The organism is Pseudomonas sp. GW821-FHT11D10 (genome assembly GCF_058808435.1).
Window position 1 is genome coordinate 321,530 of the sequence record NZ_JBXARR010000001.1, and the last position, 54,694, is coordinate 376,223.

Annotated in this window: 58 protein-coding genes and 1 pseudogene (2 of these 59 cut by a window edge); 24 read left to right on the forward strand and 35 right to left on the reverse strand. The window is 60.2% G+C overall.

Annotated elements, in window-relative coordinates:
• From nuoF to AC1RT4_RS01585, 14 genes are all read right to left on the reverse strand, one after another.
• Positions 1-295: the start of an NADH-quinone oxidoreductase subunit NuoF gene (gene nuoF / locus AC1RT4_RS01520; RefSeq protein WP_007951458.1), read on the reverse strand. 1,061 nt of this gene lie to the left of the window's left edge; the window shows 295 of its 1,356 coding nt (coding positions 1-295); its start codon is at positions 293-295; its stop codon lies off the left edge, out of view.
• Complete coding sequence (nuoE, locus tag AC1RT4_RS01525) at positions 292-789, reverse strand: NADH-quinone oxidoreductase subunit NuoE (protein ID WP_003223804.1); 498 nt, start codon at positions 787-789, stop codon at positions 292-294. The genes nuoF and nuoE overlap by 4 nt, the downstream gene beginning before the upstream one ends.
• A gap of 2 nt (positions 790-791) precedes the next feature.
• Positions 792-2,576 (reverse strand): NADH-quinone oxidoreductase subunit C/D, encoded by a 1,785-nt coding sequence (nuoC, locus tag AC1RT4_RS01530; protein ID WP_179694430.1) that lies wholly within the window; start codon positions 2,574-2,576, stop codon positions 792-794.
• Positions 2,577-2,645: 69 nt separating this feature from the next.
• On the reverse strand, positions 2,646-3,320 hold the full coding sequence (locus AC1RT4_RS01535) for a NuoB/complex I 20 kDa subunit family protein (protein ID WP_007951456.1): 675 nt from the start codon (positions 3,318-3,320) through the stop codon (positions 2,646-2,648).
• Between the two features lie 10 nt (positions 3,321-3,330).
• Positions 3,331-3,744, reverse strand: a complete 414-nt coding sequence (locus tag AC1RT4_RS01540) for an NADH-quinone oxidoreductase subunit A (RefSeq protein ID WP_003223812.1) — start codon at positions 3,742-3,744, stop codon at positions 3,331-3,333.
• A 547-nt stretch (positions 3,745-4,291) separates the two neighbouring features.
• On the reverse strand, positions 4,292-5,617 hold the full coding sequence (gene aceA / locus AC1RT4_RS01545; RefSeq protein ID WP_127798722.1) for an isocitrate lyase: 1,326 nt from the start codon (positions 5,615-5,617) through the stop codon (positions 4,292-4,294).
• Between the two features lie 476 nt (positions 5,618-6,093).
• The gene (locus AC1RT4_RS01550; RefSeq protein ID WP_085609247.1) at positions 6,094-6,846 is read right to left on the reverse strand and encodes a secretin N-terminal domain-containing protein; all 753 of its coding nucleotides are present in this window, start codon (positions 6,844-6,846) and stop codon (positions 6,094-6,096) included.
• 132 nt (positions 6,847-6,978) lie between these two features.
• A complete protein-coding gene (locus AC1RT4_RS01555; RefSeq protein ID WP_007951452.1) occupies positions 6,979-7,404 on the reverse strand; it encodes a GNAT family N-acetyltransferase in 426 nt (141 codons plus the stop codon).
• On the reverse strand, positions 7,397-8,572 hold the full coding sequence (locus tag AC1RT4_RS01560) for a ribosomal protein uL16 3-hydroxylase (protein WP_007951451.1): 1,176 nt from the start codon (positions 8,570-8,572) through the stop codon (positions 7,397-7,399). Before AC1RT4_RS01560 ends, AC1RT4_RS01555 begins: the two co-directional genes overlap by 8 nt.
• Before the next feature lie 86 nt (positions 8,573-8,658).
• Complete coding sequence (gene purB, locus AC1RT4_RS01565; RefSeq protein WP_039767413.1) at positions 8,659-10,029, reverse strand: adenylosuccinate lyase; 1,371 nt, start codon at positions 10,027-10,029, stop codon at positions 8,659-8,661.
• 127 nt (positions 10,030-10,156) lie between these two features.
• Positions 10,157-10,780: a high frequency lysogenization protein HflD gene (gene hflD, locus AC1RT4_RS01570; protein ID WP_039767411.1), complete on the reverse strand. Its 624-nt coding sequence runs from the start codon at positions 10,778-10,780 to the stop codon at positions 10,157-10,159.
• Positions 10,777-11,901 carry a tRNA 2-thiouridine(34) synthase MnmA gene (gene mnmA, locus AC1RT4_RS01575; RefSeq protein WP_074688946.1) on the reverse strand — a complete coding sequence of 375 codons (1,125 nt, stop codon included), beginning with the start codon at positions 11,899-11,901 and terminating at the stop codon, positions 10,777-10,779. Before mnmA ends, hflD begins: the two co-directional genes overlap by 4 nt.
• A gap of 59 nt (positions 11,902-11,960) precedes the next feature.
• The gene (locus AC1RT4_RS01580) at positions 11,961-12,407 is read right to left on the reverse strand and encodes an NUDIX hydrolase (protein WP_007951445.1); all 447 of its coding nucleotides are present in this window, start codon (positions 12,405-12,407) and stop codon (positions 11,961-11,963) included.
• 76 nt (positions 12,408-12,483) lie between these two features.
• Positions 12,484-14,709: an NADP-dependent isocitrate dehydrogenase gene (locus AC1RT4_RS01585; RefSeq protein ID WP_493083089.1), complete on the reverse strand. Its 2,226-nt coding sequence runs from the start codon at positions 14,707-14,709 to the stop codon at positions 12,484-12,486.
• Between the two features lie 481 nt (positions 14,710-15,190).
• Between AC1RT4_RS01585 and icd the strand changes: the two genes are divergently transcribed.
• Positions 15,191-16,447 (forward strand): NADP-dependent isocitrate dehydrogenase, encoded by a 1,257-nt coding sequence (gene icd / locus AC1RT4_RS01590; RefSeq protein WP_007951441.1) that lies wholly within the window; start codon positions 15,191-15,193, stop codon positions 16,445-16,447.
• A 78-nt stretch (positions 16,448-16,525) separates the two neighbouring features.
• Here icd and AC1RT4_RS01595 read toward each other — a convergent pair whose 3' ends face one another.
• Positions 16,526-16,825: a cold shock domain-containing protein gene (locus AC1RT4_RS01595; protein ID WP_493083092.1), complete on the reverse strand. Its 300-nt coding sequence runs from the start codon at positions 16,823-16,825 to the stop codon at positions 16,526-16,528.
• A gap of 224 nt (positions 16,826-17,049) precedes the next feature.
• Between AC1RT4_RS01595 and clpS the strand changes: the two genes are divergently transcribed.
• Together clpS and clpA are read left to right on the forward strand one after the other, a co-directional pair.
• Entirely contained in the window at positions 17,050-17,433 is a 384-nt protein-coding gene (gene clpS / locus AC1RT4_RS01600) for an ATP-dependent Clp protease adapter ClpS (protein WP_011334948.1), read from the forward strand.
• Positions 17,434-17,463: 30 nt separating this feature from the next.
• Positions 17,464-19,734 carry an ATP-dependent Clp protease ATP-binding subunit ClpA gene (gene clpA, locus AC1RT4_RS01605; protein ID WP_007951436.1) on the forward strand — a complete coding sequence of 757 codons (2,271 nt, stop codon included), beginning with the start codon at positions 17,464-17,466 and terminating at the stop codon, positions 19,732-19,734.
• 988 nt (positions 19,735-20,722) lie between these two features.
• Here clpA and infA read toward each other — a convergent pair.
• The 3 genes from infA to aat form a co-directional block, all read right to left on the reverse strand.
• On the reverse strand, positions 20,723-20,941 hold the full coding sequence (gene infA, locus AC1RT4_RS01610) for a translation initiation factor IF-1 (protein ID WP_002553999.1): 219 nt from the start codon (positions 20,939-20,941) through the stop codon (positions 20,723-20,725).
• Between the two features lie 111 nt (positions 20,942-21,052).
• Positions 21,053-21,760, reverse strand: a complete 708-nt coding sequence (locus tag AC1RT4_RS01615; protein ID WP_007958178.1) for an arginyltransferase — start codon at positions 21,758-21,760, stop codon at positions 21,053-21,055.
• Between the two features lie 58 nt (positions 21,761-21,818).
• Complete coding sequence (gene aat / locus AC1RT4_RS01620) at positions 21,819-22,499, reverse strand: leucyl/phenylalanyl-tRNA--protein transferase (RefSeq protein WP_085602530.1); 681 nt, start codon at positions 22,497-22,499, stop codon at positions 21,819-21,821.
• Between the two features lie 522 nt (positions 22,500-23,021).
• On the opposite strand from aat, the gene AC1RT4_RS01625 reads away from it, so the two are divergent.
• From AC1RT4_RS01625 to cysG, 6 genes are all read left to right on the forward strand, one after another.
• Positions 23,022-25,430, forward strand: a complete 2,409-nt coding sequence (locus tag AC1RT4_RS01625; protein WP_045121862.1) for a DNA translocase FtsK — start codon at positions 23,022-23,024, stop codon at positions 25,428-25,430.
• Between the two features lie 77 nt (positions 25,431-25,507).
• A complete protein-coding gene (lolA, locus tag AC1RT4_RS01630) occupies positions 25,508-26,128 on the forward strand; it encodes an outer membrane lipoprotein periplasmic chaperone LolA (protein WP_007958184.1) in 621 nt (206 codons plus the stop codon).
• A gap of 24 nt (positions 26,129-26,152) precedes the next feature.
• Positions 26,153-27,475 carry a replication-associated recombination protein A gene (locus AC1RT4_RS01635; protein ID WP_064597723.1) on the forward strand — a complete coding sequence of 441 codons (1,323 nt, stop codon included), beginning with the start codon at positions 26,153-26,155 and terminating at the stop codon, positions 27,473-27,475.
• Complete coding sequence (gene crcB / locus AC1RT4_RS01640) at positions 27,475-27,849, forward strand: fluoride efflux transporter CrcB (RefSeq protein WP_007958188.1); 375 nt, start codon at positions 27,475-27,477, stop codon at positions 27,847-27,849. Before AC1RT4_RS01635 ends, crcB begins: the two co-directional genes overlap by 1 nt.
• 15 nt (positions 27,850-27,864) lie before the next feature.
• Entirely contained in the window at positions 27,865-29,145 is a 1,281-nt protein-coding gene (gene serS / locus AC1RT4_RS01645; protein ID WP_007958190.1) for a serine--tRNA ligase, read from the forward strand.
• Complete coding sequence (gene cysG, locus AC1RT4_RS01650) at positions 29,146-30,540, forward strand: siroheme synthase CysG (RefSeq protein ID WP_493083097.1); 1,395 nt, start codon at positions 29,146-29,148, stop codon at positions 30,538-30,540.
• Between the two features lie 45 nt (positions 30,541-30,585).
• Here cysG and AC1RT4_RS01655 read toward each other — a convergent pair whose 3' ends face one another.
• From AC1RT4_RS01655 to AC1RT4_RS01690, 8 genes are all read right to left on the reverse strand, one after another.
• On the reverse strand, positions 30,586-31,587 hold the full coding sequence (locus tag AC1RT4_RS01655) for a glutathione S-transferase family protein (protein WP_493083100.1): 1,002 nt from the start codon (positions 31,585-31,587) through the stop codon (positions 30,586-30,588).
• Between the two features lie 91 nt (positions 31,588-31,678).
• Entirely contained in the window at positions 31,679-32,680 is a 1,002-nt protein-coding gene (locus tag AC1RT4_RS01660) for a glycosyl transferase family protein (RefSeq protein ID WP_493083101.1), read from the reverse strand.
• Positions 32,677-33,012: a TusE/DsrC/DsvC family sulfur relay protein gene (locus tag AC1RT4_RS01665; RefSeq protein ID WP_085732133.1), complete on the reverse strand. Its 336-nt coding sequence runs from the start codon at positions 33,010-33,012 to the stop codon at positions 32,677-32,679. The genes AC1RT4_RS01660 and AC1RT4_RS01665 overlap by 4 nt, the downstream gene beginning before the upstream one ends.
• On the reverse strand, positions 33,009-33,302 hold the full coding sequence (gene tusB, locus AC1RT4_RS01670; protein WP_493083102.1) for a sulfurtransferase complex subunit TusB: 294 nt from the start codon (positions 33,300-33,302) through the stop codon (positions 33,009-33,011). Before tusB ends, AC1RT4_RS01665 begins: the two co-directional genes overlap by 4 nt.
• Positions 33,302-33,658: a sulfurtransferase complex subunit TusC gene (tusC, locus tag AC1RT4_RS01675; protein WP_493083104.1), complete on the reverse strand. Its 357-nt coding sequence runs from the start codon at positions 33,656-33,658 to the stop codon at positions 33,302-33,304. The genes tusB and tusC overlap by 1 nt, the downstream gene beginning before the upstream one ends.
• 1 nt (position 33,659) lies before the next feature.
• Complete coding sequence (tusD, locus tag AC1RT4_RS01680; RefSeq protein WP_493084417.1) at positions 33,660-34,052, reverse strand: sulfurtransferase complex subunit TusD; 393 nt, start codon at positions 34,050-34,052, stop codon at positions 33,660-33,662.
• Between the two features lie 100 nt (positions 34,053-34,152).
• A complete protein-coding gene (locus AC1RT4_RS01685; RefSeq protein WP_273900369.1) occupies positions 34,153-34,854 on the reverse strand; it encodes a YoaK family protein in 702 nt (233 codons plus the stop codon).
• 24 nt (positions 34,855-34,878) lie between these two features.
• A complete protein-coding gene (locus AC1RT4_RS01690; RefSeq protein ID WP_007958215.1) occupies positions 34,879-35,208 on the reverse strand; it encodes a DUF6388 family protein in 330 nt (109 codons plus the stop codon).
• Positions 35,209-35,343: 135 nt separating this feature from the next.
• Between AC1RT4_RS01690 and AC1RT4_RS01695 the strand changes: the two genes are divergently transcribed.
• Entirely contained in the window at positions 35,344-35,694 is a 351-nt protein-coding gene (locus AC1RT4_RS01695; protein ID WP_007958217.1) for a hypothetical protein, read from the forward strand.
• 62 nt (positions 35,695-35,756) lie between these two features.
• On the opposite strand, the gene AC1RT4_RS01700 is transcribed toward AC1RT4_RS01695, so the two are convergent.
• The gene (locus tag AC1RT4_RS01700) at positions 35,757-36,182 is read right to left on the reverse strand and encodes a GNAT family N-acetyltransferase (RefSeq protein ID WP_197867489.1); all 426 of its coding nucleotides are present in this window, start codon (positions 36,180-36,182) and stop codon (positions 35,757-35,759) included.
• A gap of 137 nt (positions 36,183-36,319) precedes the next feature.
• On the opposite strand from AC1RT4_RS01700, the gene AC1RT4_RS01705 reads away from it, so the two are divergent.
• The 4 genes and pseudogenes from AC1RT4_RS01705 (at position 36,320) to AC1RT4_RS01720 (ending at position 39,416) form a co-directional block, all read left to right on the forward strand.
• Positions 36,320-36,757 carry a hemerythrin domain-containing protein gene (locus tag AC1RT4_RS01705; protein ID WP_115078454.1) on the forward strand — a complete coding sequence of 146 codons (438 nt, stop codon included), beginning with the start codon at positions 36,320-36,322 and terminating at the stop codon, positions 36,755-36,757.
• Between the two features lie 223 nt (positions 36,758-36,980).
• Entirely contained in the window at positions 36,981-37,616 is a 636-nt protein-coding gene (locus AC1RT4_RS01710; RefSeq protein WP_007958235.1) for a lytic polysaccharide monooxygenase auxiliary activity family 9 protein, read from the forward strand.
• Between the two features lie 40 nt (positions 37,617-37,656).
• Positions 37,657-38,682: pseudogene (locus AC1RT4_RS01715) on the forward strand (chitinase); the annotation flags it as partial.
• A gap of 143 nt (positions 38,683-38,825) precedes the next feature.
• Positions 38,826-39,416, forward strand: a complete 591-nt coding sequence (locus AC1RT4_RS01720) for an NUDIX domain-containing protein (RefSeq protein ID WP_493083108.1) — start codon at positions 38,826-38,828, stop codon at positions 39,414-39,416.
• Here AC1RT4_RS01720 and AC1RT4_RS01725 read toward each other — a convergent pair.
• Complete coding sequence (locus tag AC1RT4_RS01725; RefSeq protein WP_011334927.1) at positions 39,413-39,928, reverse strand: methylated-DNA--[protein]-cysteine S-methyltransferase; 516 nt, start codon at positions 39,926-39,928, stop codon at positions 39,413-39,415. The two genes, AC1RT4_RS01720 and AC1RT4_RS01725, sit on opposite strands and share 4 nt — an antisense overlap.
• 136 nt (positions 39,929-40,064) lie before the next feature.
• Between AC1RT4_RS01725 and ggt the strand changes: the two genes are divergently transcribed.
• On the forward strand, positions 40,065-41,792 hold the full coding sequence (gene ggt / locus AC1RT4_RS01730; RefSeq protein WP_085746000.1) for a gamma-glutamyltransferase: 1,728 nt from the start codon (positions 40,065-40,067) through the stop codon (positions 41,790-41,792).
• 66 nt (positions 41,793-41,858) lie between these two features.
• Positions 41,859-42,392: a cysteine hydrolase family protein gene (locus AC1RT4_RS01735; RefSeq protein WP_493083111.1), complete on the forward strand. Its 534-nt coding sequence runs from the start codon at positions 41,859-41,861 to the stop codon at positions 42,390-42,392.
• 54 nt (positions 42,393-42,446) lie between these two features.
• Here AC1RT4_RS01735 and AC1RT4_RS01740 read toward each other — a convergent pair whose 3' ends face one another.
• Positions 42,447-42,719, reverse strand: a complete 273-nt coding sequence (locus tag AC1RT4_RS01740; protein WP_207983211.1) for a DUF3630 family protein — start codon at positions 42,717-42,719, stop codon at positions 42,447-42,449.
• Between the two features lie 55 nt (positions 42,720-42,774).
• On the reverse strand, positions 42,775-43,416 hold the full coding sequence (locus AC1RT4_RS01745; protein WP_493084419.1) for a TetR/AcrR family transcriptional regulator: 642 nt from the start codon (positions 43,414-43,416) through the stop codon (positions 42,775-42,777).
• Between the two features lie 124 nt (positions 43,417-43,540).
• On the opposite strand from AC1RT4_RS01745, the gene AC1RT4_RS01750 reads away from it, so the two are divergent.
• Both AC1RT4_RS01750 and AC1RT4_RS01755 read left to right on the forward strand, forming a co-directional pair.
• A complete protein-coding gene (locus AC1RT4_RS01750) occupies positions 43,541-43,999 on the forward strand; it encodes a GNAT family N-acetyltransferase (protein WP_493083113.1) in 459 nt (152 codons plus the stop codon).
• A gap of 122 nt (positions 44,000-44,121) precedes the next feature.
• Positions 44,122-44,736 (forward strand): hypothetical protein, encoded by a 615-nt coding sequence (locus AC1RT4_RS01755; protein ID WP_493083115.1) that lies wholly within the window; start codon positions 44,122-44,124, stop codon positions 44,734-44,736.
• A gap of 53 nt (positions 44,737-44,789) precedes the next feature.
• On the opposite strand, the gene AC1RT4_RS01760 is transcribed toward AC1RT4_RS01755, so the two are convergent.
• Together AC1RT4_RS01760 and AC1RT4_RS01765 are read right to left on the reverse strand one after the other, a co-directional pair.
• Positions 44,790-45,335 (reverse strand): hypothetical protein, encoded by a 546-nt coding sequence (locus AC1RT4_RS01760; protein WP_085703217.1) that lies wholly within the window; start codon positions 45,333-45,335, stop codon positions 44,790-44,792.
• 79 nt (positions 45,336-45,414) lie between these two features.
• Positions 45,415-45,711: a DUF7693 family protein gene (locus AC1RT4_RS01765; protein ID WP_493083117.1), complete on the reverse strand. Its 297-nt coding sequence runs from the start codon at positions 45,709-45,711 to the stop codon at positions 45,415-45,417.
• A 175-nt stretch (positions 45,712-45,886) separates the two neighbouring features.
• On the opposite strand from AC1RT4_RS01765, the gene AC1RT4_RS01770 reads away from it, so the two are divergent.
• Entirely contained in the window at positions 45,887-47,332 is a 1,446-nt protein-coding gene (locus AC1RT4_RS01770) for a SulP family inorganic anion transporter (RefSeq protein ID WP_493083119.1), read from the forward strand.
• A 19-nt stretch (positions 47,333-47,351) separates the two neighbouring features.
• Here AC1RT4_RS01770 and AC1RT4_RS01775 read toward each other — a convergent pair whose 3' ends face one another.
• Entirely contained in the window at positions 47,352-47,870 is a 519-nt protein-coding gene (locus tag AC1RT4_RS01775) for a carboxymuconolactone decarboxylase family protein (protein ID WP_262160972.1), read from the reverse strand.
• Positions 47,871-48,004: 134 nt separating this feature from the next.
• Here AC1RT4_RS01775 and AC1RT4_RS01780 point away from each other — a divergent pair, with 134 nt between their 5' ends.
• Positions 48,005-48,826, forward strand: a complete 822-nt coding sequence (locus AC1RT4_RS01780) for a cupin domain-containing protein (protein WP_493083121.1) — start codon at positions 48,005-48,007, stop codon at positions 48,824-48,826.
• A 3-nt stretch (positions 48,827-48,829) separates the two neighbouring features.
• Here AC1RT4_RS01780 and AC1RT4_RS01785 read toward each other — a convergent pair whose 3' ends face one another.
• Entirely contained in the window at positions 48,830-49,723 is an 894-nt protein-coding gene (locus AC1RT4_RS01785; protein WP_493083123.1) for a DMT family transporter, read from the reverse strand.
• Positions 49,724-49,812: 89 nt separating this feature from the next.
• On the opposite strand from AC1RT4_RS01785, the gene AC1RT4_RS01790 reads away from it, so the two are divergent.
• Complete coding sequence (locus AC1RT4_RS01790) at positions 49,813-51,144, forward strand: aminotransferase-like domain-containing protein (protein WP_493083125.1); 1,332 nt, start codon at positions 49,813-49,815, stop codon at positions 51,142-51,144.
• A 55-nt stretch (positions 51,145-51,199) separates the two neighbouring features.
• Positions 51,200-51,586, forward strand: a complete 387-nt coding sequence (locus AC1RT4_RS01795) for a c-type cytochrome (protein ID WP_493083127.1) — start codon at positions 51,200-51,202, stop codon at positions 51,584-51,586.
• A 49-nt stretch (positions 51,587-51,635) separates the two neighbouring features.
• Here the strand turns inward: AC1RT4_RS01795 and AC1RT4_RS01800 are convergent, their stop codons facing one another.
• Complete coding sequence (locus tag AC1RT4_RS01800; RefSeq protein WP_493083129.1) at positions 51,636-52,520, reverse strand: LysR substrate-binding domain-containing protein; 885 nt, start codon at positions 52,518-52,520, stop codon at positions 51,636-51,638.
• Between the two features lie 160 nt (positions 52,521-52,680).
• Between AC1RT4_RS01800 and AC1RT4_RS01805 the strand changes: the two genes are divergently transcribed.
• Both AC1RT4_RS01805 and AC1RT4_RS01810 read left to right on the forward strand, forming a co-directional pair.
• The gene (locus AC1RT4_RS01805; protein ID WP_493083131.1) at positions 52,681-53,982 is read left to right on the forward strand and encodes an NAD(P)/FAD-dependent oxidoreductase; all 1,302 of its coding nucleotides are present in this window, start codon (positions 52,681-52,683) and stop codon (positions 53,980-53,982) included.
• A 51-nt stretch (positions 53,983-54,033) separates the two neighbouring features.
• A protein-coding gene (locus AC1RT4_RS01810) for a polyamine ABC transporter substrate-binding protein (protein ID WP_493083133.1) crosses the window boundary here: on the forward strand, positions 54,034-54,694 show its 5' portion. 428 nt of this gene lie beyond the right edge of the window; only the first 661 of its 1,089 coding nucleotides appear in the window; it begins with the start codon at positions 54,034-54,036; its stop codon lies beyond the right edge, outside the window.

Here is a 54,694-nt window from a genome sequence, read left to right on the forward strand (position 1 = left end):
CGTTGCACAGCAGGTAGCGGATGTTGATGGATTCGTCCTTTGGCATCAGGCCCCACTTCACACCAGTGGGGAAGCCTGCACCGCCGCGACCTTTGAGGCCGGCGTCTTTCACAGTCTGGACGATGGCGTCCTGATCCATGTCGGCGAAGGCCTTGCGCGCAGCGGCGTAACCGTTCTTGGCCTGGTACTCGTCGAGCCACACGGCTTCGCCGTCGTCACGCAGGCGCCAGGTCAGCGGGTGAGTCTCGGCCGAACGCTGGATGCGGTTGGCAGGACCGAAAGAGGTCAGGGTCATACGTAGCCCTCGAGCAGTTTGGCGACGCCGGCAGGCTGGACATCGCCAAAGGTGTCGTCATCGATCATCAGCGCCGGTGCCTTGTCGCAGTTGCCGAGGCAGCAGACCGGCAGCAGGGTGAAACGACCGTCGGCGGTGGTCTGACCCAGGCCGATACCCAGGTTGTTCTGGATTTCGCTGACCACCGACTCGTGGCCGCCGATGTAGCAGACCATGCTGTCGCAGACGCGAATGATGTGACGGCCGACCGGCTGACGGAAGATCTGGCTGTAGAACGTGGCCACGCCTTCAACGTCGCTGGCCGGGATGCCGAGGATCTCGCCGATGGCGTACAGGGCGCCGTCCGGCACCCAGCCGCGTTCCTTCTGGACGATCTTCAGGGCTTCGATCGACGCCGCGCGCGGGTCTTCGTAGTGATGCAGCTCGTGCTCGATGGCCGAGCGCTCGGTTTCACTCAGGGTGAAACGGTCTGTCTGGATAAGCGTGCTGTTCATGCTTAGCGGTCCACGTCGGCCATAACGAAATCGATACTACCCAGGTACGCAATCAGGTCCGCGACCATGCTGCCTTTGATCACCGAAGGGATCTGTTGCAGATGCGGGAAGCTCGGAGTACGGATCCGGGTACGGTAGCTCATGGTGCCGCCGTCGCTCGTCAGGTAATAACTGTTGATGCCCTTGGTCGCTTCGATCATCTGGAAGGATTCGTTGGCCGGCATGACCGGTCCCCACGAAACCTGCAGGAAGTGCGTGATCAAGGTTTCGATGTGCTGCAGCGTGCGCTCTTTCGGCGGCGGCGTGGTCAGCGGGTGATCCGCCTTGTACGGGCCTTCCGGCATGTTGCGCAGGCACTGGTCGATGATCTTGACGCTCTGGCGCATCTCTTCGACGCGAACCATGCAGCGGTCGTAGGCATCGCCGTTGGCAGCCAGCGGCACTTCGAACTCGAAGTTCTCGTAGCCGGAGTACGGACGCGCTTTACGCAGATCGAAGTCGCAACCGGTGGAGCGCAGGCCGGCACCGGTGACGCCCCATTCCAGGGCCTCTTTGGTGTTGTACTGGGCAACGCCGATGGTACGACCCTTGAGGATGCTGTTCTGCAGGGCGGCCTTGGTGTATTCGTCGAGGCGCTTCGGCAGCCATTCAACGAAGTCTTTCACCAGTTTTTCCCAGCCGCGCGGCAGGTCGTGAGCGACGCCGCCGATGCGGTACCAGGCCGGGTGCAGACGGAAACCGGTGATGGCTTCGATCACCGTGTACGCCTTCTGGCGGTCGGTGAAGGTGAAGAACACCGGAGTCATGGCGCCGACGTCCTGGATGTAGGTGCCCAGGAACAGCAGGTGACTGGTGATCCGGAAGAACTCGGCCATCATGATGCGGATGACGTCGACCTTCTCTGGCACCTTGATGCCGGCCAGCTTCTCGACCGAGAGCACGTACGGCAGGTTGTTCATCACGCCGCCGAGGTAATCGATACGGTCGGTGTACGGAATGAAGCTGTGCCAGGACTGACGCTCGGCCATCTTCTCGGCGCCACGGTGGTGGTAACCGATGTCCGGAACGCAGTCGACGATCTCTTCACCGTCCAGTTGCAGGATGATGCGGAACGCACCGTGAGCCGAAGGGTGGTTCGGACCCAGGTTGAGGAACATGTAGTCCTCGTTCGCCCCGGAACGCTTCATGCCCCAGTCTTCAGGACGGAAGCGCGCGGCTTCTTCCTCAAGCTGTTGCTTGGCCAGGTTCAGGCTGAACGGATCGAATTCGGTGGCGCGCGCCGGGAAGTCCTTGCGCAGCGGGTGACCTTCCCAGGTCGGCGGCATCATGATGCGCGACAGGTGCGGGTGACCTTTGAAGTCGATGCCGTACATGTCCCAGACTTCACGCTCGTACCAGTTGGCGTTCGGCCAGATGCTGGTGACGGTCGGCAAGCTGAGGTCGCTCTCGGACAAGGCGACCTTGATCATCACGTCACTATTACGTTCCAGCGACATGAGGTGATAGAACACGGTGAAATCGGCACCGCTCGGCAGCCCTTGACGCTTGGTGCGCAGACGCTCGTCCACGCCGTGCAGGTCATAGAGCATGACGTACGGCTTGGGCAGGTTGCGCAGGAAGGTCAGGACTTCGACGAGTCTGGCGCGAGCCACCCACAGCACCGGCATGCCGGTGCGGGTCGGCTGAGCGGTGAACGCTTCGGCGCCAAAACGGTTGTTCAGTTCGACGACCACATCCTGGTCGTCTGCCTTATAAGGCGGGATGTACAGAGCACTGCCTGTAGTCATGGTTATTTTTTCGCTTTCGGTCAACGTAAAGAATGAAGCCAGCTTCTCGTTTCTTTGAAACAGACTGGATCAGACTTCGTCAGGGCTGCGCAGGTTGGTGACTGCGATTCGCTGTTCGCGGCGCTGTTCCTTCTGCGAAGGCATGTCGGCGCGATAAACGCCTTGATCGCCAACGACCCAGGAAAGTGGGCGACGCTCCTGGCCAATGGATTCCTGCAACAGCATCAAGCCTTGCAGAAATGCTTCTGGACGGGGCGGGCAGCCAGGTACGTAGACGTCAACGGGCAGGAACTTGTCCACCCCCTGAACCACGGAGTAGATGTCGTACATGCCGCCGGAGTTGGCGCACGAACCCATCGAGATCACCCACTTGGGCTCGAGCATCTGCTCGTACAGGCGCTGAATGATCGGCGCCATCTTGATGAAGCAGGTCCCGGCGATAACCATGAAGTCGGCCTGACGCGGTGATGCCCGGATAACTTCGGCGCCGAAGCGCGCGATGTCGTGGGGCGCCGTGAAGGCGGTGGTCATTTCCACGTAGCAGCACGACAGACCGAAGTTGTACGGCCACAGGGAGTTCTTACGTCCCCAGTTGACCGCGCCACTCAGCACGTCTTCCAGCTTGCCCATGAAAATGTTTTTGTGGACTTGATCTTCTAACGGATCGGAAACGGTTTCCCGCTGGCCGATCGGATACTGCTCGTTAGGAGCATCGGGGTCGATTCTGGTGAGATTGTATTGCATTGCCAAAGCCTCATTGTTTCAGCTTCGCCTGCCGCTTGCGACGAGCTTCCGGAGCCCAGTCAAGGGCGCCCACTCGGAACAGGTAGACAAGACCTGCCAACAGAATTGCTATGAAAACGAGGGCTTCGACGAATCCGGTCCAGCCGCTTTCGCGGACGGACACAGACCATGCAAAGAGAAAGAGGGCTTCGATATCGAAGATCACGAAGAGCATCGCGACCAGATAGAATTTGGCTGAGAGCCGCAAGCGGGCGCCACCGGTAGGTAGCATGCCGGACTCGAACGGTTCGTTTTTGCTGCGGCCCCAGGCTTTTGACCCGAGGAGGCTGGAGACGCCGAGCATGAAGGCACACAGGCCGACTACACCCAGAAGGAAAATGGCAAAGCCCCAGTTGTGGGCCATGAGTCCTGTCGCTTCGGGCATGCTGGAAATCCTTAACAGAGAGCAAAGGTCTCTGAGCTTGATAAAGAAATAAGGCAGTGACGATATGTCGCAGCAATCAATCGCGCTGATTTTATGGCTAAACACCCGGCAAGTAAAATTCCTATAGCGAAATTATTTATTGGAATAAGGACATAGCGCACCTCGAAGGGCCCGCAGCCCATGCGTTGCGGGCATTAGCCGGAATTTCACGAATTATGTTTTGTAGGAAATGTAACGAACATAGTTGCCGCTAAATGATAATTAATATCGTTTGGAGTGATTTCGTAACTGTTTAACGGGTCAGTAGTTGGGAAGTTGTCTTATATGCGCGTTACTGCAAGTAGCGGCGGCGCCCGTTTTAGCCGATTTTCGCGATGCGGATACCGCTCTGGATCAATGTTTTGCCTGACAGGTTGTGCCAATCCCTGAGGTGCCCGGAAAACCGCAGGCAAAAAAAACGCCCCGAACCAGTCGGGGCGTCAGTTTTTCGGCAATGCGGTTAGCTTTCTATACGGTCCGCAAAGGCCGTTCGCTCAGGCGAAGTCGATCAGTGGAACTGTTCTTCTTCGGTCGAACCGGTCAGCGCGGTCACCGAGGACGTGCCGCCCTGGATCACGGTGGTCATGTCGTCGAAGTAGCCAGTGCCCACTTCCTGCTGGTGAGCCACGAAGGTGTAACCCTTGGCGGCGTCAGCGAATTCCTGCTCTTGCAGCTTCACGTAGGCAGTCATGTCGTTGCGGGCGTAGTCGTGCGCCAGGTTGAACATGCTGTGCCACATGTTGTGAATGCCGGCCAGGGTGATGAACTGGTGCTTGTAACCCATGGCGGACAGTTCGCGCTGGAACTTGGCGATGGTCGCGTCGTCCAGGTTTTTCTTCCAGTTGAAGGAAGGCGAGCAGTTGTACGACAGGATCTGGTCCGGGTATTCCTTCTTGATCGCTTCGGCGAAACGACGGGCTTCGTCCAGATCTGGTTTAGCGGTTTCGCACCAGATCAGGTCGGCGTACGGCGCGTAGGCTAGGCCACGGGCGATTGCCTGGTCCAGACCGGCACGAACCTTGTAGAAACCTTCCTGGGTACGATCGCCGGTTACGAACGGCTTGTCATACGGGTCGCAGTCGGAAGTCAGCAGGTCGGCAGCGTTGGCGTCGGTACGGGCCAGGATGATGGTCGGTACACCGGCAACGTCGGCAGCCAGACGAGCAGCGGTCAGCTTCTGCACGGCTTCCTGGGTTGGAACCAGAACCTTGCCGCCCATGTGGCCGCATTTCTTCACGGAAGCCAGCTGGTCTTCGAAGTGAACGCCGGCGGCGCCTGCTTCGATCATGCTCTTCATCAGCTCGTAGGCGTTCAGTACGCCGCCGAAACCGGCTTCGGCGTCAGCCACGATTGGCGCGAAGTAGTCGATGTAGCCATCGTCGCCCGGGTTCTTGCCGGCTTTCCACTGGATCTGGTCGGCACGACGGAACGAGTTGTTGATGCGTTTGACCACGGTTGGAACCGAGTCCACCGGGTACAGCGACTGGTCCGGGTACATCGATTCGGCGGAGTTGTTGTCCGCAGCGACTTGCCAGCCCGACAGGTAGATCGCCTGGATACCGGCTTTGACCTGTTGCACAGCCTGGCCGCCGGTCAGGGCGCCCATGCAGTTGACGAAATCTTTCTCTGGGCGGAAGGACGGCTTGGCACCCTGGGTGACCAGGTTCCACAGTTTTTCGGCGCCCATTTTTGCAAAGGTGTGCTCTGGTTGAACCGAGCCACGCAGACGGACGACGTCAGCAGCGGAGTAATTGCGAGTCACGCCTTTCCAGCGCGGGTTTTCAGCCCAGTCTTTTTCAAGGGCTGCAATTTGCTGTTCGCGTGTCAGTGCCATGGAGATAAACCTCGTCGCGTCTTTATGAAAAGTTGTTCTGCGGTGGAAAATTCCTTGCGCTCGCTGACCAGAAGCTTAGGTGGTCAGGTCGGGTTCGGCGGGGCAGGCGACGGGATGAACGATGGGCTCGAGGGGAAGTGAGCAGGTAAAGGCGAACTGGCGGGCGCATTCGGGCGTCGTGGGCCTTTATGCGAACTACAGTGTAAAGCCGGGTTACCTAATTACGCTTCCGTCCCTCGGGACAACTTCGTTCCAGTCGGCAACCTCGTCAAACACACCTTGTGGGCGGTACAGACACGAAACGGCTCGCGGGGATGGGTGCGAGCATCGCTTCGAAGGCCCTTGCCAGGGCCTCTGATTAGCGGGAGCGAGGCCATCATGCCTTCGCTTTTTTGGCTCGTCAAACGTTTTGTAGTGCTTTTTTTCAAGCACTACATCTTTCGTCTAATACGACTAATCAGTCAGTTTTTGGTGCTTTAGTCCAGCGTGTCGACTTTCACCCTTAACGTCATGTCATCACGGCCTTGAGTCGAGTAGCTGCGGGCCAGGCCCTGTTTGTCGGCCTGGGTCTGACGATTCACGCCAGCGAGGGTGATCCATTCGCCCAGGCGTCCGGTGACGGTTGTGTCGGTGCTTTGCACGTTCACTACATCGGGACGTTCCTGGCTCATGCGGTCACGGTTGGTACTGATGGCCAGGTGAACGGTTTCGCCGGTGACGCTGGCAGTGACGTAAAACCCTTGGGTGACGTTGCGATATTGAGTCTGGCTGCTGTAATCGCCGTAGGAGTTGGTCTGGCTGCTGGTGATCGGCACGCTCTGGCCGACCTGGATCAGCGCCGGTGCACCTTCGCTGGCCTGGATCTGCTGAATGCCGCCGTCACGGCTGGCAGTGCTGCGGCTGATGATGCGGGTCTGCGCGCCGTTGACCGAATAGCCTTCGTCGCCCCGACCGTTGTTTTCGTTGGTGTCGACCGTGATCAGCAAGCGCTTGGGCGCGGTGTCGAGCTGCGAGAGCAGGTCCTTGAGCTCTTCGATCTTGCCGGGCTCGGCCTTGACGATCAGCTGGTTGCCATAGGCGCTGACCTGACCGTCCTTGCCAAGGAAATCCTGGGCCACCGGCAGCATGTCGGCGCTGGTGTGGTACTTGAGGGGCACGATTTCTGTGGCTGCCATCACCGAAAAACTGCAGCCGAGCAGCAGGGTGGTGAGCAGGGTGCGTAGGGACATGTCCGTTATCTCCGCTTTCGAAAGGCTTGATATTGCCAGTTTGTCGGCCCGGGGTGGGGCAAGTTGAATCGTAGACAGCAAAACGCCCCGGCATCGTGAGATGGCGGGGCGTTTTGCGTGTTACGTGATCGTTCAGGCCGAATGACGAACCATATCGACATGCGGAATCCCGGCTTCGAGGAATTCCTCGCTGACCAGGTTGAAACCCAGGCGCTCATAGAACGCCGTGGCCTGTACCTGGGCGCTGAGCATCTGCTGCTTCAGGCCGCGAGCTTCCGCTTCGGCAATCACCGCTTGCATCAGCGCATCGCCGACCTTCAGGCCGCGCCAGTCCTTCAGTACCGAAACCCGGCCGACATGCCCGTCAGGCAAGAGGCGGGCGGTGCCGATCGGAAAGTCGCCTTCGAAAGCCAGGAAATGCACCGCCGTGGCGTCATCGGCGTCCCACTCAAGCTCGGGTGGAACCGATTGTTCGGCAATGAACACCGTTTCGCGAATGCGGCGGATCTCGGCGTTGTCCTTTTGCCAGTCTGCAACACGTACGCGAATCTTATTCATCGTCGGCGAACCCCAGGCTTCCCTGTTTGACCAGTTCGCACAGCAGGCCGCGACCGTCTTCGTCGCTCAGCCAGTCACCGAGGTTGTCGGTGTGCAGGGCGTCGGCGGAGCAGATCAGCTTCAGCAGTTCGCGCAGCTTGCCCGGCAGGTAACGGCTCTGGCCGCTGGCGAACAGCAGCAGATCGTCATCGACGTCCGACCAGGCCAGGCGCGCGCTCGGGTTGCGGATCAGGATGGCGCCGTCTTCGAGCGCGCCGAGGAGGTCTTCTTCCTCGACTTCTTCCGGGCCGACCACCAGTTCCGGGTAACGCGGTTCGGTCATGTACTGGCCGAACCAGGTCAGAAGCAGGCGTTCGTCGCTCATGTGCTCGGCGAGCAACGCTTTCAGGCGGCCGAGTGCATCGTGCTGGATCTGATGTGGGTCATCGCTGACCGGCTTGGCGTCGGCGTCGGTGTAGCGCTCTTCGTCAGTCAGGAACTGGCTGAGGAAGTCGGTGAAGTGGGTCAGCACTTCAGCGGCGCTCGGGGCGCGGAAGCCGACCGAGTAGGTCATGCAGTCATCGACGGCAACACCGCAGTGGGCCAGGCGCGGCGGCAGGTAGAGCATGTCGCCCGGTTCCAGGACCCACTCTTCTGTCTCGTGGAATTCGGCGAGGATGCGCAGGTCCGCGTGTTGCAGCAGCGGGCTTTCGGAGTCGCACATCTGGCCGATTTTCCAGTTGCGCTTGCCGTGGCCTTGCAGCAGGAACACGTCGTAGTTGTCGAAGTGCGGACCAACGCTGCCACCCGGGGCGGCGAAGCTGATCATCACGTCGTCGACGCGCCAGCTTGGCAGGAAGCGGAAGTTTTCCAGCAGCTCGCTGACTTCCGGTACGAACTGATCGACGGCCTGCACCAGCAGGGTCCACTCGCGCTCCGGCAGTTTGCTGAATTCGTCTTCGGCGAACGGGCCGCGACGCAGTTCCCAGGGACGCTCGCCGTGCTCGATCACCAGACGCGATTCAACTTCTTCTTCCAGGGCCAGGCCGGCGAGTTCGTCGGCGTCGATCGGGCTTTCGAAATCAGGAATCGCCTGACGGATCAGCAGTGGTTTTTTCTGCCAGTAATCGCGCATGAATTCGCGCGCCGTAAGACCACCCAGAAGTTGAAGAGGAATATCGGGATTCATATGTAACCTATTGAAAAAAAGCATTTTTCAGACGGGAATAAAAACGCCCGGCGCGGCCGGGCGTCTCAAGCGGGTCAAGCAGTCGATCAGATGCGTTTGGCTTGCGCTACAGCGTTGCCGATGTAGTTGGCCGGCGTCAGTTGCTTGAGCTCGGCTTTCGCCGCGGCCGGCATGTCCAGGCCATCGATGAAAGTCTGCAGCGCTTCAGGGCTGATGCCCTTGCCGCGAGTCAGTTCTTTCAGCTTCTCGTACGGGTTTTCGATGTTGTAGCGACGCATCACGGTCTGGATCGGCTCGGCCAGGACTTCCCAGCAAGCGTCCAGATCGGCAGCGATCTTGTCAGCGTTCAGCTCGAGCTTGCTGATGCCTTTGAGGCTCGCTTCGTACGCGATCACGCTGTGGGCGAAGCCGACACCGAGGTTACGCAGAACGGTGGAGTCGGTCAGGTCGCGCTGCCAGCGGGAAATCGGCAGTTTGCTCGCCAGGTGCTGGAACAGTGCGTTGGCGATGCCCAGGTTGCCTTCGGAGTTTTCGAAGTCGATCGGGTTGACCTTGTGCGGCATGGTCGACGAACCGATTTCGCCGGCGATGGTGCGCTGCTTGAAGTAACCCAGGGAGATGTAGCCCCAGATGTCACGGTCGAAGTCGATTAGAATGGTGTTGAAGCGCGCAATGGCGTCGAACAGCTCGGCGATGTAGTCGTGCGGCTCGATCTGCGTGGTGTACGGGTTGAAGCCCAGACCCAGTTCGTCTTCGATGAAGGCGCGGGCGTTGGCTTCCCAGTCGATCTGCGGGTAGGCCGACAGGTGAGCGTTGTAGTTGCCGACAGCGCCGTTGATCTTGCCCAGCAGCGGAACGGCAGCGACCTGAGCGATCTGACGCTCGAGACGGTAAACCACGTTCGCCAGCTCTTTACCCAGGGTGGTCGGCGAAGCCGGCTGACCGTGGGTACGCGACAGCATCGGCACGTCGGCGAAGCGGATGGCCAGTTCGCGGATGGCGTTGGCAGTCTGGCGCATCAGCGGCAGCATCACGTCGTCACGGCCTTCGCGCAGCATCAGGGCGTGGGACAGGTTGTTGATGTCCTCGCTGGTGCAGGCGAAGTGGATGAATTCGCTGACCTTGGCCAGCTCAGGCAGCTTGGCCGCTTGCTCTTTGAGCAGGTATTCGATCGCTTTTACGTCGTGGTTGGTGGTGCGCTCGATCTCTTTCACGCGCTCGGCGTGCTCCAGCGAGAAGTTCTCGGCCAGTTCGTTCAGAACGGCGTTGGCTTCGGCGGAGAAGGCTGGCACTTCCGGGATGCCGGCGTGAGCGGCCAGGCGCTGGAGCCAGCGCACTTCAACCAGAACGCGGGCACGGATCAGACCGTACTCGCTGAAAATTGGGCGCAGGGCCTGGGTTTTGCCGGCGTAGCGGCCGTCAACAGGGGAAACCGCAGTGAGCGAAGAGAGCTGCATGGGGTGTTCTCGGACAGTCGGGCAACGAAATGGGGCGCGTATCATACATGAAAAAATCCGCCGGTCCGTCGCCAACTGACCGGCGTATTACGCGTTACAGACTACAAAGCTTTTATTGCGCGACGATTTACTCGCTGCGCATCAACGGATACAGCTCTTTGAGCAATTTGCGCCGGCTCACGACCAGCTGCCAGCGGTGACCGCCGAGCTGGCGCCACAGGCGTGCCGAGCGAATGCCGGCGAGCAGCAGGGCGCGGATCTTCGAGGCGTTGCTCGGCTGCTGCAGATTACGCATGTCGCCATGCACCTGAATGCGTTGGCGCAGCGTGCTCAGGGTGTCCTGATACAGCGCACCGCAGGCCGCGATCACGTTTTCGTGGGCCGGGCCGAAATGCTCGACCTGCGACTGGATCTGCGGCAAGCGCTTGCCGATCACGTCGAGCATGTCGTTGCGCTTGGCCAGTTGCCGCTCAAGGCCGAGCATCGACAGCGCATAACGCAGCGGCTCGCGCTGCAAGGTGCTCGGGTCGCGCTCGAGGGCGCCGATCAGCGCGCGGTAACCCTCGCGCAGGTTGATATCGTCGCCGCCGTAAACATCCAGGGTATCTTTCGGGTCGCGAACCAGCAGGCTGCCGAGCATGCAGCTCAGGCCGGCCTCGTTGGTCTGACCGGTCTTGGCGATCCGGTCGACCAGCACGGCGGCGAGAAACACGCCGCCCAGAGCGGTCAGTTGCTCCTGAGTCGGGCTCATGCCTGGCCGCTCCACGGCTCGGCGACTTCGATCACGCCGCCACCGAGGCAGATTTCACCGTCATAGAACACCACCGACTGGCCCGGCGTGACTGCGCGTTGCGGCTCGTCGAACACGGCGCGATAACCTGTCTCGGTTTTCTCAAGCGTGCAGGCCTGATCGCTCTGGCGATAACGAACCTTGGCAGTCAGGCGCAACGGCTGGCTCAAATCGATCGGGTTGACCCAATAGATTTCCGAAGCGAGCAGGGCGCTGGAGAACAGCCATGGATGGTTGTTGCCCTGGCCGACGATCAGCTCGTTGGTGTCCAGATCCTTGCGCAGCACGTACCACGGCTCGTCGCCGGCGTCTTTCAGGCCGCCGATACCCAGACCCTGGCGCTGGCCGATGGTGTGGTACATCAAACCGTGGTGACGGCCGATGACTTCGCCTTCGGTGGTCTTGATCTCGCCCGGTTGGGCCGGCAGGTATTGCTTGAGGAAATCGCTGAAACGGCGCTCGCCGATGAAGCAGATCCCGGTGGAATCCTTCTTCTTGGCGGTCGCCAGTTCGTATTTCTCGGCAATCGCACGGACTTCCGGCTTTTCCAGTTCGCCGACCGGGAACAGGGTCTTGGCGATCTGTTCGCCGCCGACGGCGTGCAGGAAGTAGCTCTGATCCTTGTTCGGGTCCAGGCCCTTGAGCAGCTCGGTGCGGCCATCGATATCGCGGCGGCGCACGTAGTGGCCGGTGGCGATCAGGTCAGCACCGAGCATCATGGCGTAGTCGAGGAACGCCTTGAACTTGATCTCGCGGTTGCACAGGATGTCCGGGTTCGGCGTGCGGCCGGCCTTGTATTCGGCCAGGAAGTGCTCGAACACGTTGTCCCAGTACTCGGCGGCGAAGTTGGCCGTGTGCAGCTTGATACCGATCTTGTCGCACACAGCCTGAGCATCCGCCAGGTCGTCCATGGCGGTGCAGTATTCCGTTCCGTCGTCTTCTTCCCAGTTCTTCATGAACAGGCCTTCCACTTCATAGCCCTGCTCGATCAGCAGGAGAGCGGAAACGGAAGAGTCCACGCCGCCGGACATGCCGACAATGACGCGCTTCTTGGATGTGTCAGAAGGGGCTGGATCACGCATAGGGATTCAATGAGTGTCTTGAAAAAGGACGCGATTCTATCAGGCTCACGGCCTCAAGGCTAAAGGGAAGGGCGGATCAGTTCGAGGCCGAAGCGATTGCCGGCCAGATAATCATCGATGCAACGGATGATCAGCTCGCTGCGCCAGTTATCGCGTTGGGCCAATAATTCGTCGCGGGTCAGCCACTTGGCGCCGACGATGCCGTCGTCGAGCTGATAATCCGGGTGATGTTTCACGGCCTTGGCGCTGAAGCACACGCGCTGGTAAGTCACGCCATTGCTCGGGGCGGTGTACAGATAAATGCCGACCACAGCAGTGGGCTCGACGTCCCAGCCGGTTTCTTCGAGGGTTTCGCGCACGGCGGCTTCGATCAGGGTTTCGTCCGGATCCAGATGGCCGGCGGGCTGATTGAGCACGTTACGCCCGGCTTTGTGTTCCTCGACCATCAGGAAACGACCGTTGTCCTCGACGATGGTGGCGACGGTGATGTGGGGGAGCCATTGCATTGATTGAATCTCCTGGGCGAAAGGCAGAAACACAAACCCCGGCACGGGGCCGGGGTTTGTTTACAGCGCTACAACCTTATACCAGCGCAGCGATGGCCGCGTTGAGGGTTGCGCTTGGGCGCATGGCCTTGCTGATCAGCTCGGCATTGGCGTGGTAGTAACCGCCGATGTCCACTGGCTTGCCTTGAACGGCGTTGAGCTCGGCAACGATGGTCGCTTCGTTCTCGGTCAGGGTCTTGGCCAGAGTCGCGAACTGCGCTTGCAGTGCAGTGTCTTCGGTCTGAGCGGCCAGGGCTTGTGCCCAGTACATTGCCAGGTAGAAGTGGCTGCCGCGGTTGTCGATGTTGCCGACTTTGCGCGATGGCGACTTGTTGTTGTCGAGGAACTGGCCAGTGGCCTGGTCCAGGGTCTTCGACAGTACCAGCGCTTTCGGGTTGTTGTAGTTCACACCCAGGTGCTCGAGAGAAGCGGCCAGGGCCAGGAATTCACCCAGCGAATCCCAGCGCAGGAAGTTCTCTTCGACCAGTTGCTGCACGTGCTTCGGAGCCGAACCGCCGGCGCCGGTTTCGAACAGGCCACCGCCGTTCATCAGCGGCACGATCGACAGCATCTTGGCGCTGGTGCCCAGTTCCATGATCGGGAACAGGTCGGTCAGGTAGTCGCGCAGTACGTTGCCGGTCACCGAAATGGTGTCCTTGCCTTCGCGGGTGCGCTGCAGGGTGTATTTCATGGCATCGACCGGCGCCATGATCTGGATGTCCAGACCGGCGGTGTCGTGATCCTTCAGGTAAGCCTGAACCTTTTCGATCACTACGCCGTCGTGGGCGCGCATCGGGTCCAGCCAGAAGATGGCCGGGGTGCTGCTTGCGCGAGCGCGGTTGACGGCCAGTTTGACCCAGTCCTGGATTGGCGCGTCTTTGGTTTGGCACATGCGGAAGATGTCGCCGGCTTCAACAGCCTGTTCCATCAGCAGGGTGCCTTTGCTGTCGGTCACGCGAACCACGCCGTCGGCCTTGATTTGGAAGGTCTTGTCGTGGGAGCCGTATTCTTCAGCCTTTTTAGCCATCAGGCCAACGTTTGGCACGCTGCCCATGGTGGTCGGATCGAAAGCGCCATTGGCTTTGCAATCTTCGATCACGGCCTGGTAGATGGTGGCGTAGCAGCGATCCGGGATCACGGCCTTGGTGTCGTGCAGTTGGCCGTCGGTGCCCCACATCTTGCCGGAGTCACGGATCATGGCCGGCATCGAGGCGTCGACGATAACGTCGCTCGGCACGTGCAGGTTGGTGATGCCTTTGTCGGAGTTGACCATCGCCAGCGACGGACGAACGGCGTAGACCGCTTGCACGTCAGCTTCGATCTGGGCTTGCTGCTCGGCCGGCAGGGATTTGATGCGGGCGTACAGGTCGCCGATGCCGTTGTTCAGGTTGAAGCCGATCTCGGCCAGCACGTCGGCGTGCTTGGTCAGGGCGTCTTTATAGAACTCGGCAACGATCTGGCCGAACATGATCGGGTCGGAGACCTTCATCATGGTGGCTTTCAGGTGAACCGACAGCAGCACGCCTTGTTGCTTGGCGCTGTCGATTTCAGCGGCGATGAACGCACGCAGGGCCTTTTTGCTCATCACGGAGCAGTCGAGGATCTCGCCCGCCTGAACGGTGGTTTTTTCTTTCAGGACGGTGGCGGTGCCGTCTTTGGCGATCAGCTCGATCTTCACGGCGTCAGCGGCGTCGATCAGGGCAGCTTTTTCGCTGCCGTAGAAATCGCCGGTGCTCATGTGAGCGACGTGGGACTTGGAGTCCTTGGCCCAGGCGCCCATTTTGTGCGGGTGCTTGCGAGCGTAGTTCTTGACCGACAGCGGAGCGCGACGGTCGGAGTTGCCTTCACGCAGAACCGGGTTCACGGCGCTGCCCTTGACCTTGTCGTAACGCGCCTTGGCATCTTTGTCGGCGTCGCTGGTCACGGTTTCCGGGTAGTCCGGCAGGTTGTAGCCCTGGGCTTGCAGTTCTTTGATCGCGGCTTGCAGTTGCGGAACCGAGGCGCTGATGTTCGGCAGCTTGATGATGTTGGCTTCAGGCGTAACGGCCAGGTCGCCCAGTTCGGCGAGGTGGTCGGCTACGGCTTTGTCGCCCAGTTGCTCGGGGAAGCTGGCCAGAATACGTGCTGCAAGAGAGATATCGCGGGTTTCCACGGCGATATCGGCCGAGGCGGTGTAAGCCTCGATGATCGGCAGCAGGGAATAGGTGGCGAGGGCTGGAGCTTCGTCGGTGAAGGTATAGATGATCTTCGAGCGGGTGGGCATATTCGGATTAACTCTCTCTTCTTTGCTAAAGCGTGCGCAGAAACTCGAGGGGCGCCGGGTAAGCGCGTTCGTTCAAAGTCATCCATGAACCGAATGTCGAGAATCTTCGCGGTGATGTTGGGTGCATCAGTAGAGCGTCAAGCAGTCGGACTGCGGTAACAACCCGACCAATCAGGCGGAAAGTCTCGTGCTAGAGAGGCCAGCCGTCGTGACCCTTTGGTCAGCGGGCGGCATTATACATAGGTAGCTGGCAATCTGCCGATGGTTCATATGCAACGATTCTCGTCCATTGGTCTAAAGGTCGCAGGGCGGGGTGGGGCGTAGAGTCGCCGTGAATGCTTGAGATTGGCGCTTTTCCCTTTGCTTTCAGGCTTGTACGAAACGAGATGTGGTCGCGCCCGGAACAGAGGGTTTGCGTGTTGATTCAACTGGGTTACGCTCGAACCAAGCCAGATGTTCAATCCAAACAATGGAGTTCAGCATGGGTTACAAGAAGATTCAGGTTCCAGCCGTCGGCGACAAAATCACCGTCAACGCAGACCATTCTCTCAATGTCCCTGATAACCCGATCATTCCCTTCATCGAAGGTGACGGCATTGGCGTCGACGTCAGCCCTGTGATGATCAAAGTGGTTGATGCTGCCGTAGAAAAAGCCTACGGGGGCAAGCGCAAGATTTCCTGGATGGAGGTTTATGCTGGCGAAAAAGCAACTCAGGTTTATGACCAGGACACCTGGCTGCCCCAGGAAACCCTGGACGCGGTCAAGGATTACGTGGTCTCCATCAAAGGCCCGCTGACCACCCCGGTCGGAGGCGGCATCCGTTCCCTCAACGTGGCCCTGCGTCAACAGCTCGATCTCTATGTCTGCCTGCGCCCTGTGGTGTGGTTCGAAGGCGTGCCGAGCCCGGTGAAAAAGCCTGGCGACGTCGACATGGTGATCTTCCGGGAGAACTCCGAAGATATTTATGCCGGTATCGAATGGAAGGCCGGCTCCCCTGAGGCCACCAAGGTCATCAAATTCCTGAAAGAAGAAATGGGCGTCACCAAGATCCGTTTCGACCAGGATTGCGGCATCGGCATCAAGCCTGTTTCCAAAGAAGGCACCAAGCGTCTGGTGCGCAAGGCCCTGCAATACGTGGTGGACAACGATCGCAAGTCGCTGACCATCGTGCACAAGGGCAACATCATGAAATTCACCGAAGGTGCCTTCAAGGACTGGGGCTACGAGGTGGCGAAGGAAGAATTCGGCGCCGAGCTGCTCGATGGCGGCCCATGGATGAAATTCAAGAACCCGAAAACCGGCCGCGAAGTCGTCGTCAAGGACGCCATTGCCGACGCCATGCTCCAGCAGATCCTGTTGCGTCCGGCCGAGTACGATGTGATCGCCACCCTCAACCTCAACGGTGACTACCTGTCCGACGCCCTGGCGGCGGAAGTGGGCGGTATCGGTATCGCGCCAGGTGCCAACCTGTCCGACACCGTGGCCATGTTCGAGGCGACCCACGGTACCGCGCCGAAATATGCCGGCAAAGACCAGGTCAACCCGGGTTCGGTGATCCTGTCGGCGGAGATGATGCTGCGCCACCTGGGCTGGACCGAGGCGGCCGACCTGATCATCAAGGGCACCAATGGCGCCATCAAGGCCAAGACAGTGACCTACGACTTCGAACGTCTGATGGAAGGCGCCACGCTGGTGTCTTCTTCGGGCTTCGGTGAAGCGCTGATCAAGCACATGTAAGAAAGCCAGCTGCAACGAAACCGCCCGGCTCGAGTGATCGAGCCGGGCGGTTTGTTTCTGGCAGGCGATTTATTGGCGTCAGCTGGTGACCTTGCGATTCTGAGCTGCGGCTGCGGCTGCGGCTGCGGTCGAGACTGGATCTTTCGTGATCTCGACATTCTGAATTTTTGTGGCATGCAGGCCTTTGGGCCCTTGCACGATCTCGAATTTGACGATTTGCCCGGCTTTGAGGGTTTTGTATCCGTCCATTTCAATGGCGGAATAGTGGGCAAAGAAATCGATATCCTTGCCGTCCTCGTCCTTACCCTCGCGGGAGTCGGTGTTTATGAAACCGAACCCCTTGGCATTGTTGAACCATTTCACCTTGCCGACAGCCATGCTCAAATCCCTCTGCAACAGTCTCCATCGCTGGAGTATCATCCAATTCATCCGCAGTCGAATCCGTTAAAAAGATTGACTCCGCGGATCTTTTTTCCCCACTGTGGGTTCTATTGGTTGTAACACCGTTTTCCCGATAGTCAAGGTGACCGGGCAGTCGGAGTTGAAAACGTGTCAAGCCGCCCCCACCACTGTATTTGCACAACTGACGAACCTTTCTTTCCATGCATGCAATCAGCCAGATTCGACTAACATTCAATCAGGATCGCCCGCTTCTCCAAAAGGATCTTCCACAGGAGCACGACGACGATTCGGCAGGCGTTGCTGTTCAGGAAGCAAAGCCTGCGTTACAGGCGCCGCCGATGTACAAGGTGGTTTTGTTTAATGATGACTACACACCGATGGATTTCGTCGTCGAAGTGCTCGAGGTGTTTTTTAACCTGAATCGCGAGCTGGCGACCAAGGTCATGCTGGCCGTCCATACAGAAGGGCGGGCAGTATGTGGAGTGTTTACCCGCGACATCGCCGAGACAAAGGCCATGCAGGTCAACCAGTACGCCAGGGAAAGCCAGCATCCGCTACTCTGTGAAATCGAGAAGGACGGTTAATCGCCGACCACTTGGGTATGAGGTGAAGCTATGTTAAACCGCGAGCTCGAAGTCACCCTCAATCTTGCCTTCAAGGAGGCACGTTCGAAACGTCATGAATTCATGACCGTCGAACACCTGCTGCTGGCCCTATTGGACAATGAGGCTGCCGCCACCGTATTGCGTGCCTGCGGCGCAAACCTCGACAAACTCAAGCACGACCTGCAGGAGTTCATCGACTCCACCACGCCACTGATCCCCGTCCATGACGAGGATCGCGAAACCCAGCCAACCCTGGGCTTCCAGCGTGTGCTGCAACGTGCTGTCTTTCATGTGCAGAGCTCGGGCAAACGCGAAGTGACCGGCGCCAACGTGCTGGTTGCAATCTTCAGTGAGCAAGAGAGTCAGGCGGTGTTCCTGCTGAAACAGCAGAGCGTTGCACGCATTGATGTCGTCAACTATATCGCCCACGGCATTTCCAAAGTGCCGGGGCATGGCGATCACTCTGAAGGTGAACAAGATATGCAGGACGACGAGGGCGGTGAGTCTTCTTCTTCAGGCAATCCGCTGGACGCTTATGCCAGCAACCTCAACGAACTCGCACGCCAGGGCCGGATCGATCCGCTGGTCGGGCGTGAAACGGAAGTCGAGCGTGTCGCGCAGATTCTCGCGCGCCGTCGCAAGAACAACCCGCTGCTTGTGGGCGAGGCTGGCGTGGGTAAAACCGCGATTGCCGAAGGCCTGGCCAAGCGCATTGTCGACAACCAGGTGCCGGACCTGCTGGCCAACAGCGTCGTTTACTCCCTCGATCTGGGCGCTCTGCTCGCGGGCACCAAGTATCGCGGTGATTTCGAGAAGCGCTTCAAGGCGTTGCTCAATGAACTGAAAAAACGTCCGCAGGCGATCCTGTTCATCGACGAGATCCACACCATCATTGGTGCGGGTGCTGCGTCCGGTGGTGTCATGGATGCCTCGAACCTGCTCAAACCGCTGCTGTCGTCTGGCGACATTCGCTGCATCGGCTCGACCACGTTCCAGGAATTCCGTGGCATCTTCGAAAAAGACCGTGCCCTGGCGCGTCGCTTCCAGAAGGTCGATGTCGTCGAGCCGTCGGTGGAAGACACCATCGGTATCCTGCGTGGTCTGAAAGGTCGCTTCGAACAGCACCACAACATCGAATACAGTGATGAGTCGCTGCGCGCTGCTGCGGAACTGGCTTCGCGCTACATCAATGACCGGCACATGCCGGACAAGGCCATCGACGTGATCGACGAGGCGGGCGCCTATCAGCGTCTGCAACCGGTCGAGAAACGTGTGAAACGCATCGAAGTGCCTGAGGTCGAGGATATCGTCGCGAAAATCGCGCGGATTCCACCGAAGCACGTCACCAGCTCCGACAAGGAACTGCTGCGTAACCTCGAGCGTGACCTGAAGCTGACGGTGTTCGGTCAGGACGCGGCGATCGATTCGCTGTCGACTGCGATCAAACTGTCCCGTGCCGGTCTCAAGTCGCCTGACAAACCTGTCGGTTCGTTCCTGTTCGCAGGGCCTACCGGTGTCGGTAAAACCGAAGCCGCGCGTCAATTGGCCAAGGCGCTGGGGATCGAACTGGTGCGCTTCGACATGTCCGAGTACATGGAGCGCCACACCGTATCGCGTCTGATCGGTGCGCCTCCGGGTTATGTCGGTTTCGACCAGGGCGGTCTGTTGACCGAAGCGATCACCAAGCAACCGCATTGCGTATTGCTGCTCGATGAAATCGAGAAGGCGCATCCGGAAGTCTTCAACCTGCTGCTGCAGGTGATGGACCACGGCACGCTGACCGACAACAACGGGCGCAAGGCGGACTTCCGCAACGTGATCGTGATTATGACTACCAACGCCGGTGCTGAAACGGCGGCACGTGCTTCGATCGGTTTCACCCATCAGGACCACTCGTCCGATGCGATGGAAGTGATCAAGAAGAGCTTCACGCCGGAATTCCGCAACCGTCTGGATACCATCATTCAGTTTGGTCGCCTCAGTCATGAGGTCATCAAAAGCGTGGTGGACAAGTTCCTTACCGAACTTCAGGCGCAGCTGGAAGACAAGCGGGTGCTTCTGGAAGTTACCGACGCGGCGCGCAGCTGGCTGGCGGCCGGTGGTTACGATTCGGCCATGGGCGCTCGTCCGATGGCGCGTCTGATCCAGGACAAGATCAAGCGTCCGCTGGCGGAGGAGATTCTGTTTGGCGAGCTGGCCGAGCATGGCGGTGTGGTTCACATCGACATCAAGGATGGTGAGTTGACGTTTGACTTCGAGACCACTGCGGAAATGGCTTGATGGTTGTTGGTCTGTTGTAAAGCGAAAGGCGCCTTTTGGGCGCCTTTTTGCTGTCTGCGGTTTTTGGTTTGGGGGCATATCCGTTGTTGCGGTAACGGCTTCTTGGGGTTCCGCCCTTACGGCGGGTCACTTTTGGCAAACGCCCCAAAAGTAACCAAAAGGTCTCTAACCCTGACGTACGGCCCTCGCTGTGGCTCGGGTTCCTTCGCTCCGGGATTGATCCGGGGGCATCGCCTACGGTTTGCTTCGCTGCACCTCCTCTCGATGTGTTTGGCTTCGCCAAACGGTCGCTGCGCTCCCACCCCCGGATCAATCCCTCCACTCAGCCTGCCGACGGGCCCTGCGATCAAAAGCGGTACTTGAGCTAACGCTCATCGTTTTGAGTGGGGGGGAGCAGGGCGTGTTCGGCTTTGGTTTTGTGGTGGGTTTACCCCTCACCCCAGCCCTCTCCCCGAGGAGAGGGGGCCGATTTTTGTGCTTTTCAAAGCCTGAGTTCAACGCGGTATCTCACGTCGGCGAACCTCTCCCAAACAACTCGGTCGGTTCCCTCTCCCTCCGGGAGAGGGCTAGGGTGAGGGAGGGCTTTTGATCTGGCTTTTGATCTGGCTCTGGCTCTGGCTCTTGATCTGCTTTTGATCTCAAGTCCCTTCGGCAGGCCGAGCGGAGGTGTCCATCAGGGGGTAGGCGCGCAGCGCCGTGCGGCGAAGCCGCATACATCGAGAGGAGGTGCAGCGAAGCAAACCGTAGGCGATGCCCCCTGATGGACACCGTAGCGAGGGAACACTGAGCCTAAGCGAAGTGCCGTACGCCGGGGCGTAGACTTTTTGGTTACTTTTGAGGCGTTTGTCAAAAGTGACTCGCTGTAAGAGCGAAACCGCCAGCGGCAGCTCCCGAAGCATCGGATATACACTCAAAACTCAAGCGCAAACCCAAAACCCAGACAAACAAAAACGCCCGGCATTAAGCCGGGCGTCTTGTATTGACTTGATTAGCGAGCGCGGTAAGTAATACGCCCTTTGCTCAAGTCATAGGGCGTCAGCTCGACGCGCACTTTGTCACCGGTAAGAATACGAATGTAGTTCTTGCGCATCTTGCCGGAAATATGCGCGGTTACGACGTGCCCATTTTCCAACTCCACACGAAACATGGTGTTGGGCAGGGTGTCGACGACAGTGCCTTCCATTTCGAAGCTGTCTTCTTTCGACATGCAGTAAAGCCCTCGGTATCCAATGAATGGCCCGGTGCAACTGCGCCAGGCAAAAGCGGCGTGCATTGTGCCCGAAAAATGGGGTTTACGCCAAGGGTTTAGGGTTTGCGTTTAGTTCAGGATGACCCAGCGCTGATTGATCAGCAGTTCGATAGGCCGATATTGGGTCTTGTAGTTCATCTTTTTGCAGTTTTTGATCCAGTAACCCAGGTACACCGCCTCAAGCCCCAGCCGCTGGGCTTCGGCGATTTGCCAGAGGATAGCGTAGCGCCCGAGGCTGCGGCGTTCTTCCTGTGGTTCGTAAAAGGTGTAGACCGCCGACAGGCCGTTGGGCAGCAGATCGGTGACGGCGACCGCCAGTAACCGTCCGTCGAGCCGGAACTCGTAGAACCGAGAGAAGGGCAGGTCGCGTACCAGAAAGGTCGAGAATTGATCGCGGCTCGGCGGGTACATGTCGCCGTCGGCATGGCGCTGTTCGATGTAGCGCTGATAGAGGTCGAAGTACTCTTCGCTGAACGCCGGCTTCACCGGGCGCACCTGCAAATCGATGTTGCGCTTGAAGATGCGTTTCTGCTGCCGGTTGGGGTTGAACTGCGCCACCGGAATGCGCGCAGGCACGCAGGCATTGCAGTTCTGGCAATGCGGGCGGTACAGGTGATCGCCGCTGCGACGAAAGCCCATTTCTGACAGGTCTGCGTAGACATGCACATCCATGGGCTGGCTCGGATCGAGAAACAGGGTCGTGGCCTGTTCCTCGGGCAGATAACTGCAAGAGTGAGGCTGAGTGGCATAAAACTTCAACCGCGCCAACTCGGTCATGATCAACCCTCAAGGGTAAGCTGGTGAATTAAGTGTAAGCCACGCGCGCAAAAGTCGCTCAGCAAACCCAGGTCGCGTGATGGGGTTGATCGAGGTGTCGGGCCAGATATTCAGCGAATGCAGAGCGGGAAATCGCCCGGGCGCCAAGGCTGTGCAGATGATCGGTAGGCATCTGGCAGTCAATCAATACGAAACCCGCTTCTTTCAGATGTTGCACCAGCGTGGCAAAGCCGTACTTGGAGGCATTGTCCGCGCGGCTGAACATCGATTCGCCGAAGAACAGTTGCCCCATCGCCAGGCCGTACAGGCCGCCGACCAGTTCGCCTTCATCCCAGACCTCCACCGAATGGGCAAAGCCGCGTCGATGCAGTTCGATATAAGCGTCCTGCATCGCTTCGGTGATCCAGGTGCCATCGGCGTATTCCCGGGGAGCGGCGCAGGCGTGGATCACGGCGTCGAAATCCTGATCGAAGGTCACTTGATAACGCTGTTTGCGCATCAATTTGCCGAGGCTGCGCGAGACGTGCAGTTCGTCGGGAAAAAGCACGGTGCGCGGATCCGGCGACCACCAGAGAATCGGCTGACCTTCGGAAAACCATGGAAAGCAGCCATGGCGATAGGCCTGGATCAAGCGATCGGCGGACAGGTCGCCACCGGCCGCCAGCAATCCGTTGGGATCGCGCATGGCCTTTTCCAGTGGCGGGAAGGTCAGTGAATTGCGTTGTAACCAAGTCAGCATGGCGTCCAGGCTTGCAGAAGGGGAGGGCGGTGGGCGCTGGGCCCGCGCTAAAGTGTGCCGGGAAATGACGCGAATGTCCTCCATTGCGGTGCTGCGTTTTTGCCGCTGCAACTTGAGCATCCGGATGCGGTCGTAATCGGGCGTCGCACCGCTGCGGGCAAGGTTGCCGATGCCAATGTGTGGCACTCAGGGGAGATGAGGCGCGAATGCTTCGCTACGTTCATCAAATACACCTCATAAGCCTTTGTCACAAAAGGTAATGCATGCTCAAATTGAACGCCGGGAGCTTTGCGTTTGGCTATGCTTGAGCCTGGGGCCTGGAAGCATGGCATCGAACGCGCAAACCCGTACAATGCCGGGCTGTTACACAATATTCGCCGCGTGCCGTGTTTATAAAAGGCGGGGCGCAGTGTTAAAAGTAGTCTCCGTTGCGCCCGTCAATTTTTTTACCTGCCTGGATTGGGCAGTTTTTTATCGTCATTCAATAGATGGACGCGCCTCTGGCGCAGGAAAAGAAGCGTTTTGAAGAAATCCACGGAAGCACCAAAAACAGTCGTTCCGCTCTGGCGTCAACAGTTGCACTACCGGCTCAAGGAAGGTGCATTGATCGCCATCGGCGCCTTGTGCCTGTTCCTGATGATGGCGTTGCTGACCTACGGCAAGGACGATCCGGGCTGGAGCCACAACAGCAAGATCGACGACGTGCAGAACTTCGGCGGCCCGGCCGGTTCCTACAGCGCCGACATCCTGTTCATGGTGCTGGGTTACTTCGCCTACATCTTCCCGTTGCTGCTGGCGATCAAGGCGTATCAGATCTTCCGTCAGCGTCACGAACCGTGGCAGTGGAGCGGCTGGCTGTTTTCCTGGCGCCTGATCGGCCTGGTGTTCCTGGTGTTGTCCGGCGCTGCGCTGGCGCACATCCATTTTCATGCAGCCACTGGTTTGCCTGCTGGCGCCGGTGGTGCGCTGGGCGAAAGCCTTGGTGATCTGGCCCGTAATGCCTTGAACATTCAGGGCAGCACGTTGCTGTTCATCGCACTGTTTCTGTTCGGCCTGACGGTGTTCACCGACCTGTCGTGGTTCAAGGTGATGGACATCACCGGCAAGATCACCCTCGACCTGTTCGAACTGTTCCAGGGCGCGGTCAACCGCTGGTGGTCGGCGCGTACCGAGCGCAAGCAACTGGTCGCGCAACTGCGTGAAGTCGATGATCGCGTGCACGACGTGGTTGCACCGACGGTGACCGACAAGCGCGAGCAGGCCAAGGTCAAGGAGCGTCTGATCGAGCGCGAGCAGGCTCTGAGCAAGCACATGTCCGAGCGCGAGAAACAGGTGCCGCCGGTCATCGCGCCGGCCCCGGTCAAGGCGCCGGAGCCAAGCAAGCGCGTACAGAAAGAGAAGCAGGTGCCGTTGTTCGTCGACAGCGCCGTGGAAGGCACCTTGCCGCCGATCTCGATTCTCGATCCTGCGGAAAAGAAACAACTCAATTATTCGCCTGAATCCCTGGCGGCGGTCGGCCACTTGCTGGAGATCAAGCTCAAGGAATTCGGCGTTGAAGTCACCGTTGATTCGATCCATCCCGGCCCGGTCATTACCCGTTACGAAATCCAGCCTGCTGCGGGCGTGAAGGTCAGCCGTATCGCCAACCTGGCGAAAGACCTTGCACGTTCGCTGGCCGTGACCAGTGTTCGTGTCGTCGAGGTGATTCCGGGCAAGACCACGGTCGGTATCGAAATTCCCAACGAAGACCGGCAGATCGTGCGCTTCTCTGAAGTGCTGTCGACGCCTGAGTACGACAACTTCAAATCGCCGGTCACCCTGGCCCTGGGCCACGACATCGGCGGCAAGCCGGTCATCACTGACCTGGCGAAAATGCCTCACCTGCTGGTGGCCGGTACCACCGGTTCCGGTAAGTCGGTGGGCGTGAACGCGATGATCCTGTCGATCCTGTTCAAGTCCGGTCCGGACGACGCCAAACTGATCATGATCGACCCGAAAATGCTCGAGCTGTCGATCTACGAAGGCATTCCGCACCTGCTGTGCCCGGTCGTGACCGACATGAAGGACGCCGCCAACGCCCTGCGCTGGAGCGTGGCCGAGATGGAGCGTCGCTACAAGCTGATGGCGAAGATGGGCGTGCGAAACCTGTCCGGCTTCAACGCCAAGGTCAAGGAAGCCCAGGACGCCGGCGAGCCGCTGAGCGATCCGCTGTACAAGCGCGAAAGCATCCACGACGAAGCGCCGCTGCTGCAGAAGCTGCCGACCATCGTCGTGGTCGTGGACGAATTCGCCGACATGATGATGATCGTCGGCAAGAAGGTGGAAGAACTGATCGCCCGTATCGCCCAGAAGGCGCGTGCGGCCGGTATCCACCTGATTCTTGCGACGCAACGACCATCGGTGGACGTGATCACCGGTCTGATCAAGGCCAACATCCCGACGCGGATGGCGTTCCAGGTATCGAGCAAGATCGACTCCCGGACCATCATCGACCAGGGCGGCGCCGAGCAACTGCTCGGCCACGGTGACATGCTCTACATGCCGCCGGGCACCAGCCTGCCGATCCGGGTTCACGGCGCCTTCGTATCCGACGATGAAGTTCACCGGGTGGTTGAAGCCTGGAAACTGCGCGGCGCGCCGGAATACAACGACGACATCCTCAACGGTGTCGAAGAGGCGGGCAGTGGTTTCGAAGGCAGCAGCGGCGGTGGCGACGGTGACGATCCCGAAGCCGACGCGCTGTACGACGAAGCCGTGCAGTTCGTACTGGAAAGCCGTCGCGCCTCCATCTCCGCTGTACAGCGCAAGCTGAAGATCGGCTACAACCGTGCCGCGCGCATGATCGAAGCCATGGAAATGGCCGGGGTCGTGACGTCGATGAACACCAACGGTTCCCGCGAAGTCCTGGCCCCTGGCCCGGTACGCGACTGATTCGATACCCTGATCCAAATGCAATGGACGGTGCATGAAGCGCCGTCCACTTCCCACGAGTATTCAAGAGGACTCCCATGCGTCTTATCCGCATGTTGCTGCCGGTACTGGCTCTGACCACCCTCACGGCTCACGCCGATGACAAGGATGTGGCTCGCCTGACCCAATTGCTCGAAACATCCAAGACCCTGACCGCCAATTTCTCCCAACTGACCCTCGACGGCAGTGGCACCCAGTTGCAGGAAACCACCGGCGACATGACCCTGCAGCGTCCGGGCCTGTTCTACTGGCACACCAATGCGCCAGCCGAGCAGACCATGGTGTCCGACGGCAAGAAGGTCACCCTGTGGGACCCTGATCTGGAACAGGCCACTATCAAAAAACTCGATGAACGTCTGACCCAGACTCCAGCCCTGTTGCTGTCCGGCGACGTATCGAAGATCAGCCAGAGCTTCGACATCAGCGCCAAAGAGGCCGGCGGCGTGATCGACTTCACCCTGAAGCCGAAAACCAAGGACACCCTGTTCGACAGCCTGCGTCTGTCGTTCCGCAACGGTCTGGTCAATGACATGCAACTGATCGACAGCGTCGGCCAGCGCACCAACATCCTGTTTACCGGTGTGAAGGCCAACGAAGCGGTCCCGGCATCGAAGTTCAAGTTCGACATCCCGAAGGGTGCCGACGTGATCCAGGAATAAACACAGAGGTTTCAACGGTACGTGATGGATCTGTTTCGCAGTGCACCGATTGCCCAGCCACTGGCCGCCCGTTTACGGGCGACCAATCTGGACGAGTACGTCGGTCAGGAACACGTGCTCGCTCGCGGCAAACCATTGCGCGAAGCGCTGGAGCAGGGTGCCCTGCATTCGATGATCTTCTGGGGCCCGCCGGGCGTGGGCAAGACCACGCTGGCGCGGTTGCTGGCGGAAGTCTCGGATGCGCATTTCGAAACGGTCTCGGCGGTGCTGGCCGGGGTCAAGGAGATCCGTCAGGCGGTGGAAATTGCCAAGCAGCAGGCCGGCCAGTACGGCAAGCGCACGATCCTGTTTGTCGATGAAGTGCACCGCTTCAACAAGTCTCAACAGGACGCCTTCCTGCCATACGTTGAAGACGGCACGCTGATCTTCATTGGCGCCACCACCGAAAACCCTTCGTTCGAACTGAACAATGCATTGCTGTCGCGGGCGCGGGTCTACGTGCTCAAGAGCCTCGACGAAGCAGCGTTGCGCAAACTGGTGCATCGCGCGCTCACCGAAGAACGGGGTCTGGGCAAGCGTCACCTGACCCTCAGCGATGAAGGCTTCCAGATGCTGCTGTCCGCCGCCGATGGCGATGGCCGGCGCCTGTTGAACCTGCTGGAAAACGCCTCGGACCTGGCCGAAGACCACAGCGAGATGGGCACCGAGCTGCTGCAAAGCCTGCTCGGCGACACTCGCCGGCGTTTCGACAAGGGTGGCGAAGCGTTCTACGACCAGATTTCTGCGTTGCACAAATCGGTGCGCGGTTCCAATCCGGACGGCGCGCTGTACTGGTTTGCGCGAATGATCGACGGCGGCTGCGATCCGCTGTACCTGGCCCGACGCGTGGTGCGCATGGCCAGCGAAGATATCGGCAACGCCGATCCTCGCGCGCTGAGCCTGTGCCTGGCCGCGTGGGAAGTGCAGGAACGTCTCGGCAGCCCGGAAGGTGAGTTGGCAGTGGCACAGGCCATCACCTATCTGGCCTGTGCGCCGAAAAGCAACGCGGTGTACATGGGCTTCAAGACCGCGCTGCGCGCCGCCGCCGAACACGGCTCGCTGGAAGTGCCGCTGCACCTGCGCAATGCGCCGACCAAATTGATGAAGCAATTGGGTTATGGCGACGAATATCGCTATGCCCACGACGAACCGGACGCCTACGCGGCCGGCGAAGACTATTTCCCGGAAGAACTCGACCCGATTCCGTTCTACCAACCGGTGCCCCGTGGCCTGGAGTTGAAGATCGGCGAAAAGCTCAACCACCTCGCCCAACTTGATCGTTTAAGCCCCCGGCAGCGGAGAAAATAGTGGTTCCATTGATCGTTGCAGTCTCCGTCGGCGGGATTGCCGGCACCTTGTTGCGCTTCGCCACCGGCAATTGGGTCAACGCCAATTGGCCGCGGCACTTCTATACCGCGACGCTGGCCGTTAATATCGTGGGCTGTCTGCTGATTGGCGTGCTGTACGGCCTGTTTTTGATACGCCCGGAAGTACCGATCGAGGTACGTGCCGGGTTGATGGTCGGCTTCCTCGGGGGGCTGACGACTTTTTCATCCTTTTCACTGGATACGGTGCGCCTGCTGGAAAGCGGGCAAGTGCCGCTGGCCCTGGGCTATGCGGCCATCAGCGTATTCGGCGGGCTGCTCGCGACCTGGGCCGGCCTGTCCCTGACCAAACTTTGATAACGAGAAACCGACATGCTCGATTCCAAACTGTTACGTAGCAACCTCCAGGACGTAGCGGACCGCCTGGCTTCCCGTGGCTTTGCCCTGGATGTCGCGCGCATCGAAGCGCTGGAAGAACAGCGCAAGACCGTCCAGACCCGCACCGAAGCACTGCAGGCTGAGCGTAACGCGCGTTCCAAATCCATCGGTCAGGCCAAGCAGCGCGGCGAAGACATCGCGCCGCTGATGGCGGACGTCGAGCGCATGGCGGGCGAACTGAGTGCCGGTAAAGTCGAGCTGGACGCGATCCAGACCGAACTGGATTCGATCCTGCTGGGCATTCCGAACCTGCCGCACGAATCGGTGCCGGTCGGCGAAGACGAAGACGGCAACGTCGAAGTCCGTCGCTGGGGCACCCCGACTGCTTTCGACTTCCCGGTTCAGGATCACGTGGCCCTGGGCGAGAAGTTCGGCTGGCTCGACTTCGAAACCGCCGCCAAGCTGTCCGGCGCACGTTTCGCCCTGCTGCGCGGCCCGATTGCCCGTCTGCACCGCGCACTGGCGCAGTTCATGATCAACCTGCACGTCACCGAGCACGGCTACGAAGAGGCTTACACGCCTTATCTGGTTCAGGCCCCGGCGCTGCAAGGCACCGGTCAACTGCCGAAGTTCGAAGAAGACCTGTTCAAGATCGCTCGCGAAGGCGAAGCCGATCTGTACCTGATCCCGACCGCCGAAGTGTCGCTGACCAACATCGTGGCCGGTGAAATCGTCGATTCGAAACAGCTGCCGATCAAGTTCGTCGCTCACACTCCGTGCTTCCGTAGCGAAGCCGGCGCGTCGGGTCGTGACACTCGCGGCATGATCCGTCAGCACCAGTTCGACAAGGTCGAGATGGTCCAGATCGTCGAGCCGTCGAAGTCGATGGAAGCGCTGGAAGGCCTGACCGCCAACGCCGAGAAAGTCCTGCAACTGCTGGAGCTGCCTTACCGCACCCTGGCGCTGTGCACTGGCGACATGGGCTTCAGCGCGGTCAAGACTTACGACCTGGAAGTGTGGATTCCGAGCCAGGACAAGTACCGTGAAATCTCGTCGTGCTCCAACTGCGGCGACTTCCAGGCCCGCCGCATGCAGGCGCGTTTCCGCAACCCGGAAACCGGCAAGCCTGAGCTGGTGCACACCTTGAACGGTTCCGGTCTGGCGGTCGGACGTACCCTGGTTGCCGTGCTGGAAAACTACCAGCAGGCCGACGGTTCGATCCGTGTGCCGGACGTGCTGAAGCCGTACATGGGTGGCCTTGAGGTCATCGGCTAAATGAAATATCTGCCGCTGTTTCACAACCTGCGCGGCAGTCGTGTGTTGGTCGTCGGTGGGGGGGAGATTGCCTTGCGCAAGTCCCGCCTGCTGGCCGATGCCGGTGCGCTGCTGCGGGTGGTCGCACCTGAAATCGAATCGCAACTGCGCGAACTGGTTGCCGCCAGCGGTGGCGAATGCCTGCTGCGTGGCTATGCCGAAACGGATCTGGACGGTTGCGGGCTGATCATTGCCGCCACCGACGACGAAGCGTTGAATGCGCAAGTTTCCGCCGATGCCCATCGGCGCTGCGTGCCGGTCAATGTGGTGGATGCGCCGGCGCTGTGCAGCGTGATTTTCCCGGCAATCGTCGATCGTTCACCGCTGATCATCGCGGTCTCCAGCGGCGGCGATGCGCCGGTGCTGGCCCGGCTGATCCGCGCCAAGATCGAAACCTGGATTCCTTCGACATATGGCCATCTGGCCGGTCTGGCTGCGCGGTTTCGCGATCAGGTCAAAGGCCTGTTTCCCGATGTGCAGCAACGTCGCGGTTTTTGGGAAGACGTGTTCCAGGGGCCGATCGCCGACCGCCAGCTGGCTGGGCAGGGCGCCGAGGCCGAGCGTCTGTTGCAGGCGAAAATCGACGGCGAAGCGAGTGTTACCACGGGTGAGGTGTATCTGGTGGGCGCAGGGCCGGGCGATCCGGATCTGCTGACCTTCCGCGCCTTGCGTCTGATGCAGCAAGCCGACGTGGTGCTGTACGACCGCTTGGTGGCTCCGGCGATTCTTGAGCTGTGCCGTCGCGATGCCGAACGTGTCTACGTCGGCAAGCGTCGCGCCGATCATGCCGTGCCGCAGGATCAGATCAACCAGCAACTGGTGGATCTGGCCAAGGCTGGCAAGCGCGTGGTGCGGTTGAAGGGCGGGGATCCGTTCATCTTCGGCCGTGGCGGCGAAGAGATCGAGGAACTGGCGGCCCATGGCATCCCGTTCCAGGTGGTGCCAGGCATCACGGCGGCCAGCGGTTGCGCGGCGTATGCGGGGATTCCGCTGACTCATCGCGATTACGCGCAGTCGGTGCGTTTCGTCACCGGGCACCTGAAGGACGGTTCCACCGATCTGCCGTGGGCCGACCTCGTCGCGCCGGCTCAGACGCTGGTGTTCTACATGGGCCTGGTGGGGCTGCCGATCATCTGCGAGCAGTTGATCAAGCATGGTCGCGCAGCCGAAACGCCGGCCGCGCTGATCCAGCAGGGCACCACGGTCAATCAGCGGGTCTTCACCGGCACGCTGGCCGACCTGCCGCGTCTGGTAGCGGAGCATGAAGTGCATGCGCCGACGCTGGTGATCGTCGGCGAAGTGGTGCAACTGCGCGAGAAACTGGCGTGGTTTGAAGGCGCTCAGGGTCAAATCTGACGACTCTGAGGGGATCGTTCCCACGCGGTGGGAACGATCCAGCTTTCAACCTCTGCGCCAAACCCCTTTCCCGCCCAACCGGTTCCGGTCATGGGCAACAGTGAAATCCTGCTTCGGCCCCTTCGGCACCACCCCGGTCGGGTTGATGGTCTTGTGGCTGCCGTAGTAGTGATTCTTGATGTGCTGGAAGTCCACGGTCTCGGCAACACCCGGCCACTGGTACATCTCACGCAGCCAGTTCGACAGGTTCGGATAATCGCTGATCCGCCGCAGATTGCATTTGAAGTGTCCGTGGTACACCGCATCGAAACGAATCAGCGTGGTGAACAAGCGCACGTCCGCCTCGGTCAGGTATTCGCCCGTCAAATAACGGTTGGCGCCCAGCACCTGCTCCAGATGATCCAGTTCGGCAAATACATCATCGAACGCTTCTTCATAGGCCTTCTGCGAGGTGGCGAACCCGGCGCGGTACACACCGTTGTTCACGGCAGGGTAGATCCGCTCGTTCAGCGCATCGATCTCGCTGCGTAATGGCGCCGGATAGAAGTCCAGATCGTTGCCGGTCAGGTCATCGAAGGCACTGTTGAACATGCGGATGATCTCCGCTGATTCGTTGCTGACGATGCGCTTGAGCTTCTTGTCCCACAGCACCGGCACGGTGACGCGGCCGGTGTAGTCGGCGGTGTCAGCGGTGTAGCGCTGGTGCATGAAATCGAAGTGGTCGAGTTTGTCGCCGGTCGAACCGAGGTTCTGATCGAAGGTCCAGCCGTTTTCCAGCATCAGCCAGCTGACGACGGAAACGTCGATCAGACTTTCCAGGCCCTTGAGCTTGCGCAGAATCAGCGTGCGATGGGCCCACGGACAGGCCAGGGAAACGTAAAGGTGATAACGCCCGGCTTCGGCGGAAAAACCGCCTTCACCGCTCGGGCCCGGCTCGCCGTTGCGAGTGACCCAGTTGCGGCGCTGCGCCTGTTCGCGCTGGAACGCGCCGTCCTTGCTGCTTTCGTACCACTTGTCCTGCCAGCGGCCGTCGACGAGTAAACCCATGATCAAGACTCCAGAAACCAATAATCGTTGGAGCCGAGTCTATTCCGATGAGTTCGAACAAAAAGCGCAAAGATCGGGCGTTAATGATCGGTTAAATCGATTTGTCCCGCGCAGCCCAGTATTGCTCGGCGGTTTCGAAAGCCTGCTCACGGCTCTTACCGAGGCCACGGAGCGCCAACGCCATGGTCGAAATCAGCGCCATTTGCGGGTAACTGTCGACCACATCGCCGCGCCAGACGGCTTTCAGATGTTCGATATCCAGCGACGCCGGTTTGACGTGACGTTGCGCCGACAGCTGCGGCCATTCCTCGTCCCAGCTCTCGCCGCCAGTGGTGCCGTACAGGTGGCTGTCGGCATCCGGGTTGATCTCGATTTCGCCGCCGTCACCCTTGATCACGATCGCCGTGTCGCCGAGCAGGCCGCTGGCATCGCGGTGCACCGCTTGATAGCCGGGGTGGAAAATACTCTGCAGGCCGCAACGCGCGCCCAGCGGATTGAGGATCCGCGCCAGCGAATGAATAGGCGAGCGCAGGCCGAGGGTGTTGCGCAGGTCGATCATTCGTTGCAGCTGCGGCGCCCAGTCCACCAGCGGCATGAACGCCAGGCCACCGTTATCCAGCGCCGCGCCGACCTGTTGCCAGTTGCGGCACAGCGGAATGTTCAGTTCGCCGAGCAATTGTTCGGAGTACAAGCGCCCGGCGGTGTGTGCGCCACCACCGTGCATGAAGATGCGCACGCCGTACTGCGCCAGGCACTTGGCCGCCAGCAGATACCACGGCAGGTGACGTTTCTTGCCGGCATAGGTCGGCCAGTCCAGATCGACCTTCAGCTCTGGCGCCTGCAAGCGTTCGCGCAGGGCTTCGGTGAAGCCGGCCATTTCCTCGGCGCTTTCTTCCTTGTGCCGCAGCAGCATCAGAAAGGCACCGAGCTGGGTTTCTTCGACCGCTTCGTCGAGCACCATGCCCATGGCTTCCCGGGCTTCCTCGCGGGTCAGGTCACGGGCGCCGCGCTTGCCCTTGCCGAGGATGCGCACGAATTGGGCGAACGGGTGCTCGGCGGGCGTTTCGAGGGTCAGCGCTGGATAGTCGGTCATAGGCAATTCGTCGGTTTGGGCAGGCCCGCCAATTTCGCGGCGAGTTTGGCAGGGGTGCCTTTGAACAGTCGGTTCAGGTGCAGGCTGTTGCCTTTCTCCGCGCCGAGCTTGAGCGCGGTGTACTTGATCAGCGGCCGGGTGGCCGGGGACAACTGGAATTCGGCGTAGAAGCTGCGCAGGAGTTCAAGGACTTCCCAGTGTTCGGCGCTCAGCTCGATATCTTCGGCAGCGGCGAGGGCGCTGGCGACTTCGGCCGACCAGTCGTTGAGGTCGACCAGGAAGCCGTCCTTGTCCAGTTCGATGGCGCGGGCGCCGACGGTCAACGCATTCATAGCCAGCTGTTGACCTTGTCGTGGTGGATCGACAGCTCGACGAAGGCCGGGTAATCGATGGCTTCGGCCCAGTCCGGAACCTGTAAGGCACGGGCTTGCGCGTCTTCGGCCAGCACAAACAGTTTCACCTGACGGGTTTCCAGCGCAATGAACGGCGCGGTGCCGGGTTGCAGCGCATAAGCGGCATCGCCAGACAGCAACAGCGCATCGGCAGAACCAAGCAGGCGCAGGCAACTGGTCAGGCGTTCGTCGCCGAACGGGGAATGGGACAACACATGCAAAGTCGACATCAGAGGGTGATCACCTGGTCGTAACGGTCAATGAGGGCGGTGATTTGCTCGGCGGCCAAAGGTTGCGCCTCGTCCAGCGAACGAGCGCCGAGGCCGCGAACACTGGCGCTGTCGGCGCAGTAGAACAGCTCTTCGACGCCGAACATCGGCAGCGCTTGCAGGTTGGCGCTCAGGTCTTTCTGTTGCAGGGCCTTGGCGTTTTGCCCGGCGGCCAGTTGCAGCACGCCGTCGTCGAGAAACAGCAGGCCGATCGGTAGATCGAACGCGCCGCCGGCCAGCACGATGTCCAGCGCTTCGCGGGCACCGGGGCCGGACCACGGCGATTGGCGGCTGATAATCAGAAGGGACTTGGCCATGTCATGCGCCTCCGAAACAGATCAGGCGGTCGGCATCCTGCACCGCGTCATGCAACTGGCCGAGGCCGGACAATTCCCACGGCGCGCTGACGGCCACGGCATCACGCCGATAACGACCGGCTTCCTCGGTGTTCAACACGCCACGGCGCAGGGCGGCGGCGATGCACACCACGCCGTCGAGGTTTTGTTCGGTGATGAAGGTTCGCCACTGCTTGGGCAGGTCCAGTTCGTCCTGCGGCGTGACCACGGCGTCGGACGCGTTGTGGACCCCGTCCTGATAGAAAAACAGCCGGACAATCTCATGCCCGCCGGCCAGCGCGGCCTGGGCGAACAGCAGGGCGCGGCGCGAGGAGGGCGCATGGGCGGCGGAAAACAGCGCAATGGCGAACTTCATGACGGACTCGATCAGCAAAACTGCGGCCATGATAAAGCTTTCTCGGCGGGGCGGCGAAGTGGATGTTTCCCGCGCCCGTCTCGATGCGAGCAGGTGTCCTTCAGCGCGGCATGTAGCCCAACTGCCAGCGGCGCGGAATCTTCAGCGTCAGTAGCCCCAGAACGCCGGCGAACAGACCGCTGACCAACATAGCTTTAAGTCCCAAATGATGTTCCAGCACCGCCCCCAGAATGGCGCCGACCAGCATCCCGCTCCACGGCACCAGTTGCACCCGCCAGCCGCTTCGCCGTTCGCCGAGCACCCACCGGCCCAATCCACGGCCGAATCGTGACAGCGCGCCGGTGACATACGTCAGCCCGACCGGCAGACCGTTCACTTCTTCCACCGCCGCGTTGAGCATGCCCATCGCAATGATTGCCGCCAGCAAGGCCGGCAATTGCGTGTCAAAGGGCCAGGCTGCCAAGCAGAGCAGAGCGGCGATGGACAACAACAAGGGCAGCGCCCGCCGACCACCCAGCCGACTGACCACAACCCCGAGGGCATTGCCGACAATGAACGTGGCGACCAGCAGAATCAGCCTTAATGTCAGTGCGCTGTCGCCATCACTGATCGCCACCGCCAGCCGCGTGGTGTTGCCGCTCATGAAGGAGACGAAATCGCCGCTGGCCATGAAGCCGATGGCATCAGTCATACCGGCCAGTACCGACAGGCTGGCAACCAGCGCCAGGCCCACACGGCCGCGCCATTTCTGTATATGAAGATGTCCGGGGCTGGCGCGGTGGGTCGAGGTGGAAGGCAGCATCGAGGCAGCGTCCTTGAGCGGGGTTTACGGTTCTATGCCATACAGATCGCAATACTCCAGCCAGTCCATGCCGGCCATTTCCGCCACTTCGCGATGCACTTCCAGGCGTTGCGCCTGATACTCCTCAGGCGTCGCAGCAGTGAGTTGCAACGTCAGTTCCCAGGCAAACAGACCCTGGCTTTCCGCCTCGGCTTCGAACGCTTCGTGCAGGCGTTCTTCGCGGTACTGCGCCTGGGTTTCGCCCTTGGCCTGGGCCAGCAGCGGGTTGAGGTGGTCAAGGGCTTCGCGCAGTTCCGGACGCGCATCGAGAAACAGTTTCAGGGCCTGTTCGTGTCGCTGGTCAGTAGGCGCCATGGGCTTTCCTTGTAAGGCTGATGACCGTTAATGTGCCGCAGCGGCTGACATGTGTCGCGCTCTAAATGCAGTAAAGCAGAACGATTTTTGGCGTTGCGGTGATACAGTCCGCTTTTTTCCGAATGAGCGAATGCAATGCGAATGCTGATGGTGGCGCTGGCGGCAACCCTGCTGGCCGGTTGCGCGGGTTCGGCGATGGAAGACGCCCGCACGCAAACCCCTTACAAGACCCTGAATTCGGACAAACCCGAAAAAGTCGTGGCCCAGTGCGTGCAATTCGCCTGGCAGGACGAAGCGGTGTTCGGCGTGGACGCGGCGGCTTATCTGCAACCGGGCAAGAAGGGCGGTTCGACGGTCTACACCCGCTCGGCGGAGTCGTTTGTCGACTTGACCACGGATGCGTCCGGCACGGTTTTGAATTACTACGCGCAGAAGGATGATTTTGTGGCCAAGCGCCGCTTGGCGGCGCTGGCGACCTGTCTGTAACGGTCGGCTGAATGCGTTGAAATTTGCGACCCTCGCCAGCCTGCGGGCGAGGGTCGCTGAATTCAATCAATCAAACGCTTCTGGAAGAAATGCCGCTTGTGCCCCAGCGGATAATCCACAATCTCGCCACACTCGGTATAGCCCAGTTTTTTGTAGAACCCGGGCGCCTGAAAATCAAAGGTATCGAGCCAGATCCCCACGCAGTCTTTTTCCCGGGCGAACTCCTCGACCATCTGCATCAGCTTCGAGCCGATGCCCTGTCCCCGGCCTTCTTCCGGCACCGCCAGCAACTCGATAAACAGCCACCGATAGAACGTATGCCCATAGAGGCCACCGAGGATCGCGTCGTTATCGTCGCGCACCAGCAACGCGACCGGTTCGTACAGCGAAGGCCCGGCTTTGGCGATGTTATGGGCACGCAGGGGCGCCAGGATGGCTGCGCGCTGTTCTTCGGTAGGGTCCTGTGACAGCTCGATCCGCAACGTCATGTTGTCTTCCTTGTAGTAATGAACCGGCAGCCTATCGCGCCGCAGCCGATTGAAGCAATCGCTTGGAACCGTCGCTCCCGCGCCGGGGTCTAGCCCTTTAGGGCGTCCATCCGGAACGCGTTTGCCTGGGAGATTCCATGAACATTTTCGAAGCCCTGCGTGAAAGCCACGATCGTCAGCGGACCTACGCGAAATCGTTGATCAAGACCAGCGGTGACACCCCGGAAAGGGTCGAGGCCTACAAGCAACTCAAGGCTGAGCTTCAGGCCCACGAAACGGCCGAAGAGCGCCACTTCTACATACCGTTGATGGAGTTCGACAACGGTGTCGACCTCAGCCGCCATGCCATCGCCGAACACCATGAAATGGACGAAATGATGGAAGAACTCGACGAGACCGAGATGTCGAGTCCGGCCTGGCTGGCCACGGCGAAAAAGCTCTCGGAGAAGGTTCACCATCACTTGCAAGAGGAAGAGCAGAAGTTCTTCCAGATGGCCGGCAAGTTGCTCGACGACAAGCAAAAGGAGCAGCTCGCCGGGCAGTATGAAAAGGAGTTCAAGGCGCAGCTTCCCTGAGCCGGTGAATGCAGGTTTTTGTAATGACGCGGTGTAGTCCTTTTGCCATGCGTCGGGTGAGCGTCGTCGCAATGCACTGTGTTTATATACAGTGTTTTCGGCGTTTTTCGAATTTTACCGAGGCAGACTGCGACAAAACCGCCGATGGACAAAAAATCCTCCTCCGTTAGCTTGAAGGCCTCTCCTCGGACAGGAGAGTTCTTAAATCAACGGAGTGAAAAACATGAACCAACCACAAGCTCAAACCCAACTGCGACACGGTCGCGTCATTTCCCCTGCAAGCCGCGGCGCGGTGGCCATCGAGCAAGGATTGCTCGGCGGCTGGCAGGTCAATGAAATGGAAGGCGGCAAGAACTTTCCGGCACTCGCGGCCGGTCCGTTCCCGGCGCCATTTGAAAGCGACAACCCGAGCGTCGTACCGCCGGCTGACGGCTATATTCTCAGTGGCGGCAAGAACGACGCACGTGACTGTGTGAACTTCACCGCAGAAGAAATGAGCAAGAAACTCGGGCGTCCATTCTCCTGGCCGCTGCTCAATGTCACTCCCGGCCAGACCCTTGAGGTCAAATGGGAGTACACCGCGCCGCACACCACCCGCGGTTATCGCTGGCTGATCACCAAGGATGGCTGGGACCCGAAACAACGCATCACCCGAGCGCAACTGGAGGCGCAACCGTTCGCCGAGGATTTCTATCCGCAAGTGCCGTACTACAGTCATTCGGCGGAATTGAAAGCCAAGGTCAACCACGCCGTGAAACTTCCGGGCAACAAGCAGGGTCATCACGTCATCGTCCTGATGTGGATCGTCGCCAACACCGGCAACGCCTTCTATCAGGCCTTCGATGTGGACTTCAAATAAGCCCGCAACGTCAAACCCACACGTTCTGAAGGATTAGAACATGTCAAACATCGACTTCACCCTATTGAAAAACCAGGCCAGCGACGCGGCGTCGCTGATGCCAAGCCTTGCTGGCAAGAAGATCCTCATGGGCTTCTGGCACAACTGGCCGGCCGGCCCGAGCGACGGTTACCAGCGCGGCCAGTTCGCCAACATCGCCCTGGAAAACGTGCCGAAGGAATACAACGTGGTCGCGGTGGCCTTCATGAAGGGAAGCGGGATTCCGACCTTCAAGCCGTTCAACGTCTCCGATGCCGAGTTCCGCCGTCAGGTCGGCGTGCTCAACAGTCAGGGGCGGGCTGTGCTGATTTCCCTGGGCGGTGCCGATGCGCACATCGAGTTGCGTGCCGGCCAGGAGCAACCGCTGGCCAACGAAATCATCCGTCTGGTGGAAACCTACGGTTTTGATGGCCTGGATATCGATCTTGAACAGAGCGCGATTGATTTCGCTGCCAACAAGACCGTCCTGCCGGCCGCGCTGAAACTGGTCAAGGATCACTACGCAGGCCAGGGCAAGCATTTCATCATCAGCATGGCGCCGGAGTTTCCGTACCTGACCACCTCCGGCAAATACGTCGGTTATCTGCAAGCGCTGGAAGGCTATTACGACTTCATCGCTCCGCAGTTTTACAACCAGGGCGGCGACGGGGTCTGGGTGCCGGAAGCCAATAACGGCAACGGCGCGTGGATCGCCCAGAACAACGACGCGATGAAAGAGGATTTCCTCTATTACCTGACCGAGAGCCTGGTGACCGGCACTCGCGGGTTCACGAAGATCCCGGCGGACAAGTTCGTCATCGGCCTGCCGTCCAACGTCGATGCCGCTGCCACCGGTTACGTGATCGACAAAACCGTGGTCGGCAACGCGATGAAACGCCTGGCGGTCAAAGGGCATCCGATCAAGGGCCTGATGACCTGGTCGGTGAACTGGGACAACGGCACCAGCAAGGATCGCGTGCCGTACAACTGGGAATTCAGTCGGCGTTATGGACCACTGATTCACGGGGCGCCGTCTGCGGCGCAGGGCGCTGATGCAGCGACGGTGAACGTGGCTCATCAGTAGTCAGTGAACGAAAAGCCCGGTAGCGCTGCCGGGCTTTTTTTCGTCGGCGGTTCGCATCATTTCACCTACCATGGCCATCTTCCGATGACAAAAAAGGATCAGGCGTCATGTCCAACACAGCCGAGCGGGTCAACATCGTCGATACCCAGGTGTTGTCCCACGACTGGTATCTGCTGAAGAAAATCACCTTCGACTATCACCGCAACAACGGTGACTGGCAGCGTCAGACGCGCGAGGTCTACGACCGTGGCAATGGCGCGGCGATTCTGCTGTTCAACCGCGAGCAACGCACCGTGGTGCTGACCCGGCAGTTCCGCCTGCCGGTGTTCGTCAACGGTCACGACGGTTTGCTGATTGAAGTGGCGGCCGGACTGCTCGAAGGCGCGGCGCCGGAGCAACGCATCCGCGACGAGGCCGAGGAAGAAACCGGTTACCGCGTGCATGACGTGAAGAAGGTGTTCGAGGCCTACATGAGCCCCGGCTCGGTGACCGAGAAACTGCACTTTTTCATCGCCGAGTACGATGCCTCGTCAAAGGTCAGTGAGGGGGGCGGTCTGGAAGAAGAGACCGAAGAACTTGAAGTGCTGGAGTGGCGTTTCGCCGACGCGCTGGCGGCATTCCAGCGAGGCGAGATCTGCGATGCCAAGACCATCATGCTGCTGCAATACGCGGCGATGAATAATCTGTTTGGCGGTTAAAACAAGTCACCGGTTTTACCGATGTCTGACCACTGGCCACCCTCCAGAGTCAGCAAGCGCTCCTTGGCTTCCAGGCCTCCGGCAAAACCGGTCAGTTTGCCTGAGGCGCCGATGACCCTATGGCATGGCGCAATGATTGAAATCGGATTGCGCCCGTTCGCCGCGCCGACGGCACGCACCGCACTCGGGTGGCCGATCTGTTCGGCGATCTGGCTGTAGGTGCGGGTCTCGCCAAACGGAATGGTCAGCAGCGCGGCCCAGACCTTTTTCTGGAACTCGGTGCCGGCAAAGTCCAGCTCCAGATCGAACGCGTTTCGCGTTCCTGCAAAATATTCTTCCAGCTGTCGTGCGGTTTTCATCAACACCGGATTGTCCGGTGCTTCACTCATTGGCCCGAGGCGCACCCGGTTCGGTTTGTCGTTTTCCCAGAGGATGGCGGCCAGACGTGAGCCGTTCGCGACCAGCTTCAACTCGCCGACAGGCGAGGGCAGGGTGATGAACGTGTAGGCCATGGGAAAAACTCCGGGACGGGGGCGAAAACTGCGCCCAGCATACTGCCGGATCGGGGAGGCGCAAACCGTAATCGCGACCATACTGGCTGATGCTCTTGAAGCGCTTTCCTACCTTATAAAAAGAAGAGACCGACTCATGAAGTACGAACCTTTTGCCAAATCGCTGATTGCGACCTCATTGGCGCTCAGCTGCCTCATGGCTCACGCCGCCTCGGTTGCCCCGGTCGCTGCCGAAAACGGCATGGTGGTCACCGCCCAGCACCTGGCCACTCACGTGGGTGTCGACGTGTTGAAAAGTGGCGGCAACGCGGTGGATGCGGCGGTCGCCGTGGGTTATGCACTGGCGGTGGTTTACCCGGCGGCGGGCAACCTCGGTGGTGGTGGTTTCATGACCATTCAACTGGCGGACGGACGCAAGACCTTCCTCGACTTCCGCGAAAAAGCCCCGCTGGCCGCGACGGCCAACATGTACCTCGACAAGGACGGCAATGTTATTCCGGACCTGAGTACCCGTGGCCACCTCGCGGTTGGCGTTCCGGGCACCGTGTCCGGCATGGAGCTGGCGCTGAGCAAGTACGGCACCAAACCGCGCAAGGAAATGATTGCCCCGGCCATCAAACTGGCGGAAGACGGATTCGAGCTGGAACAGGGCGACGTCGAGCTGCTGGAGTACGCCACCGATGTGTTCAAGAAGGACATCAAGGATTCCGGCGCGATCTTTCTGAGCAACGGCGAGCCGATGCAGGTCGGGCAGAAACTGGTGCAGAAGGACCTGGGCAAAACCCTGCGCACCATCTCCGAAAAAGGCGCCGACGGTTTCTACAAAGGATGGGTGGCCGACGCCATCGTCACGTCCAGTCAGGCCAACAAGGGCATCATCACTCAGGCCGACCTCGACAAATACAAGACCCGCGAACTGGCCCCGGTGGAGTGCGACTATCGCGGTTATCACGTCGTATCGGCACCGCCGCCAAGCTCCGGCGGGGTGGTGATCTGCCAGATCATGAATATTCTCGAAGGCTATCCGATGAAGGATCTGGGCTTCCATTCCGCCCAGGGCATGCACTACCAGATCGAGGCCATGCGCCACGCGTACGTGGATCGCAACAGCTATCTGGGTGATCCGGATTTTGTGAAAAACCCGATCGAGCACCTGCTGGACAAGAACTACGCGACCAAGCTGCGCAACGCGATCCAGCCGCAGAAGGCCGGTGTGTCGGCAGAACTCAAACCCGGCGTCGCGCCCCATGAAGGTAGCAACACCACGCACTATTCGATCGTCGACAAGTGGGGCAACGCGGTCTCGGTCACCTACACCCTCAACGACTGGTTCGGCGCGGGCGTGATGGCGAGCAAGACCGGGGTGATTCTCAACGATGAAATGGACGATTTCACCTCCAAGGTCGGCGTGCCGAACATGTACGGCCTGGTGCAGGGCGAAGCCAACGCCATCGCTCCGGGCAAGGCACCGCTGTCATCGATGAGCCCGACCATTGTCACCAAGGACGGCAAGGTGGTGATGGTGGTCGGTACGCCGGGCGGCAGTCGCATCATTACCGCGACCTTGCTGACCATGCTCAACGTCATCGACTACGGCATGGGCCTGCAGGAAGCGGTCGACGCGCCACGTTTCCACCAGCAGTGGATGCCGGAGGAAACCAACCTCGAAGACTTCGCCGCCAGCCCCGACACGAAGAAGATTCTCGAGAGCTGGGGCCACAAGTTTGCGGGTCCGCAGGACGCCAACCACATCGCCGCGATTCTGGTCGGTGCACCGTCGCTGGGGGGTAAACCGGTCGGCAAGAACCGCTTCTACGGCGCCAACGATCCACGGCGCAACACCGGGTTGTCATTGGGTTACTGAGCAGAGTAAAAAGGGGGCGGGCACACGTCCGCCCCTGTCTCAAGGACCGATCAAGGAAGGCTCACCATGACCACCGCATTGCTGATCATCGATGTCCAGCGCGCCCTGTGCACAGGCGAATACGAGTGCCACGACATCAAACGGGTGATCGATACCATCAACGGCCTAAGCGCCCGCGCGCGTCAATCGGGTGTGCCGGTGGTGCTGATCCAGCACAACGAAAAGGACAGCCCGTTCGCCCACGGCGCCGAAGGCTGGCAACTGGCTGACGGCCTGGCCACCGCGCCCGGCGATCTGCGCGTCGACAAGACCGCCAACGACTCGTTCTACCAGACCAACCTGCAGAAACTGATCCCCCGGGAAGACCTCGACCGCCTGGTGATCTGCGGCCTGCAAACCGATTACTGCGTCAATGCCACCGTGCGCCAGGCCCATCAACTGGGCTACGACGTGGAGCTGGCGGCCGATGCGCACTCCACCGTCGACAACGGCAACATGAGCGCCGAAGACATCATCGCCGAACACAACAAGGACTGGGCGCACCTGACCGGTTCCGTGGCGCGGATCGATGTGAAGCCGGCGGCCCAGATCAGTTTCTGACGTGTTATTGCAGTCTTTGCGGGAGCAAGCTTGCTCCCGCAAAGACGTGTTGAGTCAGGCCATTTGCAACCGCCGCACCACGGCCTGAAACCGCTCCGACGCCACCCACTGCGGATCCGCATCCTCCACCAGCAACATGATCCCCAGATAATGTTCCAGATGCAGGGTAATCACCTGACCATCGACCGCCAGATCCCAGTAATACTGATCCAGACCGCTGGCCTGGGTTGTCCAGGTTCCGCTCAGCGTCTGCTGGAGCTCATCGGCGATGCGCTTGAAGAGTCCGCTATCCGAACTGTCCGACAGGTGAATATCCGAATCGGCCATGTGCTGCTCCTTGAATGACGATGAGGGTGGGAAGGCATACTGCCACCGCCTGAAATCAGGTCGCAAACATCAGCCTGCGAACATCACTCACCGGCTCGGACACCGCACCGCTCAACACCAACCGCGTAATCGTCTCCGCCGCCACCGCATAATCCTCATCCTGCGGCACCTCCCGCCCGGTGATGCGCCCCATCTGCCAGCCAATGTTGGTGTAGGTGCGCGTCGCCGACCAGATGAACAGCATCAAATGCTCGGGATCCACTGGCGCCAGCAGCCCGCGGTCGATCCAGCTGCGCAGGCACTCGACATTGCGCCGGGCTTCGCTGTGCAGCAGGTCGCGGCATTCGTCGGGCAACTGGCGGCCACCGAGCAGCAACTCACCGCTGAAAACCTTGGCGATCGCCGGATGCTCGCGGGCAATGCGGATGCGGGCGGCGACGTAGGCGCGCAGGCCGATCAGTGGGTCGTCGCTTTCGCGCAGCACCGCCGAGGCTTCCAGCAACGGTTCGACGAAGCCGAGCAGCACTTTGCCGTAGAGGTTTTCCTTGCTCTGGAAGTAGTAATAAATATTGGCCTTGGGCACACCGGCGCGGGCGGCGATGTCGCGGGTCTGGGTCGCGTCGAAGCCGTTGGCGGCGAATTCTTCACTGGCGGCGGCCAGGATCAGTTGCTGGTTGCGTTCGCGGATGCTGCTCATGGACGGCATGGAGAGTCTGGCCATTTCGGGTTCGCAATATACAAAACTATATAGCGAATAAGCCAGCGAACTCGCTCCTCAGCGCTATGCTGGTTTCAATTTCGGTAACCTCAGGAAAATGACAATGACCCTTCAGGCACTGCGCGCCACGACGATTCACCTCGACGCGGTGGCGAAGCTGTTCGACGGCTATCGCGGCTTTTATGGCCAGTCGTCGAACCTTGAGCAATCGCGGGTCTTCATCGCCGAACGCATGGCCGGCAATGAATCGGCGATTTTTCTGGTTGAGGATGAAAGCGGTGAGGCGCTCGGATTCGTCCAGCTATACCCGACGTTCTCTTCGATAGACGCCCATCGCACCTGGCTGCTCAGCGACCTGTTCACCACGCCGGCCGCCCGTGGCCGTGGAGTGGGGCGACTATTGATGAACACCGCCCGCGACTTCGCCGTCGAAACCGGCGCCAAGGGACTGGTACTGGAAACCGCCACCGACAATTTCACCGCCCAGGGTTTGTACGAGTCACTCGGCTGGGTGCGCGACACGGGCTATTACACGTACATCCTCGATTTGCGCCAAAGCTGAATCGGCGCGATCTTTTTCACGGTTTTCCCGAATCAGGACTTTTCCCGAACGTAGACGATCACTAGAATCCGCCCCGGCGCTCCGCAATGGAGGCTCTTTGATATCACTTTAGGGACGACATCATGCAATTCGGGAAAATCCTTGCGCTGGGTCTGGTGCTCGCGCTGGGTGGCTGTGCCAGTTTCACCAAGGACGAAGTGGCCCCGGTCACGCTGCCATCGATGGCCAGCTATGCCAACAAGCCAAATGTCTATGTCGATTTCGACTTCTATCAGGGCGAGCCGAAAAGCGCTTCCGCCGTGGAAATGCCGCAAGCTCGGGACATGCTCAAACCGCAATTGCAAACCGTCCTGAAGGATTCCGGTTTGTTCGGTCGTGTCACCTTCGACAAGTTCGAGAAGCAGCCAGGTGACTACAGCCTGCGCCTGAAAATGTACAACCACCCACCGAATGGCGGTCAGATGGTGCTGGCGTTCATCAGTGGCCTGAGCATGACGATCATCCCGGCCTATGCCACCGACCAGTACACCATGAGCCTGGAAACTCTTGATCAGCAAGATCAGCCGCTGTCCACCGCGAGTAACCATGACGCGGTCGGCACCTGGATGGGCATCTGGTTCCTCCCGCTGGCGTTCAATACACCGAAAGCAGCAGTGACCGATACGTTCACTCGGCAGGTCAATGCGTTGCTCAAGGAATGGGCCGACAGCAACCGTCCGAAATATTCGGGCATCTGACTCACTCCAGCAGCAAAAAAAAGAGCCGCAATCGCGGCTCTTTTTTTTTGCCCCTACTTCAGGGCCTGAATGAATTGTGGATCGCTGTACAGATTCTTCAGCAAGTCCTGCAGCATCGGGTTGTAGGCGTTGGTCGCGTTGGGGATCGCGATAAAGCCGAAAAAGCTGCTGTTCCACTGATGGCTGACATCTTTGGTGGCGTCGTACACCACATCGTTGCCATTGCGCAGGGTGAAGCGCGCAGCGATGGTGCCGTCACCGGTGCCCATGCCGGCGTTCAACTGGTTTTTCACCACCAGCACTTGCAGATGACGGGTCGCCTGCGGGTCGAGCAGACCGGCCTTGCGCAGTTCTTCGGTGATCGCGTCCTGGATATGCGCCGGGATGCTGCCTGTCGGTGACTTGATCGGGTTGGCGCGGACCATCAAAGAGCCTTCGCCCGACTCGGCGGTGACCTGCGGATTGCTGATCGCGTGCAGCGGCGGGGTTTGCTTGAGCTTCTGAACGTTGTCGAAGCTTGGCTCGTAACGGGTCATGGTCATGCCACAGCCTTGCAGGAGCAGAGCAAACAGCGGGACCAACAGCAGCGATTTTTTCACGGCAGTTCCTTGCGCGTTGAAGAGGGGGGGGCGAATTATGGGCAGAGTGCCATCATTGGGCAACTCCGTTTGCCGTCCATCATTCACGCTGACGCAACAAGCCCTCGATCTGCGCCAGCTCCCAGGTACTTAGAAGACTGACCGGGTCGGTGCCGAAGCGTTGCCGGATGTCGAGCGTCCATTGGCGACCGTCCGGGCAAAGACAATCAGCGCAGCGATGCAAGCGCTGGCCGTCAAAGTCCAGCTGCAAACGCCAGCCTTCGATGTCGACCGCAACCCGATCCGCTCGCGCGTCCATCACCCGCAAGGCACACACGCCCAGCGCGGCATCGCGCAAGCGCTGGCACACTTCGCGGCTGGTCAGTTCGGTCGGCATCCGGGGCTCCAATGGCTTAAAACAGCGCGCCAGCATAGAGCGCACGCCAACGGTTGTCAGCGATCACTGGCCCACGCCGGTGCATTTGCGTAACATCCGCAACCCTCTTTTTCCGCGGCGCTCTTTTGCGCAAATGCACGCGGCCGCGCCCGTCGGCCGCTCTGTCAGGTAAGCCATGAAACCGATTCGTCTGCGCGCCGATGTCCTGGCCGGACTCACCACCTCGTTTGCCCTGTTGCCCGAATGCATTGCGTTTGCGCTGGTGGCCCACCTCAATCCGCTGATGGGCCTTTACGGCGCCTTCATCATTTGCACGCTGACCGCGTTGTTCGGTGGCCGGCCGGGGATGGTCTCCGGAGCGGCCGGTTCGATGGCGGTGGTGATCGTCGCACTGGTGGTGCAACACGGTGTGCAATATCTGTTGGCGACGGTGTTGCTCGGCGGCTTGATCATGATGGCGTTCGGGTTGTTGCGGCTGGGCAAACTGGTGCGCATGGTGCCGCACCCGGTGATGCTCGGGTTCGTCAACGGTCTGGCGATCATCATTGCGCTGGCGCAACTGGAGCATTTCAAGAGCGGCGAGCAGTGGCTCAGCGGCACGCCGCTGTACCTGATGACCGGGCTGGTGCTGCTGACCATGGCCATCGTCTACATCCTGCCGCGCCTGACCCGCGCCGTGCCGCCGGCGCTGGTGGCGATCCTTGGCGTCGGTTTGCTGGTTTACCTGCTCGGCCTGCCGACCCGCACCCTCGGCGACATGGCGCACATCGCCGGCGGCCTGCCGACGTTCGCGCTGCCGGACATCCCGTGGACGCTGGACACCCTGCGCATCATCGCGCCTTACGCGATTCTGATGGCGCTGGTCGGCCTGCTGGAAACCCTGCTGACCCTCAACCTCACCGACGAAATTACCGAAACCCGTGGCTATCCGGACCGCGAATGCGTGGCGCTGGGCGCGGCGAATATGGTCTCTGGTGCATTTGGCGGGATGGGCGGTTGCGCGATGATCGGCCAGACCGTGATCAACCTCAGTTCCGGCGGACGCGGGCGCTTGTCCGGGATAGTTGCCGGGGTGCTGATCCTGTTGTTCATTCTGTTTCTGTCGCCACTGATCGAGCGGATTCCGCTGGCGGCGCTGGTGGGGGTGATGTTCGTGGTGTCGCAGCAGACATTTGCCTGGGCTTCGCTGCGGGTACTGAACAAAGTGCCGCTCAACGATGTGCTGGTGATCATCGCGGTAACGACCATCACGGTGTTCACCGATCTGGCCACGGCAGTGCTGTGCGGGATCATCATTGCCGCGCTGAATTTTGCCTGGCAGCAAGCGCGCGAGTTGTACGCCGATGAGCATCTGGAAGCGGACGGCAGCAAACTCTATCGCCTGCACGGCACGCTGTTTTTTGCCTCGACCACGCCGTTCCTCAATCAATTCGACCCGGCCAGTGACCCGCAACGGGTGACGCTGGATTGCCGGCACCTGAGCTTTGTCGATTACTCGGCCATCGCCGCGCTGAAAACCTTGCGTGAACGCTACGCCAAGGCCGGCAAGCAATTGCAGGTGTTTCACCTGTCCGAGCGCTGCAAGAAACTGCTGAAACGCGCCGGGGTCGATCACGACTGAGATCGACCCCGGTCACTGATCAGGCATCGATGGCGGGGAAATCGATGTCGGTCAGTGCCACGTTGTTCAGGTAGTTGGTGAGGGTTTGCGCGGCGACGACGGCGATCACTTCGATGATCTTTTTGTCGTCGATACCGGCGGCGCGGGCGGCGGCGATCTGTTCATCGCTCAGGTGACCACGGGTTTCGGTCAGCTGATGGGCGAGGGTGGCAAAAGCGTTCAGTCGACCGTGACGCGCTTCGATGATTTCTTCTGCTGCCAGCCCGGCCTTGCTGGCGAACAGGGTGTGCGCCGCCAGGCAATAGTCGCAACCGTTGACCTGCGAGGTGGCCAGATACACCGCCTCCTTTTCCTTGGCACTCAGTGAAGTCTTGCCCAGCGTGGCGGAGATTTGCACGTAGGCATCCAGTGCGACAGGCGCAGTGGCCAGGGTCTTGAACAGGTTCGGCAGGAAACCGATTTTTTTCTGCACGCCTTCAAGTGTCGGGCGAGTGGCGTCGGTAGCGGTTTCGAGGCTGAGAGGGGCGATGCGGCTCATGGTGATTCTCCGAAAGTCCGGTGCGAAGTGCGCCGGGGATGGAGTGAATGCTACGGAGCGCGGCTGGTGCTTTGGGTGCAAATCGTCGAGGATATGCGACAGATCGTCCAAACCTGTCCTTGCGAGAATCAGTCATGGATCGCCTTTCTACGTTGCTCAGCCATTTCGGCGTCAATGCCGGCACTTTTCACAGCGGCACGTTTTGCGGGGTGAGCGCCTACGGCGGCGATCAGGTGTGCGGGCATGTGCATTTGCTGCAGGCGGGGGAGTTGTTGCTCAAACCGGGCAATGATCCTGAAATCTCGCTCAATGAACCGACCCTGATCTTTTTCCCGCGCCCCATGGCCCATCGCTTGTTCGCCAACGAAGCCATAGGCACGCAACTGGTGTGCGCATCGCTCACGTTCGACGGCGGCGCGGGCAATGCCCTGGCGGCAGCGCTGCCGGATTATCTGGTGCTGAAACTCGCCGACCTGCCGGAAATGACCAACACCCTGGAGTGGCTGTTCAAGGAAGCCTTCGACGGACACTGCGGCCGTGAAGCGGTGATGGACCGGCTGTTCGAACTGCTGGTGATTCTGCTGCTGCGCCACCTCATCAGCAGCCGAAATCAACAGCCGGGGATGATGGCGGGGCTGGCCGATCCGAAGATTTCCCGAGCCTTGAACCTGATGCACGACCAACCGGCCAAGGCCTGGAGCGTCGCCGAGCTGGCGAGCGCGGCCAACCTGTCCCGCGCCGGTTTTGCCGAACACTTCCGACGGGTAGTGGGGCAGACGCCGGTGGATTATCTGGTGAGCTGGCGGATCAGCCTCGTGCAGAAACGCCTGCGCGAGGGACGGCCGATTGCCCTGATCGCCGAAGAGGTCGGTTATGAAAGTCCTTCAGCGCTGGCCCGGGCGTTTCGGCGCAAGACCGGGCTCAGCCCGCGAGAATGGAAATCCGGCGCGAGCTGAAAACTATTTGGCGAATCTCTTCGCCCCGGCCACGCACAGGATCACCCCCAGCGTGACCACCAACATGCCGACGCTGACATGTTCATGCAGCAAGGTCGCGGCCAGTGCCAGGCCAAAAAACGGCTGCAGCAATTGCAGCTGTCCGACCGCCGCAATCCCGCCCTGAGCCAGCCCGCGATACCAGAACACAAAACCGATCAGCATGCTGAACAGCGAAACGTACGCCAGGCAAACCCATGCCGACACGCTGATACCGCTGAACGAGGCGGGCGCCAGCCACACGCTCAGCACGGCCATCACCGGCAACGACAACACCAGCGCCCAGCAGATCACCTGCCAGCCGCCGAGGGTGCGCGACAGTTTTGCGCCTTCGGCGTAACCGAGGCCGCAGGCGAGGATCGCCGCCAGCATCAGCAGATCGCCGGTGGGCGAGGCGGTCAGCCCTTGCGAGATAGCGAAGCCGACCACCAGCGAACTGCCCAGCACCGAAAAAATCCAGAACACCGGACGCGGCCGTTCACCGCCGCGCAACACGCCGAAAATCGCCGTCGCCAGCGGCAGCAATCCTACAAACACAATGGAATGCGCTGACGTCACGTATTGCAGCGCCAAAGCCGTCAACAACGGAAAACCCACAACCACGCCCAGCGCGACGATCAGCAATGACAGCCACTGATCCCGCGCCGGACGTCGCTCGCGAAACAGCCACAACAGGCACAACGCCAGGGCGCCGGCGATGGTCGCGCGGATGACGGTGAGAAACACCGGGTCGAATTCCAGCACCGCCAGCCGCGTGGCGGGCAGCGAGCCGCTGAAGATTACGACGCCGATGAAGCCATTGATCCAGCCGCTGGTTTTTTCCAGGGCCGGGGTGCCGAGTTGGGTGGTTCGTTCCATACGCGTTGCGCTCAGAGGTGGGTTGCGTTGAAACAATCCTAGGGTTGAGAATCAGCACAATCAAAGAATTGTCATGGATACAGCCCGACATGCCGCGCTCCCGATACAAGACTCTCGTCGACACCTATGCCGGTGACATTCGCGCCGGCCGACTGCTGCCCGGCACGCGTTTGCCGACCCACCGGCAACTGGCGGCGAGCGAAGGGCTGGCGCTGGTCACGGCTTCGCGGGTGTACGCCGAACTTGAGGCCATGGGCCTGGTCAGCGGCGAAGCCGGGCGCGGCACGTTTGTGCGGGAAACGTCGTTGTTGCCGGGGCAGGGCATCGACCAGAAAGACGTCGCGGTCGGCATGATCGACCTCAACTTCAACTACCCGTCATTGCCGGGTCAGGCCGAGTTGCTGCGCACCTCGTTGCGGCAACTGGCGCTGTCCGGTGACCTCGAAGCGCTGCTGCGCTATCAGCCCCACGCCGGTCGCCAGCATGAACGGGCCTCGGTGGCGCGGCACCTGCAAACACGGGGTTTGAGTGTCGACGCCGAGCAGGTGCTGATCGTCAACGGCGCCCAGCAAGGGTTGGCGGTAACGCTGATGGCACTGCTCAAGCCTGGCGATGTAATCGCCGCCGACGCCTTGACCTACTCCGGATTCAAAGTGCTGGCCGAAGCGTTGCACCTTGAAGTGGTGGCGATTCCCGTGAATGAGCAGGGCCCCGATCTGGCGGCACTCGACAAACTCTGCCGCCAACGACCGGTGCGTGCTGTTTACAGCATGCCGACCCTGCACAACCCACTGGGCTGGGTGATGCCTTTGGAGCAACGTGAGGATTTGATCGCGATTGCCCGCCGGCATGATCTGACGATCATTGAGGATGCGGCCTACGCTTTTCTGGTCGATAACCCTCCGCCGCCGTTGGCCGATCTGGCGCCGGAACGCACGGTCTACGTGTCGGGCCTGTCGAAAAACATCGCCACCGGCCTGCGTGTCGGCTTCATCGCCGCGCCGGTCGAACAGGTGGCGGCGCTGGAACGGATCATCCGCGCGACCACCTGGAACACCCCCGGCGTGATGACCGCCATCGCCTGCGGCTGGCTCGACGACGGCACCGTCACCTTGCTCGAAGCACAAAAGCGCAGCGACGCCCAAGCTCGGCAAACATTAGTTGCGCAGATCCTCAAAGGTCTCCCGACCGTCGGCCATCCCTCTTCATATTTTCTCTGGCTGCCGCTGCCGGAAGATGTTCGGGCCGACCATATCGTGGTCGAGTTGATGCACGAACAGGTTTCCGTCACCACCGCAGAACCCTTCACGGTGTCCGCCCATGTGCCCCACGCAATTCGCCTGGCGCTGGGCTCGGTGGACATGCTTGTCCTGCGTCAAGCCTTGCTCAAAGTCCGCCAGATCGTGGGCGCCTACCTGTAGCGCAACTTGCCGCGCGCGATTACCCTTGGCGCCGCCGAAGTTCTGGAAAACCCTGATGAAAAACGCTGCATTAACGCTCGCCCTGATCCTCAACGCAGGCTTGTTCAGCACGCCAACACTGGCTGCCGGTGACGCCGAGGCCGGCGCCAAAATCTTTCCGCGCCTGTGCGGCGGCTGCCACCAGGTCGGCGAATCCGCCCGCCCGGGCTTCGGCCCTGAGCTCAACGGCATCATCGGTCGCCCGGCGGGGACGTCGGCGAATTACGTGTATTCCGACGCGATGAAAAACTCCGGCCTGACCTGGGATCGTGAAACGTTGACGGCTTATCTGAAGGACCCGAAGGGCGTGGTGCCGGGGACGCGGATGATCTTCTGGGGGCTGAGTGATGAGGAGAAGATCGATAATCTGTTGGCGTATTTGCAGACGTTCTCTCAGCAATGAAAATCCTGTGCGGGAGCTGCGCAAGGCAGCTCTCGTGTGAAGTCCAGGTTCAAACCTGGCGCTCGGCCTGCCCGGCAAACCACCCCATCACCACCGCACAAGCCGGATGCGCAGTCGCCGTCGGCTGCAAGCACAACGAATAAATCCCCCCGGTTTTCAGCGGTTGCCCGAACGGCACCACCAGCACGCCACGTTCGATGGATTCCGCCGCCAGCGTCATGTCTGTCACTGCGACTCCCAATCCCCGTGCCGCCGCGTCCAGGGCCAACTCATCAAGGTTGAACGGGATGTGCCGGTAATCGTCCAGCGGTTGGCCGTCGTTCGCCGCCAGCCATTCGATCCACGCCTGACGATCTGCCGAGCGATGCAGCAGCGGGAAGCGCAGCAGTTCTTCCACTGAGCGGGGTGTGTCGGCAAGGTTCGGGGCGCAGACCGGCACCAGGGTTTCCTGAAACAGGGTCAGGCAATCCGGATCGCTCGATGCCGTCGGCAGGTAAAGGATGTAGGCGTCACTGTCGCTGGTCGGTTCGACGATTTCGGTGGCGACGGTTTCGATGGCCAGCGAAATCTCGGGATGACGCAGATAAAAGTCGCTGAGTTTCGGCAACAGCCAGCGCACCGCCAACGACACATGCATCCGAATCCGGAACGGGCGTTTCTGCGGTGTCAGGCGTTCTTCGAGGTTTTTCAGCTGCTCGAAAATGCTCCGCGCGCTCGCTAAAACCTGCTCGCCTTCCGGAGTCAGGCGCAGGCTGCGGCTGGTACGCAAGAACAACGGAGCGTTGAAATGGCTTTCCAGCTGCTGGATCTGCCGGCTGACGGCGCTTTGAGTCAGGCACAGCTTCTGCGCGGCCTGGGTGAAGCTGCCGGAGTTGGCGACTTCCACCAGCGCCTGCATGGCTTGCAGCGACGGGACGTGGCGAATTTTATCCATGCGTTTTCAGAATGGCTCGATGATTTCTTAGCGTTGGTTCAGTGTTTGAAGGCCTTGTAGATTCTAGCTCTGGCGGTGATCTTCACAACGTTGGCATGCGATTCACGCATGGCCATGGTTGGAAGGCAAGCCGCCGAACGACCGTCGAATGAGGTGATGCATGGAAAATGTCTGTGGCTGGATCGCGCAAACCGCAAACCCTGCGGAGCGCGATCGCCTGAGCGGCGCGCAAAAGGCCGACTGGCTGGTGATCGGCGCCGGGATCACCGGCCTCAGCGCCGCCCATCATCTGGCCGAGATGCACCCGCAGGCACGGATCGTGGTGGTTGATCGCCAGCGAGCGGCGCAAGGCGCTTCGGCGCGCAACTCGGGTTTTGTCGTCGCCCATGAACATCCGGCGGACAGCGAGTTGATCGGCGGGCAGAGTTTTGCCGGATTTGAAGTCGACACGACCATTTCCCGCGCCGCCAGTGAAGAAGTCCGACAACGCATTGCCCGGCACGCCATCGATTGCGACTTCCGTGACAGCGGCTATTTCTTTGCGGTCAACGATCCGGCCAAGCTCAATGAGGTCGACGCCAAACTGGCCACACTGCGGGTGCTCGGTGCCCACGCGGAGTTTCTGCAAGGCGAGGAGCTGAGCCGCAAACTCGGTACTCTTCACTATCAGGCAGCGATCTGGTGCGGTAACGGCAACGCGTTACTGCAACCGGCCAAATACGTGAAGGGCTTGCTCGATGCGCTTCCGGGCAATGTCACCGTGTACGAAAACACCGACATCACGGGGCTCGAACGTTTGAGTCTGGGGCGGATTCGGGCCAATTCACTTGATGGCAGCATCGAGGCAGGAAAAGTACTGGTCTGCCTGAACGCATTCATTCCAAGGGTCGGCATCGATGACAGCGCCACGTTCCCGATGGAGCTGAGCGCCAGCCTCACTCGCCCGCTCACGGATCAGGAGTTCGCCGCCATTGGAGCCGTTGAACCGTGGGGCGTGCTGTCGACTCGTCCGCTGGGCGCCACGGTTCGGCTGACGCCGGATCGTCGGGTGATGATCCGCAATACCGCCGAATATCGCACGCGGGACCTCTCCAACAGCGAACTTGCGCTGCGTCGGCAACACCATGTCCGGGGTTTGCAACGGCGTTTTCCGTTCCTCGGCGAGCACGACATCCAATACACCTGGACCGGCCATTTGAGCGCGACCCGCAGCGGTCAGGCGTATTTCGACCAGGTGGAAGAGGGCGTGTTTGCCGTGGCCGGTTGCAACGGCTCGGGCGTGGCGCGCGGAACCCTGTGGGGGCGACTGCTGGCGGAACTGGCATCCGGCGTCGATTCGCCACTGCTGCAATCGGTGATGCAACGGGCCGAGCCCGGCTGGCTGCCGCCGCGACCTTTCTTCGATATCGGTGCCATGCTGCGCATGCGCGTGGAGGCGGTCAGGGCCAGAACAGAAATCTGAAAATTCGCACATCCCACAAGAACAAAAGCCACTCAATTCAGGTGACAGAACATGCGCGTCCACACACTTTCCCTGGCGGTCTTGCTCGCCACCGGTTCCGGGTTCGCCCTGGCCGATGAAACCGTCAACATCTCCAACTGGAGCAGTTACATCGCCGACGACACCCTGGCCAACTTCACCAAAGACACCGGCATTAAAGCCACTTACGACATCCACGACAGCAATGAAGTGCTGGAATCGAAGTTGATGACCGGCAATACCGGTTACGACGTGGTCAGCCCGTCGAACCACTTTCTGTCGCGGCTGATCAAGGCGGGCGCCATCCAGAAACTCGACAAGTCGCAACTGTCGAACTGGAAGAATCTCGATCCGCAGTTGATGCAGAAACTCGAAGTCAACGATCCGGGCAATCAATACGGTTATCCGTACATGTGGGGCACCGCGGGTATCGGCTACAACGTCGAGAAGATCAAGGCGATCTTCGGCAACACCGATGTCACGCGTTCGTGGAAGCTGTTTTTCGAAGAGGACAACATCAAGAAGTTGAGCCAGTGCGGTGTAGCGATCATCGATAACCCGACCCAAGTGTTGCCGATCACCCTCAACTATCTGGGCTTGCCGCCGCACAGCCACGAACCGGCGGATTACAAAAAGGCCGAAGCGGCCTTGTTCAAGATTCGCCCGTACGTGCAGTACTTCCATGCGTCCAAGT

Excerpts from the sequence above, each read along its gene's own strand:
- AC1RT4_RS01585 (WP_493083089.1), bottom strand. The coding sequence starts at position 14,709 with ATGCCCACCCGCTCGAAGATCATCTATACCTTCACCGACGAAGCTCCA.
- nuoE (WP_003223804.1), bottom strand. The coding sequence starts at position 789 with ATGAACAGCACGCTTATCCAGACAGACCGTTTCACCCTGAGTGAAACC.
- AC1RT4_RS01695 (WP_007958217.1), top strand. The coding sequence starts at position 35,344 with ATGCGAATGCTGATGGTGGCGCTGGCGGCAACCCTGCTGGCCGGTTGC.
- lolA (WP_007958184.1), top strand. The coding sequence starts at position 25,508 with ATGCGTCTTATCCGCATGTTGCTGCCGGTACTGGCTCTGACCACCCTC.
- AC1RT4_RS01580 (WP_007951445.1), bottom strand. The coding sequence starts at position 12,407 with ATGCAATGGCTCCCCCACATCACCGTCGCCACCATCGTCGAGGACAAC.
- AC1RT4_RS01555 (WP_007951452.1), bottom strand. The coding sequence starts at position 7,404 with ATGAATAAGATTCGCGTACGTGTTGCAGACTGGCAAAAGGACAACGCC.
- AC1RT4_RS01785 (WP_493083123.1), bottom strand. The coding sequence starts at position 49,723 with ATGGAACGAACCACCCAACTCGGCACCCCGGCCCTGGAAAAAACCAGC.
- ggt (WP_085746000.1), top strand. The coding sequence starts at position 40,065 with ATGAAGTACGAACCTTTTGCCAAATCGCTGATTGCGACCTCATTGGCG.
- AC1RT4_RS01725 (WP_011334927.1), bottom strand. The coding sequence starts at position 39,928 with ATGGCCTACACGTTCATCACCCTGCCCTCGCCTGTCGGCGAGTTGAAG.
- hflD (WP_039767411.1), bottom strand. The coding sequence starts at position 10,780 with ATGAGCCCGACTCAGGAGCAACTGACCGCTCTGGGCGGCGTGTTTCTC.
- AC1RT4_RS01800 (WP_493083129.1), bottom strand. The coding sequence starts at position 52,520 with ATGGATAAAATTCGCCACGTCCCGTCGCTGCAAGCCATGCAGGCGCTG.
- AC1RT4_RS01550 (WP_085609247.1), bottom strand. The coding sequence starts at position 6,846 with ATGTCCCTACGCACCCTGCTCACCACCCTGCTGCTCGGCTGCAGTTTT.
- tusB (WP_493083102.1), bottom strand. The coding sequence starts at position 33,302 with ATGTCGACTTTGCATGTGTTGTCCCATTCCCCGTTCGGCGACGAACGC.
- serS (WP_007958190.1), top strand. The coding sequence starts at position 27,865 with ATGCTCGATTCCAAACTGTTACGTAGCAACCTCCAGGACGTAGCGGAC.
- AC1RT4_RS01615 (WP_007958178.1), bottom strand. The coding sequence starts at position 21,760 with ATGACCGAGTTGGCGCGGTTGAAGTTTTATGCCACTCAGCCTCACTCT.
- tusD (WP_493084417.1), bottom strand. The coding sequence starts at position 34,052 with ATGAAGTTCGCCATTGCGCTGTTTTCCGCCGCCCATGCGCCCTCCTCG.
- clpA (WP_007951436.1), top strand. The coding sequence starts at position 17,464 with ATGTTAAACCGCGAGCTCGAAGTCACCCTCAATCTTGCCTTCAAGGAG.
- AC1RT4_RS01755 (WP_493083115.1), top strand. The coding sequence starts at position 44,122 with ATGCAATTCGGGAAAATCCTTGCGCTGGGTCTGGTGCTCGCGCTGGGT.
- aceA (WP_127798722.1), bottom strand. The coding sequence starts at position 5,617 with ATGGCACTGACACGCGAACAGCAAATTGCAGCCCTTGAAAAAGACTGG.
- aat (WP_085602530.1), bottom strand. The coding sequence starts at position 22,499 with ATGCTGACTTGGTTACAACGCAATTCACTGACCTTCCCGCCACTGGAA.
- cysG (WP_493083097.1), top strand. The coding sequence starts at position 29,146 with ATGAAATATCTGCCGCTGTTTCACAACCTGCGCGGCAGTCGTGTGTTG.
- AC1RT4_RS01560 (WP_007951451.1), bottom strand. The coding sequence starts at position 8,572 with ATGAATCCCGATATTCCTCTTCAACTTCTGGGTGGTCTTACGGCGCGC.
- tusC (WP_493083104.1), bottom strand. The coding sequence starts at position 33,658 with ATGGCCAAGTCCCTTCTGATTATCAGCCGCCAATCGCCGTGGTCCGGC.
- AC1RT4_RS01635 (WP_064597723.1), top strand. The coding sequence starts at position 26,153 with ATGGATCTGTTTCGCAGTGCACCGATTGCCCAGCCACTGGCCGCCCGT.
- AC1RT4_RS01790 (WP_493083125.1), top strand. The coding sequence starts at position 49,813 with ATGCCGCGCTCCCGATACAAGACTCTCGTCGACACCTATGCCGGTGAC.
- AC1RT4_RS01595 (WP_493083092.1), bottom strand. The coding sequence starts at position 16,825 with ATGGCTGTCGGCAAGGTGAAATGGTTCAACAATGCCAAGGGGTTCGGT.
- AC1RT4_RS01665 (WP_085732133.1), bottom strand. The coding sequence starts at position 33,012 with ATGAATGCGTTGACCGTCGGCGCCCGCGCCATCGAACTGGACAAGGAC.
- nuoC (WP_179694430.1), bottom strand. The coding sequence starts at position 2,576 with ATGACTACAGGCAGTGCTCTGTACATCCCGCCTTATAAGGCAGACGAC.
- AC1RT4_RS01710 (WP_007958235.1), top strand. The coding sequence starts at position 36,981 with ATGAACCAACCACAAGCTCAAACCCAACTGCGACACGGTCGCGTCATT.
- AC1RT4_RS01685 (WP_273900369.1), bottom strand. The coding sequence starts at position 34,854 with ATGCTGCCTTCCACCTCGACCCACCGCGCCAGCCCCGGACATCTTCAT.
- AC1RT4_RS01795 (WP_493083127.1), top strand. The coding sequence starts at position 51,200 with ATGAAAAACGCTGCATTAACGCTCGCCCTGATCCTCAACGCAGGCTTG.
- AC1RT4_RS01660 (WP_493083101.1), bottom strand. The coding sequence starts at position 32,680 with ATGACCGACTATCCAGCGCTGACCCTCGAAACGCCCGCCGAGCACCCG.
- AC1RT4_RS01745 (WP_493084419.1), bottom strand. The coding sequence starts at position 43,416 with ATGAGCAGCATCCGCGAACGCAACCAGCAACTGATCCTGGCCGCCGCC.
- AC1RT4_RS01535 (WP_007951456.1), bottom strand. The coding sequence starts at position 3,320 with ATGCAATACAATCTCACCAGAATCGACCCCGATGCTCCTAACGAGCAG.
- AC1RT4_RS01700 (WP_197867489.1), bottom strand. The coding sequence starts at position 36,182 with ATGACGTTGCGGATCGAGCTGTCACAGGACCCTACCGAAGAACAGCGC.
- AC1RT4_RS01540 (WP_003223812.1), bottom strand. The coding sequence starts at position 3,744 with ATGCCCGAAGCGACAGGACTCATGGCCCACAACTGGGGCTTTGCCATT.
- icd (WP_007951441.1), top strand. The coding sequence starts at position 15,191 with ATGGGTTACAAGAAGATTCAGGTTCCAGCCGTCGGCGACAAAATCACC.
- AC1RT4_RS01655 (WP_493083100.1), bottom strand. The coding sequence starts at position 31,587 with ATGGGTTTACTCGTCGACGGCCGCTGGCAGGACAAGTGGTACGAAAGC.
- AC1RT4_RS01805 (WP_493083131.1), top strand. The coding sequence starts at position 52,681 with ATGGAAAATGTCTGTGGCTGGATCGCGCAAACCGCAAACCCTGCGGAG.
- AC1RT4_RS01765 (WP_493083117.1), bottom strand. The coding sequence starts at position 45,711 with ATGCCGACCGAACTGACCAGCCGCGAAGTGTGCCAGCGCTTGCGCGAT.
- AC1RT4_RS01775 (WP_262160972.1), bottom strand. The coding sequence starts at position 47,870 with ATGAGCCGCATCGCCCCTCTCAGCCTCGAAACCGCTACCGACGCCACT.
- mnmA (WP_074688946.1), bottom strand. The coding sequence starts at position 11,901 with ATGCGTGATCCAGCCCCTTCTGACACATCCAAGAAGCGCGTCATTGTC.
- infA (WP_002553999.1), bottom strand. The coding sequence starts at position 20,941 with ATGTCGAAAGAAGACAGCTTCGAAATGGAAGGCACTGTCGTCGACACC.
- AC1RT4_RS01770 (WP_493083119.1), top strand. The coding sequence starts at position 45,887 with ATGAAACCGATTCGTCTGCGCGCCGATGTCCTGGCCGGACTCACCACC.
- clpS (WP_011334948.1), top strand. The coding sequence starts at position 17,050 with ATGCATGCAATCAGCCAGATTCGACTAACATTCAATCAGGATCGCCCG.
- AC1RT4_RS01740 (WP_207983211.1), bottom strand. The coding sequence starts at position 42,719 with ATGGCCGATTCGGATATTCACCTGTCGGACAGTTCGGATAGCGGACTC.
- AC1RT4_RS01750 (WP_493083113.1), top strand. The coding sequence starts at position 43,541 with ATGACCCTTCAGGCACTGCGCGCCACGACGATTCACCTCGACGCGGTG.
- AC1RT4_RS01690 (WP_007958215.1), bottom strand. The coding sequence starts at position 35,208 with ATGGCGCCTACTGACCAGCGACACGAACAGGCCCTGAAACTGTTTCTC.
- purB (WP_039767413.1), bottom strand. The coding sequence starts at position 10,029 with ATGCAGCTCTCTTCGCTCACTGCGGTTTCCCCTGTTGACGGCCGCTAC.
- AC1RT4_RS01780 (WP_493083121.1), top strand. The coding sequence starts at position 48,005 with ATGGATCGCCTTTCTACGTTGCTCAGCCATTTCGGCGTCAATGCCGGC.
- AC1RT4_RS01735 (WP_493083111.1), top strand. The coding sequence starts at position 41,859 with ATGACCACCGCATTGCTGATCATCGATGTCCAGCGCGCCCTGTGCACA.
- AC1RT4_RS01720 (WP_493083108.1), top strand. The coding sequence starts at position 38,826 with ATGTCCAACACAGCCGAGCGGGTCAACATCGTCGATACCCAGGTGTTG.
- AC1RT4_RS01705 (WP_115078454.1), top strand. The coding sequence starts at position 36,320 with ATGAACATTTTCGAAGCCCTGCGTGAAAGCCACGATCGTCAGCGGACC.